Genomic DNA, 56,158 nt, shown 5'->3' with positions numbered 1-56,158 from the left:
GATTCCATCGTCGAAGATCCAAAAAATCCAGAACCTCGAGGGCGGCATCGTTGCCGAGCTGTTCGTCAAGGAAGGCCAGATCGTCGAGGCCGGCGCACCGCTGATTCGCCTGGACGACACGCGATTTGCTTCGAACGTCGGTGAAACCGAGGCCGATCGGTTGTCGATGCTGCTGCGGGTCGAACGCCTGAGCGCCGAGGTCGAAGATCGCCCGCTGAACTTCCCCGAAGATGTACTCAAGGCCGTGCCGGGTCAGGCCAAGAGCGAAGAGTCGCTCTATATAAGCCGCCGCCAACAGTTGCACGACGAGATTGGCGGCTTGCAGGAGCAGCTGATCCAGCGCCAGCAGGAGCTGCGCGAATTCACGTCCAAGCAGGCGCAGTATCGCCAGCAATTGGGCTTCCAGCGTCAGGAAATCAGCATGTCCGAGCCGTTGGTGGCCCAGGGCGCGGTATCGCCGGTGGAAGTCCTGCGCCTCAGGCGTGCCGAAGCCGAGACCCGTGGTCAGCTCGACGCCACCACCCTGGCCATTCCACGTGCCGAATCGGCAATCAAGGAAGTGCAGCGCAAGGTCGATGAAACCCGTGGCAAATTCCGTAGCGAAGCCCTGACCCAACTCAACGAAGCACGCACCGACCTGAACAAGGCCCAGGCCACCGGCAAGGCCCTGGAAGACCGGGTCAGCCGGACGCTGGTCACTTCGCCGGTGCGGGGTATCGTCAACAAGTTGCTGGTCAATACCATCGGCGGGGTTATCCAGCCAGGCAGCGACATGGTGGAAATCGTGCCGCTGGACGACACCTTGCTGGTCGAGGCGAAGATCCGCCCGCAGGACATCGCGTTCCTGCATCCGGGGCAGGAAGCGACGGTGAAATTCACCGCCTATGACTACACCATCTACGGCGGTCTGAAGGCCAGGCTTGAGCAGATCGGCGCTGACACCATCACCGACGAAGACAAGAAGACCACCTACTACATCATCAAGCTGCGCACCGACCGCAGCCACTTGGGCACCGATGAAAAGCCGTTGCTGATCATTCCGGGGATGGTGGCTTCGGTGGACATCATCACCGGCAAGAAGACTGTCCTCAGCTACCTGCTCAAGCCGATCATCCGCGCGCGGGCCGAGGCGCTGCACGAGCGCTAGAAATTCATCGAGGCTGATGGCCTCTTCGTCGGAACGCCGCCCGGAGCAGGCTCGCTCCCACATGGATTTTTGCTGGAACACAATTTTGTGCCCAACGGAGAACCCCTGTAGGAGCGAGCTTGCTCGCGATAGCGTCCGCCAAAACACCACAATCCTGTCAGAAAGTGACAAATAAAGTCACACCTCGATTCCCCCCATCTCCTTAGCAATCGCCATATCGTTATTCGTTAACGGTATTTAAATTTCAATTCTTATATCTATAAAGTCAACCTCCTGCGTACCTGCCGACCAATCCGCGCGCCGCACGACACGAACCAACACGGGATCTCCGTGAGTTTCTGATCGACGCGCGCGCCTTTGAGCGTGCCGTGCGTGGGAGTGATTTATGTCTGCAGCTTCAGCTTCGCCAAGCATCGCGCCACAATTCTTTGAAATCCGCCCGTTCAGCGGAGCGGTGGGGGCCGAAATCATCGGCCTCGATCTGTCCCGTCCGATCAATAATCAGGACTTCGCACGCATTCACCGCGCGCACCTGGACCATCATGTGGTGGTGTTCCGCGACCAGCGCATCACCCCCGAACAGCACATCGATTTCAGCCGTCGCTTTGGCGTGTTGCAGATCCACGTGCTCAAGCAGTTCCTGCTGGCAGGGCATCCGGAAATCCTCATCGTTTCCAACATCATCGAGAACGGCCAGAACATCGGCCTCGGTGATGCCGGGAAGTTCTGGCACTCCGATCTTTCTTATAAGGAGCTGCCGAGCCTGGGCTCGATGCTGCATGCCCAAGAGCTGCCAGCGGAGGGTGGCGACACGCTGTTCGCCGACATGCACAAAGCCTGGGACAACCTGCCGGTCGCATTGCGCAAAGCGGTGGAAGGCCGCTCGGCGGCACACTCGTACACGGCGCGATACAGCGAAACAAAATTCGAAGGCAACTGGCGCCCGACCCTGACCCCGGAGCAACTCGCCCAGGTCGCTGAAGTGGTGCACCCGGTCGTGCGCACCCATCCGGAAAACGGCCGCAAGGCACTGTTCGTCAGCGAAGGGTTCACCACCCGCATCGTTGGCCTGCCGGAAGACGAGAGCCAGCAACTGCTGACCGAGCTCTACGCCCACAGCGTGCTGCCGCAAAACATCTACCGCCATCAATGGCAGCCCCATGACCTGGTGTTCTGGGACAACCGTTCGCTGATCCACCTCGCCGCCGGATGCCCCAGCCATCTGCGCCGCAAGCTGTATCGCACCACCATCCAGGGCGACGCGCCTTTCTGATTTGTCGGAGATCTGATCATGTCCAAACGTCTTCCATTCGCACCGCTGGCCGCCGCCATCGGCCTGGGTTTGAGCCTGATTGCCGGCAGCCTGGTGGCGCCGACCGTGGCCCACGCCGAAGGTGAAATCCGCATTGCCGAGCAGTTCGGTATCGTCTACCTGCTGCTCAATGTGGTGCGCGATCAGAACCTGATCGAGAAGTACGGCAAGCAGGAGGGCATCGACATCAAGGTCGACTGGACCCAGCTCTCCGGCGGTGCGGCGGTCAACGATGCGTTGCTGTCGGGCTCGATCGATATTGCCGGTGCCGGTGTCGGCCCGCTGCTGACCATCTGGGACCGCACCCATGGCAAGCAGAACGTCAAGGCCGTGGCTTCCCTGGGCAACTTTCCGTACTACCTGGTGAGTAATAACCCCAAGGTCAAAACTATCGCTGACTTCACCGAGAAGGACCGTATTGCGGTGCCGGCGGTGGGCGTGTCGGTGCAGTCGCGCTTCCTGCAATACGCGGCGGCCAAGCAGTGGGGTGACAAGGACTTCAATCGCCTCGACAAGTACACCATCGCCGTTCCACATCCCGACGCGACAGCGGCGTTGGTGGCCGGCGGCACCGAGCTGAGTGGGCACTTTTCCAACCCGCCGTTCCAGGATCAGGAACTGGCCAATCCCAACGTGCACGTGGTGCTGAACACCTATGACCTGCTCGGTCCGAACTCGCCGACGGTGCTGTTCGCCACCGAGAAATTCCGCGACGAGAACCCGAAAACCTACAAGGCATTCATTGATGCGCTGACCGAAGCGGCCGCGTTTGCCCAGCACGACAAAGGCGCGGCGGCGGACACTTACATCCGCGTTACCAAGGCCAAGATCGACCGCGCCGCGTTGCTGAAAATCATCGACAACCCGCAGTTCGAATTCAGCGTCACGCCGAAAAACACTTACCCGCTGGCCGAGTTCCTCTACCGTGTCGGCGCGATCAAAAACAAACCGGATTCATGGAAGGACTACTTCTTCCAGGACGCCAAACCGCTGCAAGGGAGCTGACCGAAATGAACGCCCCTTTGCAAGGCCACACGGTCAGCAAATCGATCGCGGCAGCCCAGGCGCTGCTGTCGGTCGATAACGTCAGCCTCGAATACCGCACGCGGCAGCGTGTGGTGCGGGCGACCCATCAAGTCAGTTTCGAGATCGATCCGGCGGACCGTTTTGTCCTGCTCGGACCGTCCGGTTGCGGCAAGTCGACGTTGCTCAAGGCTGCGGCTGGATTCATCCAGCCCGTGGAAGGCGAGATCCGCCTGCAAGGCCGGCGCGTCGATGCGCCGGGGCCGGACCGGATCGTGGTGTTCCAGGAGTTCGATCAACTGCCGCCGTGGAAAAGCATCAAGCAGAACGTGATGTTCCCGTTGCTGGCCTCGAAAACCCTCAAGCGCAAAGAGGCCGAAGAGCGGGCGTTGCACTATCTGGAGAAGGTCGGTCTGGCAGCGTTTGCCGATGCTTATCCGCATACCCTGTCGGGCGGGATGAAGGCGCGGGTTGCGATTGCCCGGGCACTGGCGATGCAGCCGAAAATCCTCCTCATGGACGAACCCTTCGCCGCCCTCGATGCCCTGACCCGACGCAAGATGCAGGAAGAATTATTGCTGCTCTGGGAGGAAGTGCGTTTCACGCTGCTGTTCGTCACGCACTCCATCGAAGAGGCGCTGGTGGTGGGCAACCGCATCCTGTTGCTGTCTGCGCATCCGGGGCGGGTGCGGGCGGAAGTCCACAGCCATCAATACGATTTGCACAGCCTTGGCGGGGTGGCGTTCCAGGAATCAGCGCGGCGCATCCATCGGCTGTTGTTCGACGAAGGCCAGCCGACCCAAGCCGATCATGAACTGGGTTTCGCCGACATCCGCATCGCTTATTGAGCCAGTTGAAAGGAGGGCCCGATGAGCCATTTATCATCCCCGCGTGAAGAGTTCGAAACGGTTTTGCAGCCACTGACCAGCGTGCGGCTGGAGCGTGAATTACTCCTCGGCCAACGTCTGTGGCAACAGGGCTGGCTACGTAAGAGCCTGATCCTGATTTTGCTCGCCGTGCTTTGGGAAGCGGTTGCGCGGTATCAGAACAACGACCTGCTGCTACCGAGTTTTGTGCAAACCGCTCACGCGTTGTACGACGGCCTGCTCAGCGGTGAATTGCTGGGCAAGGTGTGGATTTCCCTTGTGGTGTTGCTCAAGGGTTACCTGATCGGCATCGTCCTGGCATTTGCCCTGACCACACTGGCGGTGTCGACGCAATTGGGTCGTGAACTGCTCAGTACCCTGACCTCGATGTTCAACCCGTTGCCGGCCATCGCCCTGCTGCCGCTGGCGCTGCTGTGGTTTGGACTGGGCCAGAACAGCCTGATTTTCGTGCTGGTGCATTCGGTGCTCTGGGCGCTGGCGCTGAACACCTACGCTGGCTTCCTCGGCGTCTCGGAAACCCTGCGCATGGCCGGGCGCAACTACGGCCTCAAGGGCATGCGTTTCGTGCTGTTCATCCTGATCCCGGCAGCACTGCCGTCGATCCTCGCCGGGCTGAAAATCGGCTGGGCGTTTGCCTGGCGTACGTTGATTGCTGCTGAGCTGGTGTTTGGTGCGACCAGTGGGAAGGGCGGGCTAGGGTGGTACATCTTTCAGAACCGCAATGAGCTGTATACCGACAAAGTGTTTGCCGGGTTGGCGGTGGTGATTCTGATTGGGTTGCTGGTGGAGAATCTGGTGTTTGATTCTTTGGAGCGGGTGACGGTGAAACGGTGGGGGATGGTTCGGTGATGTTTGCTAGCATTGCGTCTGAATCAACCCTGATCAGACACGAGTGCTCGCAATGCAATTGCCAGACATGAACCTGTTGGTCGCCCTCGACGCCTTGCTCGACGAGGGCAGTGTGGTGGGCGCCGCGCGGCGGATGAGCCTGAGTCCGGCGGCAATGAGCCGGACGTTGACGCGCATCCGCGAAGCCATTGGCGATCCGATTTTGGTGCGTGCCGGGCGTGGCCTGGTGCCGACCCCCAAGGCGCTGGAATTGCGCGAGCAAGTGCGCAGTGTGGTGGAGCAGGCCGGGTTGCTGTTTCGCTCGGCTGATGCGGTGGAACTGAGTTCGTTGCGGCGGCGTTTCAGTATTCGGGCCAACGACTTTTTTGTCGGCGTCTACGGCGGCAAACTGTTCGACACCCTTGACCGACAGGCACCGCACTGTGAATTGCGTTTCGTACCCGAAGGCGATGGCGATGATGAGGCGTTGCGCGAAGGGCGGATCGATCTGAGCATCAGTAACACCCGTCCGCTGACGCCGGAAGTGAAAGTCCAGAACCTGTTTTCCACCCACTTCGTCGGCCTGGTGCGTGAGGATCACCCGCTGTTGGACGAAGAGATCACGGCAGAGCGCTATGCCGGTTATTCCCATATCAGCATGTCCCGGCGTGGCATTGCCCGTGGGCCCATCGATACCGCGCTCAATGCCCTGGGGCTGGAGCGGCGGGTGGCGGTGATCGCGCCCAGTTTTCATGCGGCGATGTTCGCCTTGCCCGATTCCGACCTGATACTGCCGGTGCCCAAGGAGGCCTTGCTGAGTGTGCGGCGGCTGGGGTTGAAGCTACGCTCGTTCGACCTGCCCATCCCGTTGCCGACCTTGATGCTGACCCAAGCCTGGCACCCGCGCTTCGACAAGGACCCGGCACATCGCTGGCTGCGCGAAACGCTGAAATCCTGCTGCGATGAAACCTGGCTGGCTGCACAGCCGGACTGAGGTGAACGCAATTTCCCCCCCTGTAGGAGCGAGCTTGCTCGCGAAAAACGTCTGAACGACACGATCAATCAGTCAGCACGCGTTATCGTTGGCGTCCATCGCGAGCAAGCTCGCTCCTACAGGGGCAGGGGGTTGTATCGTTGCGTCTGGCACACTTATAACCTGCCAATAAGTTGATTTTCGTCAGGCATCACGCTTCCTAGAATGCTTCGGTCTTTCCACGCCGGAGCTTGCAATACATGACTTCCCTCACGGCCCCGGCCCCCATCGCCGCGACCGGCCCGACAGCTTCACCACAGGTCTTCGGTCCGCGAATCATCATCGGCCTGGTGGGCGTGCTGCTGGCGGTGCTGGTGTCAGGCCTGAACGAGATGGTGACCAAAGTCGCCCTGGCCGACATCCGTGGTGCGTTGGCCATCGGCTACGACGAAGGCACCTGGCTGGTCGCCTGTTACACCGCGACTTCCGTGGCGGCCATGGCCTTCGCGCCGTGGTGTGCGGTGACGTTCTCGTTGCGGCGTTTCACCCTGTGGGCCATCAGCCTGTTCACCCTGTTGGGTGTGTTGTGCCCGTTCGCCCCGAATTACGAAAGCCTGTTGTTGCTGCGCACCTTGCAAGGCCTGGCGGGTGGCGCATTGCCGCCCATGCTGATGACCGTGGCCCTGCGGTTTCTGCCGGCCAATGTGAAGTTGTATGGCCTGGCCGGTTATGCCCTGACGGCGACGTTCGGCCCTGGCCTGGGCACGCCATTGGCCGGGTTGTGGACCGAGTACGCCGGCTGGCAATGGACCTTCTGGCAAATCATCGCGCCGTGCCTGATTGCCATGGCCGCGGTGGCGTATGGCTTACCCCGGGACCCGCTGCGTCTGGAACGCTTCAAGTCCTTCAACTGGCGCGGTGTGCTGCTGGGTTTTCCCGCCATCTGCATGCTGGTGATCGGCATCTTGCAGGGCAATCGCCTGGACTGGTTCGAGTCGAACCTGATCTGCGGATTGCTCGGCGGCGGGCTGTTGCTGCTGGTGCTGTTCTTGACCGGCGAATGGTCGCAGCCAATGCCGTTTTTCAAGATGCAGATGCTCGGCATCCGTAACCTGTCTTTCGCCCTGCTGACCCTGGCGGGCGTGCTGGTGGTGTTGCAGGCGGTGATTATTATCCCGTCCAGCTACCTGGCGCAGGTCCAGGGTTATCGTCCGGTACAGACCGCGCCGATCATGCTGCTGGCGGCGCTGCCGCAATTGATTGCGCTGCCGTTGGTGGCGGCGCTGTGCAACTTTCGCTGGGTCGATTGCCGCTGGGTGTTGGGCCTTGGCCTGAGCATGCTGGCGCTGTCGTGCGTCGGCGGTTCGCAACTGACGTCCGCGTGGGTTCGCGACGATTTCTATGTGCTGCAATGGCTGCAGATTTTCGGCCAGCCCATGGCGGTGTTGCCGCTGCTGATGCTGTCCACCGGCAGCATCAACCCGATGCAAGGGCCATTCGCATCGGCCTGGTTCAACACCGTCAAAGGCCTTTCGGCGGTCATCGCTACCGGTGTGATCGAAGCGCTGACCACGGCACGTCTGCATTTTCACTCGACCATGCTGGTCGATCGCCTCGGCAACTCGCCGCTGGCCGAGCGCGACAGCGCAAGCCTCGCTCATCGTCTGCATGAGCAAGCGGTGGTGCTCACTTCCTCTGATCTTTACCTGTGCATGGCCGGTATCGCCGTGACCTTGATCCTGCTGATTTTCTGGCTGCCGACGCGGATCTATCCGCCGCGTGCACCGACCTGAATGCTCCACTGATACAGAAGGTTTTTATGAACACTCAAGCAAAGCAGAAAGTCGCGGTGGCCGTGGTCGCCGCGTTGGCCGTCGGCGTATTGCTGTACCTGACGATGCCCGGCCTGTTCGGCAAGCGTACTCAGCAGAACACCAACGATGCTTATGTCTCGGCGGATTTCACCCTGGTCGTGCCGCGGGTCGCCGGGTTTATCAAGCAAGTGCTGGTCGAGGACAACCAGCAGGTCAAGGCCGGGCAGTTGCTGGCGCTGATCGATGACCGGGATCTACGCGCCGCCGCCGAGGCCGCCGATGCCGAAACGCTGGTGGCCAGGGCGCAACTGCAAAATGCCCGGGCGACCCTGGAGCGCCAGGCGTCGGTGATTGCCCAGGCGCAATCCTCGGTGGTTTCGGCCAAGGCGGAAATGGCCTTTGCCGAGCATGAATTGAATCGCTACAACCACCTCGCCGGGGTGGGCGCCGGCACGGTGCAAAATGCGCAACAGGCGCAAACGCGCATCGACCAGGCGTCCGCACGGCTGGCCAACGCCACGGCAGTGCTGGCGGCGGAACGCAAGCAGGTGGATATCCTCGCGGCTCAGCGCGATGCCGCCGAAGGGGGGCTGAAGCGGGCGCAAGCGAAGCTGGAAATGGCCAGCTACGAGTTGTCTTACACGCGGATCGTCGCGCCTCAGGACGGCATGGTCGGCGAACGCGCGGTGCGGGTCGGTGCCTACGTCACTCCGGGCAGCAAAATCCTCGCAGTGGTGCCGCTGGCGCAGGCTTATGTGATGGCCAATTTCCAGGAAACCCAATTGACGGATGTGCAGCCTGGGCAGGCTGTGCAAGTGCGCGTCGACAGCCTGGGCGGTGCGGCATTGAACGGTCGTGTCGAAAGCATTGCACCGGCCACCGGGGTGACGTTCGCCGCAGTCAAACCGGACAACGCCACCGGCAACTTCACCAAGGTGGTGCAGCGGATTCCGGTGAAGATCGTGCTGGAGCCGGGGCAGTCGCTGGCCGAGCGCTTGCGGGTGGGGATGTCGGTGGAGGCGAGTATTGATACGGCTACCGCCAAGGAGAAGGAGGTTGTTCAGCGATGAAGATTTTCGTTGATCGTGCTGACGCCTTCGCGAGCAAGCCCGCTCCCACAGTTGACCGCATTCCCCTGTGGGAGCGGGCTTGCTCGCGAAGAGGGCAGTGGCAGCCACTCACCTTCAGTGCCTTGCTCATCATGAGTCTCAGCGCATGCACCGTCGGCCCCGATTTCAAAAAGCCCGAAGCCACCGAAATCACCGAATGGTCGAAACCATCAAAGGCAGCCGCCAGCCAGGCCGTCGCCGAAACAATGGCCGAGCGCTGGTGGGAGGTGTTCCACGACCCGAAACTCTCGGCCCTGAGCCAGCGCGCCCTGACCGACAACCTCGATCTGAAGCTGGCCAGCAGCCGCTTGCAGCAAAGTCGCGCAGTGCGTCAGGTCATCACCGCCGAGCGCTACCCCAACACGGCCGCCAGCGGCCGTTACGGACGCAACCGTAACAGTGGTGAAGGCCTGAACGACCCGTCAGGGCACAACGGCCAATCTGCCTTCAACCTGTGGGATGCCGGCTTTTCCGCCTCCTGGGAGCTGGATTTCTGGGGGCGCGTGCGGCGGGAAACCGAAGCGGCCGACGCCAACCTGGAAGTCGCCGAGAACGACCGACGCGGTGTGCTGCTGTCGGTGCTGGCCGAAACCGCCCAGGACTACATTCAACTACGCGGCGTGCAGAACACCCGGCTCGTCACCGAACAGAATCTCGACGTCGCCCGTCATAGCCTGAAGCTCTCGCAACTGCGCCTGGCCGACGGCGTCGCGACGGATCTGGATGTCGCCGAAGCCGCCGCGCAGGTAGCGGCCATCGAATCGCGCCTGCCCACACTGGAGCAGCGCCAGTGGCAACTGATCAACGCCTTGAGTCTGTTGATGGGCGAACCGCCCCAGGCATTGGCGGCGGAGTTATCCACAGACGCACCGGTGCCACAGACTCCGCGTCAGGTCGCCATTGGCTTGCCCTCGCAACTGGCTGAGCGCAGGCCGGACATTCGCCAGGCCGAAGCACGGCTGCATGCCGCCACGGCCAGCATTGGCGTGGCCAAGGGCGATTTCTATCCGCGCATCACCCTGTCGGGGAACATCGGTTCCCAGGCCATGCAACTGAGCGATTTCGGCTCCTGGGGTTCGCGCTCGTTCGGGATCGGTCCGCAATTGAGCTTGCCGTTGTTCGACGGCGGCCGCTTGCGCGGTGTGCTCGAATTACGTGAAGCACAACAACAGGAAGCCGCTATCGCCTATCAGCAAACCGTGCTGCGCGCCTGGCATGAAATCGATGACCAACTGACCGCCTACAACGCCAGCCAGTTGCGTCGCGACAGCCTGGCCGAAGCCGTGCGCCAGAACCGCATTGCTCTGGACACCGCGCAACAGCAGTACGTCGAGGGCGTGGTGGATTTCGTCAGCGTACTCACCGTGCAAGGGGCGTTGCTGGCGACGCAGGAGCAGTGGGTCGAGAGTTCGACCGGCGTGTCGCTGGCGGCCGTCGGGTTGTACAAGGCGTTGGGTGGCGGTTGGGAGTCGGTGTATCCCGTGGCGCAGACGACGCTGCGCTGACGGTGCCACCGCCGGCCATCGCTCCATTACCGGGTCAGCATCGACGTTACTCGGCTTGAAGGGCTAAAGTGATACGCAAACAATCTGGCTCTTCACTCAACGTCGCAAGGGGAGGCAATGGAGGCGCGCAGAGAAACGCCAATGGGCGACACTCAGGGACCGCACGCCAATCCTGGTTTCGCCAGGTGTGCGCAACCATTGATCCGCTGGACTCGGGAGCATTGGCTGGTGCCGATTCTGGTGTTGGCCGCGCTGGTGCGCTTTTACGATCTCACTGCCGCCGCGATTTGGGGCGACGAGGGTTCCAGCCTGCTGCTGGCCCGTTATTCGATACCTGATATCTGGTTGCATGCTGCCTACGACGTCCACCCGCCGCTGTACTTCATGTTGCTGCACGGCTGGATCGCGATGTTTGGCGACGGCATCTTTTCCATCCGCTGTCTCAGCGCCCTGCCGGGGGTTGCCTCGGTCGGACTCGGTGTGTGGCTGGTCGATCGGCTCGCCACCTGCCGTGCCGCGATACTGGCCGGTTTCCTGTTGGCCCTGCTTCCCACAGCTGTGCGATATAGCCAGGAAGTGAGAATGTATTCGCTGCTGGGGCTGTGGTTGCTGGGGGCAACCATTGCGCTGGTGTACTGGATCCGCAGGCCCCAGCGTCGGCGCTACCTGGTGATCTACGTCGTGCTGATGAGCGCGGCGTTTTACACCCATTACTTCACGGCCCTTTGCGTGCTGTGCCATTGGCTGTACCTGGGGATCATCCGTGTGCAGCCGGGGCATCGCCTGCGGCACATCCAGCGGGGTGACTGGTGGCTGGCCAATGTGGCTATCGTGGCGCTCTATCTGCCTTGGCTGCCGGGGTTTGTCGACCTGCTACGACACGTGGATCAACTCAAGGCCAATGGCGATGTCGGCTGGGAGTTGCCCGTCAGCCTGGATTCTTTACCGTCGATGGTCTGGACGATACTGACCCAAGACGACGGCGAAACCCTGCCCTCGCTGGTATTTATCGCCTTGCCGCTGGCCCTGCCTGTGTTGGTGTGGGCGGCGTTGGCACGTGATCGAAGCGTGTCCCGCGGCAGTGCGTTGCTCGCGGTCTACACCTTTGTCCCGATGCTGCTGGTGTTTGCGGTGTCCTATTTTTCGCCGATATTCATCGAGCGCTACCTCACCGCGTATGCCCTTGGCCTGCCGCTGTTGGCGGCATTGGCAATCGACCGCCTGTACTCCGGTTCCCGGGTGCTGGCCTTGACGGTGCTGGTGCTGTTTGTCGGTGTTGAACTGGTGGGCCTGAAAAACAACGCGACGGTGGACGTCCATGATCAGGTCAATGTCCTGGTGGAAGACGTTAACCTGCATTTTCAGTCGGGGGACCGGATCGTCACCAGTGACATGCTCTGGTACTTGAGTTACGTCTACTACAACCGCACCAATACCCAGCCCCTGCTGTACACCCCGCCACGGGCCGATGGCACTTCGAGCCGGCCGAACGACTATGGTTTCGGTACCTTGACGACGCCAGACGTGTATCTGGAACACTTGAGCGACCTGCCCAAGGGCACGGGGCGAATCTGGCTGATCGGTACCGCCGACGTACCTGACGAGTTTGCACCGTTGCCGGCGCAATGGCAGATCGCTCGTCAAATGAAAGCCGGTGGTGTTGCCGCGAGGTTGTACCTGTCCGGCAATACCGGGCAATGAGTGGCGTCATCGCAACCTTCAGGGTTTCGATGACAAGTCCGCCATGCCCTTGAGCAACTCGATCGGCAGTGGAAAGACGATGGTCGAGCTCTTGTCGCCGGCAATCGAACTCAGGGTCTGCATGTAGCGCAGCTGCATGGCACCCGGTTGGCGGCCAAGCATTTCGGCGGCCTGCATGAGTTTTTCCGAGGCCTGCAATTCGCCTTCGGCGTGGATCACCTTGGCTCGCCGCTCCCGTTCTGCTTCGGCCTGCTTGGCGATGGCGCGGATCATCGATTCGTTGAGGTCCACGTGTTTGATCTCGACGTTGGCAACCTTGATGCCCCAAGCGTCGGTCTGGGCGTCGAGTACTTGCTGGATGTCCAGGTTCAACCGTTCGCGTTCGGCCAGCAGTTCGTCCAGTTCGTGTTTACCCAGCACCGCCCGCAGCGTGGTTTGCGCCAATTGGCTGGTGGCCATCAGAAAGTCTTCAACCTGGATGATTGCCTTTTGCGGATCGAGCACGCGGAAATACAGCACCGCGTTGACCTTGACCGACACGTTGTCGCGTGTGATCACGTCTTGCGGCGGAACGTCCAGCACCACGGTGCGCAAATCGACCCTGACCATTTGCTGGACCACCGGAATCAGCAGGATCAGACCAGGGCCCTTGACCTGCCAGAAGCGCCCGAGCTGGAACACCACGCCGCGCTCGTATTCGCGCAGGATGCGAAACGTCGATCCCGCCAGTGCGATGAGCAACAGCAGGAGCGCGACAAGACCCAATTGCAAACCCATGACTATTCTCCACCCGGCGCCGCGTCAGCCGCGGCCACTTGCAGCAGCAAACCCTTGCGCCCCACCACCCGTACCCGTTGTCCGGGTTGCAGTGGCGTCGCGCTGAGCACTTGCCATCGTTCTCCTTGCAGATGAACCCAGCCGCCATAGGCGTTGCCGAGCTGCACTGACGTGACCGGCGTTTCGCTGCCGACCAGCCCGGCATCACCGCTGACGGTGTGGCGCGGCCGGGTTTTCAGGGCGTGAAGCACCAGGTAGATCAGCAGCAGAGCGCTGACCACTGCCAGGCCGATCATCAACGGCACGGGCACTTCGGTATTGGACAGAATCACCGCACCGATCACGAACATCACGATGCCGCCCAGGCCGATCACACCGTAATTGGGCAGTGCCGCCTCAGCGATCAGAAACGCGAGGCCGAAGGTGATCAGCCAGATCCCGAGGGGGTTGGGCACCAGCAATACAACCGTGTCGGCGGCCCAGGTCGATCCGCTCAACGCCAACAGCAGCGCAATGGCACAACAGCGCGTGTTCACTTGACCCTCCGAGAGAGTCTTGGGGTGGCTCTGAACACAGTTTAGTTGAGCCTTGGCCGGTATGAATTTTGCTCAATTGTCGTCGACATCCGATGGGCGGATTTCCCGCCGGAACACGTCATCGGGCCTAGACTTTCAGTACCGAAAGAATTGTTAACCAGCGTCCGCCAGCGATTGTTGCGGACACCGAGGTGCATCATGCGTATGGCAAGAACCGTGCAGCGAAGCCTGGAAAAGGCTCAATGCAACTACGACATCGTCAGCCACCCACACTCGGCCAGCAGCCTCGAAACGGCACGGGTCGCAGGTATTCCTGCCGAACGGGTGGCAAAATCGGTGATCCTCGACGATCACCATGGGCATTACCTGATGGCCGTGCTGCCCGCCAGCCGTCACCTTGACCTGAGCAAAGTCCGCAGTAGCGGTGAGTGGCAGGTGTCTCGCGAAAGCAACCTGGCGCATCTGTTCGACGATTGCGAACGCGGCGCCGTACCGGCGCTGGGTGAGTCCTATGGGTTGGAGGTGGTGATCGATCCGCTGCTGACCCGGCAGAAAGACATCTATCTGGAGGCCGGCAACCACGTCAATCTGGTGCGCATGGACATGCCCGAGTTTCTGAAAATGGTGCCGCATGCCGAGGTGCGGGAGTTGAGTCATTGATTTTTGTGTCGCCAATGCTGACGTTTTCGCGAGCAGGCTCGCTCCCACAGGGAGATCGAATTTTCCTGTGGGAGCGAGCCTGCTCGCGATGACCGCGCAGCGGTCCCTAAATTGGTCATCAGGAGTTCGTCATGGAAAGCCCAACCCACAACCTTCCATCCCTGTTCAAACAACTCGGCCTGCCGGACGACGCCGAAAGTATCGATCAATTCATCGCCACCCATTCACCGCTCAAACCGGAACTGCACCTTGCGGATGCATTTTTCTGGAGCCCGAGTCAGGCGGAGCTTCTGCGAGACGAAATTCTCGACGACGCGGATTGGGCCGAAGTGATTGATCAGCTGGATGTGCTGCTGAGGAAGGGGCGGGGGGGTGAATCGTCATAGACCGGGCGGCCACCGTCGGGATGTATGGACCAGGGCGAGTATCCAGATGGCGTCCAGTCCCTGTTCATAAACAATTCGGTAACTCTGATGTGGAATCAGCTCGCGAGTGCCTGAAATGATCCCGGCTGGGCCGCTTTCCGGGTATCGGGCAAGCCGGGATAGCGCATCGCTGAACCGGTTGTCCATGTCGATGGCTGCTTTCGGGTTAACGGCATGCAGGTAATCCCAAATGTCTGCACGGTCCTGTGCTGCTTCTTTCGTCCATATTATTTTCATTCTTGTCGCTCGGCCCGCCTGCGCCTGGCAGCGAACTCTGCCTCGATTTCATCATTCGTCAGCCCGTCGCCGGCGCGCATCGAAGCGCGTGCGGTGTCGACCTTGCGCTGCAGGAATGCTTCGTACTCGCGAGACTCCCGTTGGGATTGAACAAACTGACGCATCATTTCCCGGACGATCTGCGAGGCGGGGCGATGAGCGGCTTCTGCCTCTGCCATGAACTGTTCACGCAATTCAGGCTCAAGTTTCATTGTAAAAACGGCTTGTTTCGACATGGCTGCCTTCTCGGTTGTAATACTGACAAAGTATATACATCTTCAGTACTGTGGCTGGTTCACCCCCTATGGCTTCGCGACGGATGGAAGCCAATATGTTTCAAAACTTGACGGAAAATCTCCTCCAATGCCATATTGATAGTTAGCAAACTAACAGTGTGTGTTTTCCCTCGTGCCGAATAACCTCGACGTTCTCCAGATGAGCATCAGCAGCGCCATGGTGGTGGCCGCCAGGCATTGGCGCAAAATCTGCCAGACCACGCTGGTCAACTATGGAATCTCCGAAGCCTGCGCCGTTCCGCTATTGATGATCGGGCGTCTGGGTGAGGGCGTGCGCCAGGTGACGGTGGCGCAAGCGGCAGGGATGGAGAGCCCGTCGCTGGTGCGCCTGCTCGATCAGTTGTGCCATGCCGGTTACGTCTGCCGCACCGAAGATGCACAGGATCGCCGCGCCAAATGCCTGAGCCTGACCGAAACCGGTCGGGAGCTGGTGCAGGCGGTCGAAGTGGAGCTGGTGCGCTTGCGCCACGAAGTCCTTGAAGGCATTGACCAGAGTGATCTGGAGGCTACGCTGCGGGTACTGAGAGCTTTTGAAGCGGCCACGCCGCCATCGGTGGCTAACTCGTGAACGGATTCTTCTCGGGCATGCCCCCGGCGCGGGACTGGTTCTATGGAGTCCGCACCTTCGCCGCATCGATGATCGCGCTGTACATCGCCTTGCTTATGCAAATGCCGCGTCCGTACTGGGCGATGGCCACGGTGTACATCGTTTCCAGTCCGTTTCTCGGCCCTACCAGTTCCAAGGCGTTGTACCGGGCGGTCGGCACCTTTATCGGCGCTGCGGCGGCGGTTTTGTTCGTGCCAATGTTCGTGCAGAGCCCTTACGTGCTGGTGGTGGTGATTGCACTGTGGACCGGCACGCTGCTGTTTCTGTCCCTGCATTTGCGCACGGCCAACAACTACGCCTTGATGCTCGCCGGTTACACCTTGCCGTTGATCGCCCTGCCGGTGGTGAACAACCCGCTGGGCGTGTGGGACGTGGCCGAAGCGCGGACCGAAGAAATCTTTCTCGGCATCGTCGTGGCGGCGGTGGTCGGTGCGATGTTCTGGCCCCGGCGCCTGGCGCCTGTGTTCAATGATTCGGTGGGCAAATGGTTTACCGATGCCTCGACCTACAGCCTGCGTTTCCTTAGCCGCAACGTGCAGCCTGAAGAAGTCAGCGCGTTGCGCGCGTCGATGGTCGCCACGTTCAACTCCCTGGAGTTGATGATCGGTCAGTTGCCCCACGAAGGCTCGCGTCCGCAGACAGTGCGCAACACCAAGGAATTGCGCGGACGGATGATTCACCTGCTGCCAGTGATCGATGCCCTCGACGATGCGCTTTACGCCCTGGAACGGCGCACCCCCGAGCTTGTGGACAAGTTCGCGCCGTTGCTGGCCGCCACCACCGAATGGCTCGAGCACAAGGAAGCCGATCTCGACCGCTGGCAAGCCCTGAAGGATCGACTTGAGGCCCTGCAACCTGCTCCCGAAGCGCTGGATGAGCGCAAGCAACTGCTGTTCTCCAACGCCATTTACCGCCTCGGCGAGTGGATCGATTTGTGGCAGGACTGCCGCAGCCTGCAATACGCCATCCAGTGCGAAAGCCAGGACAGCTGGCGCGCGGTGTATCGGCACTGGCGCCTGGGGCGGCTATCCCCGTTTCTGGATCGCGGCCTGATGTTCTACTCCGCTGCTTCCACCGTCACCGCGATTATCGTGGCCTCGGTGCTGTGGATTCTGCTTGGCTGGACCGATGGCGGTAGCGCCGTGATCCTGGCGGCGGTGGCGTGCAGTTTCTTTGCCTCGATGGACGACCCGGCGCCGCAGATTTATCGGTTCTTTTTCTGGACAGCGATGTCTGTGGTGTTCGCCAGCCTTTATCTGTTTCTGGTGCTGCCCAACCTGCACGACTTTCCGATGCTGGTGCTGGCGTTTGCCGTGCCGTTCATTTGCGTCGGCACCCTGACGGTCAAGCCGCAGTTCTACCTGGGCATGCTGCTGACTCTGGTCAACACCTCGTCCTTCATCAGTATTCAGGGCGCTTACGACGCGGACTTCCTCAGTTTCGCCAACTCCAACCTGGCCGGCCCCATGGGGCTGCTGTTCGCGTTCATCTGGACCCTGATTGCCCGGCCGTTCGGTGCTGAACTGGCGGCCAAGCGCCTGACCCGTTTCAGCTGGCGTGACATTGTCAGCCTCTCCGAGCCGGCCACGTTGTCTGAACATCGACTTCTGGGCATTCGGATGCTCGATCGGCTGATGCAGCATCTGCCGCGCCTGGCCATGACCGGCCAGGACTCCGGCGTGGCGCTGCGGGAAGTGCGAGTGGCGCTGAATCTGTTGGACCTGCTCGCTTATACGCCGCGGGTCCTTGGTGTGCCGCAGGTGCTGTTGCGCCAGGTGGTGGCCGAAGTGGGCGAGTACTTCAAGGCCTGTCTCAAGGCTGGTGAGCGCTTGCAGGCACCGAGCCCGTTGCTGATGACCCTCGACCGCACGCGCCGCGCCCTCAGCGGTGCCGGCGATGATGAAACCCGTCGGCATCTGCTGCACGCCCTGAGTGGCCTGCGTCTGGCACTGTTGCCCGGCGTCGAGTTCGTCGGTGCCGCCGAGCCCGAAGAGCCGCTTCCCCATGGCATTGATGGAGCACTTTTATGATCGGCGACCTGGATCTGAGCGGGGTGTTCCTGCCCACGCTATTGGTGCTGATGGGCATTACGTATGTGTTGTACCTGTTGGTGCACGGGGTGCTGACGCGCCTGCACTTTTACCGTCTGGTCTGGCACCGGGCATTGTTCAACGTGGCCCTCTACGCCTTGCTGCTTGGCGCCGTGGACTCACTCAGTCGATACCTGATGACATGAAAAAACCGTTTCTAACCCTGGGTCGCGTGGTGTTGACCCTGATGATCGTGAGCTTCGCCGTTGTCGTGGTCTGGCGCATGGTGATGTATTACATGTTCGCGCCCTGGACCCGCGACGGGCACATCCGTGCCGACATCGTGCAAATCGCCCCGGACGTGTCCGGTCTGATCCAGCAAGTGGAGGTGCGCGATAACCAGTTGGTCAAGCGCGGCCAGGTGCTGTTCAGTATCGATCAGGACCGTTTCAAGCTGGCCCTGCGCCAGGCCAAAGCAGCGGTCGCCGACCGTGAAGAAACCCTGGCCCAGGCCCAGCGCGAGGCCAAGCGAAACAAGGGCCTGGGTAATCTGGTGCCGGGTGAGCAACTGGAAGAAAGCCAGTCGAAAGTGGCCCGCGCCCAAGTGGCCTTGATGGAAGCCCAGGTGGCGGTGGACAGTGCGCAGCTCAACCTCGACCGCTCGGTGATCCGAAGCCCCGTGGACGGCTACGTCAACGACCGTGCGCCACGGGCCCAGGAGTTCATCAGCGCCGGGCGTCCGGTGTTGTCGGTGGTCGACAGCAACTCGTTCCATATCGATGGCTACTTCGAAGAAACCAAACTGAACGGCATCCACATCGGCCAGAGCGTCGACATCCGGGTGATCGGCGACAATGCGCGCCTGCGCGGGCATGTGGAAAGCATCGTCGCCGGTATCGAAGACCGCGACCGCACCAGTGGCAACAACCTGCTGCCCAACGTCAACCCGGCCTTCAGCTGGGTTCGGCTGGCCCAGCGAATTCCAGTGCGCATCGCCTTCGATGACGTGCCGGAAGATTTCCGCATGATCGCCGGGCGCACCGCCACGGTATCGATCATCGACGATCAGAAGCGGGAGTCGGCGCAATGAGCAGGGCCTCGGGTTTGGCAGTCGCCGGATTAGGCTTGCTGCTGTCGGCATGTCAGATGGTCGGGCCGGATTATCATTTGCCTGAAGAGGCGGCGGTCCATCGCCCAGACTTCCAGGGCGATCTGGCGGTCGACGGCAAAACGGTGGTGTCCGCGCCGGTGCCGGCCGATTGGTGGCGTTTGTATCAGGACCCGCGACTCGACCAGTTGGTGCAGCAGGCCATGGCCTCCAACACCGATTTGCGCGTGGCGGCGGCCAGTCTGTCCCGCTCTCGCGCTCAGGTCGATGAGGCGCAAGCGGCGGGCGGCTGGAGCGGCGGCGTGCAGATGGGCGCCCAGCGCTTGCAGGAGTCCGGCCAGGCGTTCCTGATCCCGGAAAAAGTGCCCGTGGCCAACATTGGCGATATCGGCATCAGCGCGTCGTACCAGTTCGACCTGTTCGGCACCTTGCAACGCGGCATCGAAGCGGCCAAGGCCAATGCTGATGCGACGCAGGCCGCCGCCGATACAGCACGCATCACCGTAGTGGCCGATGTGGTTCGCGCCTACACCCAAGTGTGCGCGGCCAATGAAGAGCGGGAAATTGCCCAGCACTCCCTCGACCTGCAAGCCCAGAGCACCACGCTGATCCAGCGCCTGCGCGATGCCGGACGTGGTGACGAAACCCAGGTCACTCGCTCGCAAACCCAATTCAAATCCCTGCGCGCCGACATGCCGCGTTATGAGGCAGCGCGTCAGGCCGGGCTGTACCGCTTGTCGATGTTGCTGGCCAAACCGGTGGATCAACTGCCGGCCGGCACCGCCACCTGCGACGAGCTGCCGAAAATCGCGCAATTGATTCCGGTAGGCGATGGCGCCGCATTGCTCAAGCGTCGTCCCGATGTACGGCAGGCGGAACGTCGACTGGCGACCGCCACTGCCGGTATCGGTGTCGCCACGGGCGAGCTGTACCCGAATATCAGCATCGGCGCGACCATCGGTACCGTCGGTATCCTGGACGATCTCGGCGACCCGTCCACCAACCGCTGGGGGTTCGGCCCGTCGCTGACCTGGAAGGTGCCGACCAACGGCGCCCGGGCGCGCATCCGCGAAGCCGAAGCGGTGACCCAGGCGACGCTGGCGCATTTCGATGGGGTGGTACTCAATGCCATTCGCGAAACCCAGACCAGCCTCGCCCAGTACGCCGCATTGCTGCAACGCCGCGACGCTCTGGCCGATGCCGAGCAATCGGCGAAACTGGCGGCCGACCAGACCCATCGCTTTTTCCAGGCTGGCCGAGAGTCTTTCCTGGCTGACCTGCAAGCCATCCGCACCTACACCGACGTCACGGCGCAACTGGCGGCCGCGAACACCCAGGTTGCCGCCAGCCAGATCGATTTGTTTCTCGCGCTGGGCGGCGGTTGGGAAAGCGGACGAACGCAAGCGTCGAACTCCGGCAAACCCTGAGGCCATTGCTATGCTTTGAAGTGTTGGACGGGCGTCCGTGCAAAGCGCCCTTTCTTCGCACAAGGCACGCGCAGGTCAGGGGGAAACCAAGAATGAAAAACCCTTATGCTCTCGGCTTCTGGTGCGCCATCGTGGCATTAGTGCTGCTGTCGGCCACTTATTTCTACGGCATCATGCTGGCCCACCAGATCGACAAGGCTCTGGCGTTCCTCGACAGTGCCGTCGCGCTGATTGCGGTGATGTCCATTGCGGTGGTGGCCTGGGCCTCGGTCCAGAATCAACGCATCAAGAAAAGACAACTCGAACAAGGCAAGACCCTGGTCCTGATCTGGGACACCAAGGTGGCGTTGCGTCGTGTCGAAACGGTGTTCGACCGTTATTTCTGGGGCAGTTACTGGCAGCCGGGGCGCACGTTTCAGGAAGTCATGGGCGAATTGACCGGCACGCCGCTGGAAAAAAGCCTCGAGAGCCTGAAAAAACAATGCCTGGCGCTGGACCGGCAGGTGGCTGACGACGGTCGGCACTGGCTCAGCAATGCCCGGGAACTGGCCGATGTCGCCACGGCCATGGCCCGCGAACGTTATCAACTGGACGTCTGCGACCCGCGCGCGGAAGTGAAGGGCGGGGCGGTGATCAACCGCGACTTCGAAGTGCTGGTGTACACCTGGACTGCACGGCTCAAAAGCTTTGATCATCAGCTGGATGAGATCGAGGTCCAGTATTCCTGATTCTTTGGTGGCTGTTATGCCGTCTTCGCGAGCAGGCTCGCTCCCACATTGGAATGCATTCCCCTGTGGGAGCGAGCCTGCTCGCGAAGACGGCATAACATCCGCCGAAACTCTCCGCCCTTCATGAACATCCCCCCAAGACACTCTTTCACCTTTAATCATTGGGCCGTTCGTCGCGCCCGGTGCTAATCTGCTTTCCACTTTCAGCGCAGTCGAGCCGCAACCTGTCATGGGTTCAGGGAAGACGACCTCGCTTTCAACAACGGACATTGAACGGGTCATACATGAATAAATCAGCAGGCGTGCTACTGGGAATCGTTGTCGCAATCGGTGCCGTCAGCGCAGGCGGAGCCTGGTTCACCGGCACCAAAATCGAAGGTGTGTTGAACACCTCGATTGCCAATGCCAACAAGGAATTGCAGGCGGCCATGGTCGGTTCCAATGGCACCGCGTCTCTGGAACTGGTGTCACTGGAGCGTCATGTATTCAGCAGCACCGCGCACTACCGTCTCAAGGGCGAAGGCGAAATGTTCGGCGAAGCGCCGGTCGAGTTGCTGTTTGTCGATCACATCGAACACGGCCCGTTGCCGTTCTCGCGGCTGATGTCACTGAAGTGGTTGCCAGTCCTGGCGACCAATCACTACGAACTGGAAAAGACCCCGTCCACTGAGAAGTGGTTTGCCGCCGCCAAGGACAAATCCCCGCTGACCGGCGTGGTCAACATCGGCTATGACAACGCTACCAATGGCACCTTCGAGTTGCAGCCGCTGGAAATGGCGCTGGATGACAAGTCGAGCATGAAATTCTCCGGCTTGAGCATGGACGTCGATGCCAGCGCCCAGGCACAGAAGGTCAAGGCCAACGGCTACATGGACAGCCTGAAAGTGATCACCGTGTCCGAAGACCAGGCACCGGTGCAGGTTGAATTGAATGGCCTGACCCTGGCCAGCAACCTGACAAAAAGTACCTACGGTTTCTACACCGGCGAAAACGTCCTTGAACTGGCCAGCGGCAAATCGACCTTTGGCGTCAAGCAGTCGGTGCTGGACTTCAAGAAATTCGAGATGAAAAACCTGACCGGAGAATCGGGCAGCAACGCTTCCGGGCGTGCCGATTACAAGGTCGGCGAAGTCTCCCTGAACGGTAAGACCATCGGTTCCGGCGCGCTGGCCATGAGCCTGAAGAACCTCGACATTCCGGCGACCCTGTCGTTGATGCAGGTTTACCAGACCAAACTGCAGCCGTATGAGCGGGCGGCGGCCGAAGCGACGGCGGCCGGTCTGCCGGCACCGGAGCTGAAACTGACCGAAGCTGAAGAAGCACTGCTCAAGTCCAGCCTGGAAAAACTGCTGGCGGCCGGTCCACAGGTGGCCCTGGAAAACCTGTCGTTCAACACCGCCAACGGTGAGAGCCGCGCCAACATGGTGCTCGACCTGACCAAGCCACAAGCCATCGATCTGCCGACCGATCAGTTGGTCAGGCAGCTGATTGCGCTGCTGGACTTCAAGTTGCAAGTGTCCAAGCCCATGCTGGTCGATGTGCTTACCGTGCAATCGCAAATCGACGGTCAGACCGATGCCAAGCTGATTGCCGACCAGGCCACTGCCACCGCAGACATGTTCAGCAGCATGGCGGTCGGCAGCCAGCTGGCAAAACTGGACGGCAACAACATCGTCACCAATTTGCATTACGCCAACAATCAGGTGGACTTCAACGGCCAGAAAATGACCGTCGAAGAGTTTGCCGGTTTTGTCATGAGCAAGTTCGAGGGTGCTGGCACCACCGAATAACGGCGACCTTGTACCCGGCAACGCCCGGCCTCTGCATCGTGCAGGCGCCGGGCGTTTTGCGCTAGGGAACGTCACGGATCAGTCGCCATGCCTCTTCCCATGCCAACGTTTGTTTCATCCGCTCGGCGAGCGTCGCCATGGCTCGGTCCATCTCGCAGGCCACCGCCGCCGACACCACGCCGTTATTTCCGAACAGGCCAATGAAGGGTGGATCGTAAGGGTCGCCCTTGAACTCGACCTCGTCCCAGGCCTCGGCGTGCCCGAGGTAGTCGTAGGTTTTGCCGAAATGCCAGGTCCAGAAAAACGGCACGTCGAGATAATGCTCGTCACCACCCAGCATATTCGCCGCGGCGATCCGTGCTTGCTGCTGGGCCAGTCGCCAGTGCTCGATGCGCAGGTATTGGTTGTTCAGCGGGAAGGTGGCGATATCGCCAGCCGCCCAGAGGCTGTCGGCCACGCGCATTGTGCCGTCGACACGCAGCGAGTGATCCTGCTCTTTCGGCAGCCCGGTGAAGGCCTCAGTGGCTGGCTTGACGCCAATGCCGACCAGCACCAGATCGGCCGGCAAACGTTGGCCGTTGTCCAGGCGCACGGCTTCGACCTTGTCCGTTCCTTCGATCTGTGCCGCATTGCCCTGGGTATGAAACACGACGCCATTGGCTTCATGCCGCACGCGAATGGCCTTGCCGACCGTGTCACCGAACTGCCTGGCAAACGGTACCTCGTGGCGGGCCAGCACGGTTACATTCAGGCCAAGCTGGCGCAGGGACGAGGCGGACTCCATGGCAATGAAACTGTTGCCGATGATCACGACCCGCTGGCCGGCGCTGGCGCTGTCCAGAATCTGCTGTGCATGGGCTTTGGAGCGTAAGACGAACACTTGCGGCAGGTCGGCGCCGGGTAGCGGCAACGGATTGGGTACACCGCCGGTGGCCAGCAGCGCGGCGTCGTATGTCAGTGATTGGCCGTCAGTCAGCCGCAGCGTCCTGTTTGGCGCATCCAGGCTTGCCACTTCGCCTCGCAGGCGCTCGATCCGCTGCTCGCGGTAAAAGTCCTCGTCACGCAGCGGCGGGACTTCGTGCAGCGGCATCTCACCGGCGATCACGTATTTGCTCAGCGCGGTGCGGTCGTATCCGGCGTCGGCTTCGCGGTCGATCAACAGCAACCGGCCGCCGAAACCTTTCTCGCGCAACGCCGCTGCCGCCGCCGTACCTGCCGCGCCAGCGCCGATAATAATGAAGGTTCGTGGATCGTCGGCCGGAGGCGTGTGGGCGTCCGGCAACGGCTGGTCGCCGACCCAGATGTCGCCGTCACGGACTTCGAGGGGATAGCGCTTGAGGCTGTCCAGGGCTGGCGGTTCACACAGCCCGCCATCCTCGATCCGAAACTGCGCCTTGTGCCACGGACAAGTCAGGCGCCCGTTGCATACCGCACCGTCAGCCAGCGGGGCTCCGGCATGAGGGCATTCGGCCTGATACGCGCGCAGTTGCTCACCGGCCCGCAACAGCAGGATCTTGCTGTCCTGGACCTGCACTTCCAGACCCCGGTCTTCGGGCACATTGGCCACACGCGCAACGCGATGCAGAGTCATGATTACTCTCCAGACAGACGTTTCACTTATGAGTCTGGTACTTATCGCGAGGTTCAGCCAATTGCCCCTGCCACGGCGTGAACGGTCCGGCTATAGTTTGCACGCCGACGACGGCCCAACACGCACAAGGTGCTCCGGTATGACCCGATTGACCTCAATCAACACTTGGCTCGCGGCCTTGGCAGTCGCCCTTTGCGTGCAGTTCCCGGCGCAGGCCCAGGAACGTTTCACCCTGAACATTCCCGGTGTCTCCGATGACCGTCTGTTCACCTCGGTCGCCGCCAGTGATGCCGCCGGTTGCGGTGGACACAACATTTCCCCGGCGTTGAACTGGAACACCGGCCCGGCCGCCACCCAAAGCTACGCCATCGTCATGCACGACCCGGACGGCCAAAAAGGCCAGGGCGTCGATCACTGGGTGCATTACGGCATCAAGGCCGCTACCCACCAGATCCCGGCCGGTGCCGGGACCAAACCCGGCCTCGAGGGCGTCGGCGGTACCAACAGCAAAAACACCACCGGCTACATCGGCCCCTGCCCACCCGTTGGCGACAGCGCGCACCACTACATCATCCAGATCTACGCCCTGGACCTGGCCCCGGACGCCTTGCCCGCCGGCCTGACCCGTGCGCAGCTGCTGGAAAAAATCAAAGGTCACGTCCTGAAAAACAGCAGCGTGGTGCGGCGCTATCACCGCTAACCGTCTTCAGGAATAAACTGAAGTGCGCAGTGCTCGGGGAATTTGGCATCCCGACCCGAAAGCGCGCACTATCAGGCTATAGCCGATGCGTTGGAGGATGCCGTGGCAAAAAAAATCGACCGCATCGCCCAAATGCTCAACTGCCCGCAAAAGGGTGAAGAACTGCGGCGAGCGATTACCGAGAGTCGCAAGGATTTTCTGCTGAACCAGCCGGAAGAAGACGTTGTTGAAGACGACGACCTTGAAGAGGAGTTCTTCGAGGACGACGAGGACGATGATGAGTACGACGAGTTCGACTGGACGACAGAATGAAAAAAACCGCTTCGGCGGTTTTTTTGTGGGCCAGGACAGCACCGGTCGGAGATTCGTTGACCCCCCTGCAGAGAATGGAACACTATAAGGTACTTTTTTTCGTACTTTTTGGAGCCGCCATGGAGCAGCTACTTGCAAGCCGTTCGGTCAGCATCACCGAGCTCAAGCGCAGCCCGAGCACGGTGATCGAGCAAGCGGGTTCCGAACCTGTTGCCGTGCTCAACCACAATCGCCCAGCCGCCTATCTTTTACCGCACGCGGCCTATCAACAGCTGCTGGATCGGCTACACGCTGCCGAACTTCGTGAAGCCATTGCAGCCAGCCGCAACGATCCGCGTCCGGCCATTGCTGCCGATACCGTGTTTGCCGAGCTTGATGCACTGATTGATGAGGTAGCTGCCGAGCAAAACCGTCCATGAGGCAATTGCTTTTCTCTGCATTGGCACGGGACGATCTGCTGCAAGTCGCTCGTTTTATCGCCCGGGACAACCCGGAACGGGCCCGGACGTTTGTGGGCGAGCTACGCATGCAGTGCACACGATTGATCGAACAACCGAGTTTGGGTGTTTCAAGAGACGATTGCGCCAAGGGATTGCGAATGCTTCCCCATGGCCGATATCTGGTTTTCTACTGTTTGATGGACGATGGGATCAAGGTCGAACGCGTGCTGCATAGCGCGAGAGACATCGCCCGACTGTTTGAAAAAAACAGCATTGATCATTAGGCGCTTAGCCTTCATACACCCACAAAAAAGCCCCAGACCTAACGGCCTGAGGCTTTCTCGTTACAACGTATGGTGCACCAGGCGGGATTCGAACCCACGACCCCTGCCTTCGGAGGGCAGTACTCTATCCAGCTGAGCTACTGGTGCAGCGGGCGCCATGATACTCATATGCGCTGCGGGCGTCCATGCTGCTGAATCGCCTGCGTTTTTTTAAAGCTGTAACGCGCGTTTGCTACGTTGATCAGAAAAAATAGGCAAAAGCGTCGTTTTCGTTCTTTTTTTCGAACAGGCTATTGTCCTTTACCCCCTTTGATCCTAGGATTCGTTTGAGATTTCAAACGCTCATCTCTGGGTGCTGAACCGCGCGATTTGAATCAGTGCGCTATTTATGTGCTTCAGCCCGGTGAATGATTTCCCTGACGGCAGCCTATCGAGGCGCCTTTCAACAATCATAATTTGCTCCGCTTATTGCGGTGCTGTTAAGGAAAGCCGACATGCAGCTTAAAGACACCCAGTTGTTCCGCCAGCAAGCCTTCATCGATGGCGCGTGGGTTGATGCGGACAATGGTCAGACGATCAAGGTCAACAACCCGGCGACGGGCGAAATTCTGGGTACCGTGCCGAAAATGGGCGCTGCCGAAACCCGCCGTGCGATCGAAGCTGCTGACAAGGCGCTGCCGGCCTGGCGTGCACTGACCGCCAAGGAACGTGCGACCAAGCTGCGTCGCTGGTTCGAACTGATCATCGAGAACCAGGACGACCTGGCTCGCCTGATGACCCTGGAGCAAGGCAAGCCATTGGCCGAAGCCAAGGGTGAAATCGTTTACGCCGCTTCCTTCATCGAGTGGTTCGCCGAAGAAGCCAAGCGCATCTACGGTGACGTGATTCCGGGCCACCAGCCAGACAAGCGCCTGATCGTGATCAAGCAGCCAATCGGCGTGACCGCTGCCATCACCCCGTGGAACTTCCCGGCTGCAATGATCACCCGTAAAGCCGGCCCGGCCCTGGCCGCCGGTTGCACCATGGTGCTCAAGCCTGCTTCGCAAACTCCGTTTTCCGCCTTCGCCCTGGCCGAACTGGCCCAGCGTGCCGGCATCCCGGCTGGCGTGTTCAGCGTGGTTTCCGGCAGCGCCGGCGACATCGGCAGCGAGCTGACCAGCAACCCGATCGTGCGCAAGCTGTCCTTCACCGGTTCGACCGAAATCGGTCGTCAACTGATGTCGGAATGCGCCAAGGACATCAAGAAAGTGTCCCTGGAGCTGGGCGGCAACGCGCCGTTCATCGTGTTCGACGACGCGGACCTGGATAAGGCCGTCGAAGGCGCGATCATTTCCAAGTACCGCAACAACGGCCAGACCTGCGTCTGCGCCAACCGCCTGTACATTCAGGATTCGGTCTACGACGCGTTCGCCGAGAAGCTCAAGGCCGCAGTGGCCAAGCTCAAGATCGGTAACGGTCTGGAAGCAGGCACCACCACTGGCCCGCTGATCGACGAAAAAGCCGTGGCCAAGGTGCAAGAACACATTGCCGACGCCATTTCCAAAGGCGCCACCGTGCTGTCCGGCGGCAAGCCGATGGAAGGTAACTTCTTCGAGCCGACCATCCTGACCAACGTGCCGAATAACGCTGCCGTGGCCAAGGAAGAAACCTTCGGTCCCTTGGCTCCGCTGTTCCGCTTCAAAGACGAAGCCGATGTGATCGCGATGTCCAACGACACCGAGTTCGGTCTGGCCTCGTACTTCTATGCTCGCGACCTGGGTCGCGTGTTCCGTGTGGCTGAAGCCCTGGAATACGGCATGGTCGGCGTCAACACCGGGTTGATCTCCAACGAAGTCGCGCCGTTCGGCGGCATCAAGGCCTCGGGCCTGGGCCGTGAAGGCTCCAAGTACGGCATCGAAGATTACCTGGAAATCAAATACCTCTGCCTGGGTATCTAAGCCAGCAAGAGCATTGCTTCAAGCGCAAAGGGCACGAGAGCGCTGTCCCTTTGCGCCGCTTCAAACCGGAATTTTCTCGGTGGCCGGGAACGCTGTGGCAGTCGATCATCGCATGCTGCCGCCGTTGCTCCCCGTCGCTTTATCCTTGAACCACGCCGCCCGATGAGCGGTGAATGAGGAATGTATGAGCAAGACTAACGCTTCTTTGATGGCCCGCCGTACCGCTGCTGTTCCACGTGGTGTTGGCCAGATTCACCCGATTTTCGCCGATTCCGCGAAGAACGCGACCGTAACCGACGTTGAAGGTCGTGAATTCATCGACTTCGCCGGCGGTATCGCCGTACTGAACACCGGCCACCTGCACCCGAAAGTCATCGCCGCCGTGACCGAGCAGCTGAACAAGCTGACCCACACCTGCTTCCAGGTACTGGCCTACGAGCCGTACGTGGAAGTGTGCGAAAAAATCAACGCCAAGGTCCCAGGTGATTTCGACAAGAAAACCCTGCTGGTGACCACCGGCTCCGAAGCCGTGGAAAACTCCATCAAGATCGCCCGTGCCGCCACTGGCCGTGCCGGCGTGATTGCGTTCACCGGCGCTTACCACGGTCGCACCATGATGACCCTGGGCCTGACCGGTAAAGTCGTGCCTTACTCGGCCGGCATGGGCCTGATGCCAGGCGGCATCTTCCGCGCGCTGTACCCGAACGAACTGCACGGCGTGAGCATCGACGACTCGATCGCTTCCATCGAACGCATCTTCAAGAACGACGCCGAGCCGAAAGACATCGCCGCGATCATCATCGAGCCGGTTCAGGGCGAAGGTGGTTTCTACGTCGCTCCGAAAGAATTCATGAAGCGTCTGCGTGCCCTGTGCGACCAACACGGCATCCTGCTGATCGCTGACGAAGTACAGACTGGCGCTGGCCGTACCGGCACCTTCTTCGCCATGGAACAGATGGGCGTTGCCGCCGACCTGACCACCTTCGCCAAATCCATCGCTGGCGGCTTCCCGCTGGCGGGTGTGTGCGGCAAGGCCGAATACATGGACGCCATCGCTCCAGGCGGCCTGGGCGGCACCTACGCCGGTAGCCCGATCGCTTGCGCCGCGGCCCTGGCCGTGATGGAAGTGTTCGAGGAAGAGCACCTGCTGGATCGTTGCAAGGCTGTTGGCGAGCGTCTGGTAACCGGTCTGAAGGCCATCCAGGCCAAGTACCCGGTGATCGGCGAAGTCCGTGCCCTGGGCGCGATGATCGCCGTCGAGCTGTTCGAAAACGGCGACAGCCACAAGCCGAACGCTGCCGCCGTGGCGTCCGTTGTGGCCAAGGCTCGCGACAAGGGTCTGATCCTGCTGTCCTGCGGCACCTACGGCAACGTTCTGCGCGTCCTGGTACCGCTGACCTCGCCGGACGAGCAACTGGACAAAGGTCTGGCGATCATCGAAGAGTGCTTCTCCGAGCTCTGATCGCTCAGTGTGACCTGATCCACAAAAAACCCGCTTCGGCGGGTTTTTTCATGCCCCTGGAACCCCATTAGCGCTGTATCGAATGGCCAGCATTGGCTAAGGTTCCAGCATTGCCAGGGAGAGCTGTATGACAACTGTCATTTTACCCGCGGTTCCGAGAGTACTGATTGCCGAGGCCGATCCCTGGTCCCGGGATCTGCTCAAGGAAGTGTTGTTGAACGTACGCTGCGATGCGCGGCTGGATCTGTGCGCCGATGGTCAGCAAGCGCTGGAGCTATTGGCCGCCAACCCCTATGACCTGGTGATCGCCGACTGGGAGTTGCCGGGCGTCGATGGGCTGAATGTCCTGCGCAGCGTCCGCCAGCGCAAACGTAATCCGCCCATGCCGTTCATTCTGATGAGCAGTCGCAACGACAGTGCCAGCGTGCGCGAGGCCTTGCCGCTGGCGCCGGCCGCGTACCTGACCAAGCCCTTGAACATGGAAAGCCTGACTCAGCGGTTGCAGGGGTTACTGCTGAACGCCGGTGAAGAGGTTTCGTGCGAAGTGCCGTCGCTGGCGCCGGGCATGACATTGTCGGTTTATCTGGAGCGTCGACGTGAATTGGTCGACGGTGCGCCGCTGATGACCGACGTGCAAGTGGCGGTCAAACGCAGCCTAAACCCCAATGGCCTCAACCTGACGGTGCTGGAAGACGAAATCCGCACCGATCCGCAGGTCACGGCCGTGCTGATCGCCGCTGCCAACAGCGCGGCCCAGCACCACGGTGCCGCTGTGCATACCCTGTCCCAGGCACTGCATCGCCTGGGCACCGGGCAGAGCATGAACCTGATTCTCGGGCTGGCGCTCAAGCGCAGCGCACGGCTCAGCGATCCGCAATTGGCCGACTATGCCGAGCGTAACTGGGAACTGTCCCTGCACACCGCCGAATACGCGCGAACCCTGGCGCGCTTGCTTGATCTGGATCAGGAGCGCTGCTATTGCGCCGGCATGTTGCATCGTCTCGGCGATCTGGCGTTGCTGCGCTGTTTGCAGGAATGGAAACAGGCCGGCGGCGAACTGGATGAGCAGGAGGAGGTGGGCGAAGCGCTGGCTGAATATGGCGCGGCCTATGGTTCGGCTCTGCGCACGCGCTGGCGCCTACCGCTGGAGTTGCGGGAGCTGATTGCGGCGGCCTACCAGCTCGGTGGCGGGGTTTACTCGCGCGAATCGCTGGTGATGAACATGGCGGCGCAGCTGGCGCGCCTGAGCGAGCATGAGGGCATCGAGGCGCTGGCGAAGAGCCGGACGGCGCGGTTGCTCAAGATCGGCTTGCCGGAGTTGATGCGTTTGCGCAAGTAGGAGGTTGCAGGACCTGTCAGGCGGTGACAATCCGGTTCTTGCCCTCGCGCTTGGCCTGGTACATCGCGGCATCCGCGCGGGAAAACAGGTTTTCCACGTTTTCGTCCGCGGCGGTCAGGCTGGTCAGGCCCTGGCTGACGGTGATGCCGAACGTCTGGCCTTCATGGGTGAAACGCAATCGCTGAATCTGCTGTTGCAAGCGTTCAGCCACTTGCAGGGCCATCTGCGGCGTACAGCCGGGAAATACCGCTGCGAATTCCTCACCGCCAATGCGCCCGAACAGGTCGCCACGGCGCAACGCTGCGCGGCCGCTATCGGCGATGCGTTGCAACACGTTGTCGCCTTCCTGGTGACCGTAGGTGTCGTTGATTATTTTGAAGTCGTCGATGTCCAGCATCAGGAACGACAGCGGCTCGCCCCGTTGCCGGGCGTGTGCGAACTCGCGGTGGGCGCATTCGAAGAAATGCCGACGATTGCTGCTCTGGGTCAGCGCGTCGGTGGTGGCCAGGCGGTGCAGCTCGCTTTCCATCCGCTTCTTGTCGGTGATGTCTTCAGCAATGCCGACGATGATCACTGGTTGCCCCGGCTCGGCCTGGCGGTTGACGTAGCATTTGTCGCTGAGCCAGCGCACCTGCCCGTCGGCGGCAATGATTCGATACTCGCGGTCTTCCACGGCGCCTTTGTCCAGCACTTCGGCCAGGCTGGTTTCGGCATAGTCCAGGTCGTCGGGATAGATGCTGTCGCGCCATTGATCGCAGTCGTCCAGCAGCAGATTGGCCGAGCGACCGAAGATCCGCTCATAGGCTGGGCTGACGTAAAGCACCCGGCGGGTTTCCCAATCGAATGCCCACAGCACCGCGTTGACGCTCGCCAGCAAGGTGTTGAACAACTGTTCGCGTTCGCTCAGGCGTGCGACTTCGCCTTGGGCGTGCATCAGCGCCATCAGGGTCTGCGCGGCCTCGGGCCAATGTGACGGAGATGAGTCTTGCAGGTTTTTTGGGGCCATCGACACAAATCTCAAAGGGCATGCCGCGTGTTCAATGGCGGCCAACGCCAAGCCCGCCGGGGGAAAGCGAAGTGTCTTTGAGATTGGGCTTTTTAGATGAAGTTCCCGCTTTTTGTGGCGAAGGAGAGGGCTCCCGCCGGGCGGTACTGGACACGAGTTTTTGCGTCCACAAATCAATGTGGGAGCGAGCCTGCTCGCGAAAGCGGCGTATCAGTCAACTTTGATTTGACTGACATTCCCTTTTCGCGAGTAGGCTCGCTCCCACAGGTTTTGCGGCTGGCGGTGCAATCAGACAGCGGCAGGGCGCAGGGAGTAAGTCTTCAACTGATCGGCGAAGTCGCGCAGCGATTGAATCCCGCTGGCTTCGGCTTCGTGCACCCAATCCTTGATGGCCGCCAGCATGTCGTGACCATTTGAGCTGGTCTTGACCCAGATCTGCTGCAGGGCCAGGCGTTTCTCGTAAATTACCTTCAGCGCCTGACTGTGCTCGAGCATGTTCTGGATGCGTACATGGTGTTTGTCATCCAGCAGGCTGGTCTCCCGCGAAAGCAGGCGTTTGGCCCGGTGGAACTGGTGACGTACCGAGTGATCGACCTTTTCCAGCTCTTGCTTGACCAGCGGGCCGATCACCAATTTTCGGTACTGGGCCATGATCTGGAAGCGGTTGTTGAGGATCGCCATGGCGGTGTCCATGTCCAGGTTGCCCTTGCCTTCGACGCGATGGGCAATCGGCGCGACCCGTTGAACCTTGGCCAGGCGCAGGAAGCTGAAGACTTGAATCCACGCCCAGCCCAGGTCGAATTCCCACTTCTTCACCGACAGTTTTGCCGAGTTAGGGTAGGTGTGATGGTTGTTATGCAATTCTTCGCCGCCAATCAGGATGCCCCACGGCACCAGGTTGGTCGCCGCATCGCGGCATTCGAAGTTGCGGTAGCCGATGGCATGGCCCAGGCCATTGACCACGCCAGCGGCCCATACCGGGATCCACATCATCTGGATGGCCCAGATGGTGATGCCGATGGTGCCGAACAGCAGCAGGTCGATGACGCCCATGATCGCGATGCCCATCAGCGGATAGCGGCTGTAGAGGTTGCGCTCGATCCAGTCTTCGGGGCAGTTCTTGCCATAGATGCGCAGGGTCTCGGGGTTTTCCGCTTCGGCGCGGTACAACTCGGCGCCTTTGCGCAGCACTGTGGACAAACCCTTGATGACCGGGCTGTGCGGGTCATCGACGGTTTCGCATTTGGCGTGATGCTTGCGGTGGATGGCGGTCCACTCGCGGGTGTTCTGTGCCGTGGTCAGCCACAGCCAGAAACGGAAGAAATGCTTAAGGCCCCCATTCAGCTCCAGGGAGCGATGGGCCGAGTAACGATGCAGATAGACCGTGACGGCGATGATCGTGACGTGGGTCATCAGCAGGGTGACTGCAACCAGAGACCAGGGCGACAAGCCAAGAAAACCTTCGTACCACATAGGCTATAGGGCCCTCGATAAAGAAAAAAACAGCCATTGCATTATCACTAAGCCCACACAGAAAACCAGTCGCCCTTTCAGATAAGAGTGGCTGGATGTGTCTTTAAACTATAATCCCCACCTTATTGTAGGGACATGGATCGTCGGATGTCTGCCACCTATCGCGATGCCTTGCGTGCAGCGCTGCTCTATCTGTTGCTTTCTGTGGTTTGGCTACAGATCAGTGGCTATTTATTAAACAGTTTCTTCGATAGCTCTGCTGAGCGACTGCGATGGCAACTGATCAACGGTTATGTTTGGGTGCTGTTCAGCGCCGGGTTGATCTTCGTTGCACGGGCGCGGCTGCTGCGGTGTCTGGGGATCGGCGCCACATTGCACGAACGCAATACCAATCGCGAGCGCCTGCGCCAGGCGGCGGCTGTTTTCGACTGCACCCGCGAAGGCGTGCTGGTCACCGATCGGGAAGGTGTGATCGTCCATGTGAACCGGGCGTTCATGGAAATCACCGGTTATGGTTGTGAGGACGTGCTCGGGCAGCGCCCCACTATGTTCAAGTCCGGACGTCATCCATCTGACTTCTATCAGGCGATGTTCGCCGCGCTTGAACGCACAGGGGAGTGGAGCGGGGAAATCTGGAACCGGCGCAAAAGCGGCGAAATTTACCCACAATGGCAGACGATCCGCCTGATCCACGATGACAATGGCCAGCCGAGCCAGTTCGTGGCGGTGTTTTCCGATATCAGTGCAATCAAGAACTCCGAACACGAGTTGATGCACCTGGCGCACCACGATCCGCTGACCGACCTGCCGAACCGCCTGCTGTTCACCGACCGTGCCGAACAGGCCCTGGCCTCGGCGCAGGCCCACAAGCGTGGCTGCGCGCTGCTGATGATCGATCTCGATCACTTCAAGATGATCAACGACAGCCTTGGGCACACCATCGGCGATCAGTTGCTCAAGGCTGTGGCCGAGCGTCTGGGCGCCATGTTCGGTCCGGGTATCACCCTGGCCAGGCTGGGCGGGGATGAGTTCGGCATACTCGCTGAAAGCTGTCCGCAACTGGTTCAGGCCGCTGCGTTGGCCCAGCGGATCATCGATGGCCTTAAAGAGCCGTTCCTTATTGATGGGCACCAGCTGTCCATCAACACCAGCATCGGCATCAGCCTGTTCCCCAGCGATGCCTTGAGCGTCGAGCAACTGCTGCGTAATGCCGACTCTGCACTTTTCAAGGCCAAAAGCACGGGGCGCAATGATTATGCCCTGTACACCGAAGAGCTGACGGCCCACGCCCAGCAACGGGTCGAGATCGCCTTTGAATTGCGTCGCGCCCTGGACCGGCAAGAGCTGCGGGTTTATTACCAGCCGGTTCACGACTTCAAGACCAGTCGCCTGATTGGCGTCGAGGCACTGGTGCGTTGGCAGCATCCACAACGGGGGTTGGTATCTCCGGCGGAATTCATTCCGGTCGCCGAACGAACCGGCCTGATTGCTGAAATCGATGCCTGGGTCATGGCGCAGGCGTGCCGGCAGATGTGCCAGTGGCAGCAAGGCGGGGTGATGCTGTCGTTCGTTGCGGTCAACGTTTCTTCGCGGCTGTTCGCCCGTCGCGAGCTGTATCAGCAAGTAGCGCAAGTCCTGCGGGAAACCGGGCTGGAACCGTCGTTTCTCGAGCTGGAAGTCACCGAAAGCGCGGTGATGGAAGACCCGGAAGTCGCGCTGGAACAGATGCATCGACTGCGCGAGCTGGGTGTGCGCCTGGCCATCGACGACTTCGGCACGGGTTATTCATCGCTGCTGCGACTCAAGCGTCTGCCGGTGCAGAAGCTGAAAATCGACCAGGGCTTCGTCGCTGGATTGCCGTGGGATGAGGACGATGCGGCGATTTCACGGGTGATCATTGCGTTGGCGCAGAGCATGGGCATGCAGGTGCATGCCGAAGGGATCGAGCAGGTCGAACAGGCGGCTTTCCTCCTCGAGCACGGATGTGATTTTGGTCAGGGTTACTGGTTCGGGCGGCCGGTGCCGGCGGCGCAGCTGGATTGGAATCATGCGCCGGTGATCGCCTGATTTACAAAAAACCTGTGGGAGCGAGCCTGCTCGCGATAGCGGAATATCAGTCGACATCTTTGGTGACTGACACTCCCTCATCGCGAGCAGGCTCGCTCCCACAGGGTTTTTTGGTGTGCCTGAAAGAGGGCTGTTCAGCTCAAACCCTTGTCCCATCAAATAATTTCTTTTGGTTATATAAACATTCTCAAATAGTCTTTTTAAGAATATCTACTCCTCTCTAGTATTGCTCTCACGCCGCAAGCAGTGCCGACACTGCGAGGCAACCTCTCAGTTGAAGGAGCAGCAATATGAGCGCATCCCTGCGTAGCGTCGACGGTCAAGACGAAGCCACCATCCTGCGTGAAATCCAGAGTGCCCTGCGCGACCTGCGCTTTGGCGCCGTGGAAATCACCGTGCACAACGCCCAGGTGGTGCAGATCGAACGCAAAGAAAAATTCCGTTTGCAGCAGCCGGGCAACAAACCGGGCTGAAGAAGATCGCAGCCTGCGGCAGCTCCTGCAGAAGCACGCAATCACCTGTAGGAGCTGCCGCAGGCTGCGATCTTTGAATCGGCAACGCGATTCCAGAAATCCATAAAAAAGCCAACAAACCAAGAATTCCAGGAGCTTTCATCATGTCGTCGATTCGCCACTTCGCTTTGGCCGCCCTGGCCAGCGCCCTTTTTGCCGGTTCCGCGGTAGCCAAGGATTACGAGCTGCTCAACGTGTCGTACGACCCGACCCGCGAGCTGTACCAGGACTACAACGCCGAATTCATCAAGTTCTGGCAGAAGGACCACGCAGGCGACACCGTGAAGGTCCAGCAATCCCATGGCGGTTCGGGCAAGCAAGGCCGGGCGGTGATCGATGGCCTGCGTGCCGACGTCGTGACCCTGGCCTTGGCCGGTGACATCGACGAAATCGCCAAGCTCGGCAAGACCCTGCCGGCGGACTGGCAAAAACGCCTGCCGGACGCCAGCACGCCTTACACCTCGACCATCGTATTCCTGGTGCGCAAGGGCAACCCGAAAGGCATCAAGGACTGGGGCGACCTGGTCAAGAATGACGTCTCGGTGATCACGCCGAACCCGAAAACCTCCGGCGGTGCGCGCTGGAACTTCCTCGCGGCCTGGGCCTATGGCCTCAAAGCCAATGGTGGTGACGAAGCCAAGGCCAAGGAGTACGTGCAAACCCTGTTCAAACACGTGCCAGTGCTGGATACCGGTGCTCGCGGTTCGACCATTACCTTCGTCAACAACGGTCAAGGCGACGTGTTGCTGGCCTGGGAAAACGAAGCCTTCCTGGCCCTGAAAGAAGAGGGTGGCGCCGACAAGTTCGACATTGTCGTGCCTTCGCTGTCGATTCTCGCCGAGCCACCGGTGGCGGTAGTCGACAAAAATGCCGAGAAAAAGGGCAACGAGCAGATCGCCGAAGCCTACCTCAAGCACCTGTACAGCCCGGCCGGCCAGGAAATCGCGGCGAAGAACTTCTATCGTCCACGTGACAAGGATGTGGCCGCCAAGTACGCCCAGCAGTTCCCGAAACTGGAACTGGTGAGCATCGACAAGGACTTCGGCGGCTGGAAAGCCGCGCAGCCGAAATTCTTCAATGACGGGGGCGTGTTCGACCAGATCTACCAGGCGCAGTAATCTTAAATAGCCATCAATGAGCACCCATGCAGTCAGCCTGGGTGCTTAACCTGTGGGAGCGAGCCTGCTCGCGAAGGCGGTGTTTCAGTCGACAGGGATGTTGACGGGTACTCCCCCTTCGCGAGCAGGCTCGCTCCCACAGGGATGGTTTTAGCGGAACGCTTTTTAACCAAGGACTTTTATGTCGCGTCGTATCTCCCCCGTCATACCCGGCTTCGGGCTGACGCTGGGCTACACCTTGGTGTACCTCAGCCTGATTGTGCTCATACCACTGGCGGCGATGTTCGTGCATGCCGCTCAACTCACCTGGGATCAGTTCTGGGCAATCATCTCGGCGCCACGGGTGCTGGCGGCGTTGAAGCTCAGCTTCGGCACTGCGCTGTGTGCCGCGATCATCAACGGCATCATCGGTACGCTGCTGGCCTGGGTATTAGTGCGCTATACCTTCCCTGGACGAAAAGTGATCGATGCAATGATCGACCTGCCGTTCGCATTGCCCACGGCAGTGGCTGGTATTGCACTGACGGCGTTGTACACCCCTACCGGTCTGGTTGGTCAATTTGCAGCGGATCTGGGTTTCAAGATCGCCTACACCCCCTTGGGCATCACCCTTGCCCTCACTTTTGTGACACTTCCATTCGTAGTACGTACCGTACAGCCAGTATTGGCGGATATCCCTCGTGAAGTGGAAGAAGCGGCGGCGTGCCTGGGGGCAAAACCCTTGCAGGTTTTCCGTCATATCCTGCTGCCGGCACTGCTGCCTGCATGGCTCACCGGTTTCGCTTTGGCCTTTGCCCGCGGGGTCGGCGAGTACGGTTCGGTGATTTTCATTGCCGGTAACATGCCGATGAAAACCGAGATCTTGCCGCTGCTGATCATGGTCAAACTCGACCAATACGATTACACCGGCGCTACCTCCATTGGTGTACTGATGCTGGTGGTTTCCTTCGTCCTGTTGCTGCTGATCAACTTGTTGCAGCGGCGCATCGAAACCCCATAAGGAGGCGCACCCATGTCCCAATCGTCTATTGCTGCCGCTTCCTCGAACGCTGCCCGCCGTGGCAGCGCGACTTCGCGGCGAATCCTGATCGGTCTTGGCTGGCTGATTTTTGCCCTGTTCCTGTTGCTGCCGCTGTTCATCGTGGTGTCCCAGGGCCTGAAGCTCGGCCTCGGTGCATTTTTCACCGCGATCTTTGAGGCGGACGCGCTGTCGGCACTGAAACTCACGGTCATCGCCGTGCTGATTTCGGTGCCGCTGAACCTGGTGTTCGGTGTCAGCGCCGCGTGGTGCGTGAGCAAGTACTCGTTCCGCGGCAAGAGCATGCTGGTGACGCTGATCGACCTGCCGTTCTCGGTGTCGCCGGTGATCGCGGGTCTGGTCTATGTGCTGATGTTCGGCGCCCAGGGCCTGTTTGGCCCGTGGTTGCAGGACCACGACATCCAGATCGTTTTCGCCCTGCCGGGCATCGTGCTGGCGACGATTTTCGTCACCGTGCCGTTCGTGGCCCGTGAGCTGATCCCGCTGATGCAGGAGCAAGGCACTCAGGAAGAGGAGGCAGCGCGCCTGCTCGGGGCCAACGGCTGGCAGATGTTCTGGCACGTCACCGTGCCCAACATCAAATGGGGCCTGATCTACGGCGTGGTGTTGTGCACCGCGCGGGCCATGGGTGAGTTCGGTGCGGTATCGGTGGTTTCCGGGCACATTCGCGGGGTGACCAACACCCTGCCGCTGCACGTCGAGATCCTCTACAACGAATACAACCACGTGGCCGCGTTCGCCGTGGCGAGCCTGTTGCTGATCCTGGCGCTCTTCATCCTGCTGCTCAAGCAGTGGAGCGAAAACCGTATCAACCGCCTGCGCGCCAGCGCCGCGGAGGAATAATTCATGTCGATCGAAGTGCGTAACGTCAGCAAGAACTTCCATGCCTTCAAGGCGCTGGACAACATCAGCCTGGACATCCAGAGCGGCGAACTCGTCGCACTGCTCGGGCCGTCGGGCTGCGGCAAGACCACTTTGCTGCGGATCATCGCCGGCCTGGAAACCCCGGACCAGGGCAACATCGTGTTCCACGGTGAAGACGTCTCCGGCCACGACGTGCGTGATCGCAACGTCGGTTTTGTGTTCCAGCACTACGCCTTGTTCCGCCACATGACGGTGTTCGACAACGTCGCGTTCGGCCTGCGCATGAAGCCGAAAAACCAGCGCCCGAGCGAAAGCCAGATCGCCACCAAGGTCCACGAACTGCTGAACATGGTGCAACTGGACTGGTTGTCGGATCGCTACCCTGAACAACTCTCCGGCGGACAGCGTCAGCGCATTGCCTTGGCCCGGGCGCTGGCGGTGGAGCCGAAAGTGCTGTTGCTCGACGAGCCTTTCGGCGCCCTTGACGCCAAGGTTCGCAAGGAACTGCGCCGCTGGTTGGCGCGTCTGCACGAAGATATCAACCTGACCTCGGTGTTCGTGACCCACGACCAGGAAGAAGCGATGGAAGTCGCCGACCGCATCGTGGTGATGAACAAAGGTGTGATCGAGCAGATCGGCTCACCGGGTGACGTCTACGAAAACCCGGCCAGCGATTTCGTCTATCACTTCCTCGGTGATTCGAACCGTCTGCACTTGGGCGAAGACAAACATGTGCTGTTCCGCCCGCACGAAGTGTCGCTGTCGCGCCATGAACTGGAAGACCACCACGCGGCTGAAGTGCGCGATATTCGTCCGCTGGGCGCGACAACACGGGTGACGTTGAAGGTCGAAGGGCAGAGCGATCTGATCGAAGCCGAAGTGGTAAAGGATCACGACAGCCTGGTTGGTTTGGCAAAAGGCGAGACGTTGTTCTTCAAACCGAAGGTCTGGCAGAAAGTCGCCAATATCTAAGGCAAAAGCTTCGCGAGCAGGCTCGCTCCTACAATTGATCTGTGTGCACCGCGGATCCCTGTGGGAGCGAGCTTGCTCGCGATAGCAATCTAAACAGCCGCACGCTTCGGATTGACCCGCACACCACCCGCCCGTGCCTCGATCTGCTCTTTGAGCTCATGCCGCATCCCCAGCATGAACGCCAGTTCGGCCACCACAAACAGCGGCCCGACAATCAACCCGGTCACATCATCGACAAATGCCGGCTTGCGCCCTTCGTAATGATGACCGACAAACTGGATCGCCCAACCGATCATGAACATCGCCACACCGCTGCCCAGCCAGACCAGCGTGCCTTGCTGCGCCAGCGCATGTCCTGCCCAGACGGACAGCCCGAGCAACACGGTCATCAACACGCCCAGGCGCAATTCCAGGCGCAGGTAAAACCATGCCGATGCCAGCGAGACGAGCACCGCCGGTGACAGCCACACGCCGCCCAGCGACCACTCCGGCCGCGACAGCAACACCGCGACGGCGACCACGATCAGTGGAATGCCGATAAAGTGCGAGGCGATGTTGCGTGGGTCACGGTGGTAGGCGGCGTATTGACTGAGGTGGTCGACGAGGCTTTTCATTGTTGTTCTCCTGTGGGGTGATCGATCATGCCCCGGGGCCACTTCCCGCACTGTCAGCCAGGCGACAATCTCTAGGAGTTTTCATGGATATGCAGGTCTGGCGTCCACGCCTGATGAGTGGTCAGTGGTTCAGCCATTTGCCTGTTTCCCTACAGGATAGTTTGCTGTCGGTGGCCAGGGTACGGCGCTTGTCACCGGGCCAGCGGTTGTTCAAGCGTGGCGATCCGCCCTGCGGACTGTACGCGGTGCTTGAAGGCGCGGTGCGCGTCGGCGCCGTGAGCGAGCAGGGCAAGGAAGCGTTGCTGAGCCTGATGGAGCCGCCGCACTGGTTCGGCGAAATCTGCCTGTTCGATGGCCAGCCACGCACCCACGATGCCTACGGCGTAGGCCAGTGCACGCTGCTGCACATTCCCCAGAACACCTTGCTGGCACTGCTCGACGAGCATCCGCAGCACTGGCGGCAACTGGCGTTGCTGATGAGCCAGAAACTGCGCATGACCTTCATCAACCTCGAACAACTGAGCCTGTTGCCGGCCCCGGCGAGGTTGGCGCACCGCTTGTTGATGATTGCTGAAGGTTATGGCGAGACCGCCCCACCGCGCCGCGTCCTGCAACTGCCCCAGGAGCAGCTTGCCGCCATGTTGTCGCTGTCACGCCAGACCACCAACCAGATTCTCAAGGATTTACAGGCACAGGGGATCATCGGGCTGAGTTACGGCGAAATTGAAATCCTTGATGCTGCCCGGTTGCGGGTGTTAGCCACGATTTAACCGATCACGCAGGCCCAATGTGGGAGCGAGCCTGCTCGCGAAAGCGGAGTGTCAGTCGATACGGATGTACCTGACCTGACGCCTTCGCGAGCAGGCTCGCTCCCACAGGGGGTTTATGTGAATCTCGGATTTGGGGTTAGCCAATAATCCTGTGGGGCTTGCGCGCGAAGAGGCCAGTCCAGGCAACCCATTCTCAGGCTAGATCAGCGCAACCCATCCCGAAACTGCCCCGGCGTCATCCCCGTCCAGCGCTTGAACGCACGACTGAAGCTGCTGGTGTCGGCAAAGCCGAGCAGATAACTGATCTCGCTCAACGAACATTGCGGGTCGCGCAGGTGCAGTAGCGCGAGGTTTTCGCGGCTTTCGTTGAGCAGCGTGTCGAACCGGTAGCCTTCATCGGCCAGGTGCCGTTGCAGGCTGCGCAGGCTCAGGTGCAGGGCCTTGGCGATGTGTTCGGCGCTGGGTTCGCCTTCGGGCAGTTGTTCTTCAATGGCGTCGCGGACCTTGCGCTCCCACGTCAGCGGCTTGAGTTGCGCCAGGGTGCGCTTGAGCACGGTTTCGTTGTGTTCGGCCAGCTCCGGGTTGGCATCGTCCAGGTGGCTGTCGAAGTCGATGAGGGCGAATTCCAGTCGATCCTCGTCGGCACCGAAGTGCACAGGCGAGCGAAAGACTTTATGCCATTGGTGCGCGTCTACCGGCTCCGGGCGGCGCAGGTAGGTCGCCAGCGGCGCGTAGTCGCGACCCAGGCGATTGCGGCAAGTGCGCACGTAAATCGCCATGAACGCGTCGATGGCTTCGAAGGCCGGGGCCGGATTACCCATTGGAACTTTCAGACGGAAACAGTAGCGATCATCGGTGCGGGTCAGTTCCAGTTCCAGGGCATCGCTGACCACCTGGTGATAGCGCACGATGCGCTCGAACACTTCCCGCAGGCTGCCGCTGGCCACCAGTGCATAGCCCAGCGCATGGAAGGTGGTCGGGCTGACGAAACGCGAAACCCGCAAACCGATCGCCGGGTCGCCGCTGGCCTGCACCGCCAGATTCCACAGGTGCGTGGTGCCCGACAGCGGGTAGCGCGCGTTCGGGTCGTCCATCAGTTGCGGGTCGAGCCCCGCTTGCTGGCACAGGGCGGTGCTGTCGATGCCCAAGGCATCGAGTTGCTTGCGCAGGGCGCGGGTCCAGCTGGCGAGGGAGGTCGGTTCAGTCATGCTGATTGGCGCTTCCGGTCAACAGGTTGGCGTTCTCGGCTACCGCATTGCGAGGGTCCGCAAGGCAGGATGCAACCATCAATAATCAGAGGATGGAAGCATGGACGGTACTTCTGCAAGCCCCCAGCGACTGAATGCATCACAGCGATCAGCGCATATCCGTGAAGTGGTACTGGCCAAAGGCGTCGAGTTGCGCGAGCGTTATCCGATTCTCATGCATCAGGACGCCATGGGCGCGGGCATTCTGACCTTCGCCTTGGCCGGTATGGTCGGTTCGGCCGCGCTCTACATGACCGGGCATATGGCCTGGTGGGCGTGCCTGTTGCTCAATGCATTTTTCGCCTCGCTGACCCATGAACTGGAACACGACCTGATCCACAGCATGTACTTTCGCAAGCAGAAGGTGCCGCACAACCTGATGATGGGGCTGGTGTGGCTGGCGCGGCCGAGCACCATCAACCCATGGATTCGCCGACACCTGCACCTCAATCACCACAAAGTCTCCGGCTCCGAAGCCGACCTGGAAGAACGCGCCATCACCAACGGCGAACCTTGGAGCTTCGCAAGGTTTTTGATGATTGGCGACAACATCATGTCGTCGTTCATCCGCATGCTGCGGGCCAAGACCTTGGCCATGAAGTTCAGCATCATTTACCGTACGCTGAAGGTCTACGCACCGCTGGCGCTGATGCATTGGGGCGCGTGGTACGTGTTTCTCGGCATCCACGCAGCGAACGGCATTGCGCATCTGATGGGCGCTCCCATCGAGTGGTCAGCGATGACGTTGTCGGTGATGCAGGTGATCGACATTGCGGCTGTGGTGATCATCGGTCCGAACGTGTTGCGCACGTTCTGCCTTCACTTCATCAGCTCGAACATGCACTACTACGGTGACGTGGAACCGGGCAATGTGATGCAGCAGACCCAGGTGCTGAACGCATGGTGGCTGTGGCCGTTGCAGGCGTTCTGCTTCAACTTCGGTAGCAGCCACAGCATCCATCACTTTGTGGTGAAGGAGCCGTTCTACATTCGCCAGTTGACCGTACTGGTGGGGCACAAGGTGATGCGCGAGATGGGCGTGCGGTTCAATGATTTCGGCACGTTTGCGCGGGCCAACCGGTTTGAGGGCAAGGAAGAGGCGGTAGGTGTGAGGACACAAACCGCTCAAGTCTGACTCGTATTTGTGGCGAGGGAGCTTGCTCCCGCTGGGTCGCGAAGCGGCCCCCTTATCCCGAAAACGAAGGGGACTACTGCGCAGCCCAACGGGAGCAAGCTCCCTCGCCACAGGGGGTAATGTTTAGTCTGGCTGAAATGGCGACTCACTCAGGATCACCCCAGTCTCATCCACATACCGCTGCCAGTGCTCGATCAAGGCACCAAGCTTCTGCGGTTGGCTCGACGCCAGGTCATGAATCTCCCCCGGATCATTGCCCAGGTCATACAGTTGCCAGGTCGCCGGCCCGACCGGTCCCGGGATGTACACCGCCTTCCATTTTCCCTGTCGAATCGCCCGCCGACCGAACAATTCCCACCCGGTCACGGTGTGCTCGTCATGCACTTGCGTCGTCTCGCCCGACAGAAACCCCAGCCACGATTTACCGCGGATTTGCGCCACGGGCTTGCCATGCCACTGCTTGCCCGGATGGCGCACACCGGCGAGGTCGAGAATGGTCGGTGTGATGTCCATCACGGTGCCGAAACCGTGGCTGATCTGCCCCTTGAGCGGCAGTTGCGGGTAATGCACCAGCGCCGGCACGCGAATCCCGCCTTCGGTGGTGAAGGCCTTGAACAGCCGCGATGGCGCGGTCGCCACTTGCGCCCAGTTCGGCCCGTACCAGACGTAGGAATTGGCGCGGCCGATGTTGTCCAGGCTGTTGTCGTAATGCTGGTTGAGATAGGTCAGCAACTGCGGGCCGAATTTCGGGAAAGCCTCCAGCAATGCCCCTTCGGCGCCGTTATCGGACATGAACAGGATGAAGGTGTTGTCCAGTTGCCCTTGTTGGCGCAGGTAGTCGACGACGCGGCCGATGTTCCAGTCCATGCGCTCGACCATCGCTGCATACACCTCCATGGCCCGCGCGGAGATCTGCCGTTGTTCGTCGCTCAAGGCATCCCATTGTGCGGTCAACTGGATCAACGGATGCGGCTCGACATCGGCCTCGATCAGCCCCAGCTTTTTGAGTTTTTCCAGGCGCTCGATTCGCAGTGCTTCAGGGCCGGCGTCATAGCGCCCGCGGTATTTTTCCACCACCTCGGCCGGCGCCTGCAACGGCCAGTGCGGTGCGGAAAACGGCAGGTAAGCGAAGAACGGCCGGGTCTGGTCGCGCTCCTTGAGGTATTGCAGCAGCTTGTCGCCAAAGGCATCTGAGGAATAGAAATCCTTCGGCAGTTCGTCGATGAATTGGTCGTCTTCGATGTACAGCGCCGGGGTGGATTTCAGCAACCGTGGCGTCGTTTCATCGTAGGTCGGCTCGAAGCCGTAATGGTTGGCGGCGCCGGGCAACAGAGAAAACGAACGCTCGAAACCCCGGGCGTGAGGCGCCAGTTCTGCGGTCAGGCCCAGGTGCCATTTGCCGCTCATCAAGGTCTGGTAACCCGCCTCGCGCAGCAACTCGGGCAGGGCGACCACGCGGTCGTTCAGGTGCCCTTCGTAACCCGGCTTGCCGATGAGGTCCGGGGTCAATGCTTCGGCCATGGTGCCGATGCCGGCGATGTGGTGGTCGGTGCCGGTGAGCAGCATCGACCGGGTCGGCGAGCAGGTCGGTGCGGTGTGAAAATCGGTCAGGCGCAGGCCATTGTTGGCCAATGCATCAAGGTTTGGTGTATTGATTTCGCCACCGAAGGCGCCGAGGTCGGAAAAGCCCAGGTCATCGGCCAGGATCACTAGAAAGTTGGGACGTTGCGGCATCAAGCATTTCCTTTTTCAGTAGGCAATGAAGGACAGCGGCAGATCGCGGACCTGCACCGGCACGGGGGGCTGGTAGTGATCGTCGCTGGTGAGTTCGTGAAGCAGTTCTTCGCGTAACTGGTGGAAGTCGAAACTGCTGCGTTGGCGCGGATGGGGCAGGGCAATGTCGACCACTTGCTTGATCCGCCCCGGACGCGGCTCCATCACCACCACGCGGTCGGCGAGGAAGATCGCTTCCTCGACGTCGTGGGTGACCAGCACCGTGGTGATTTTTGCCCGCGCGCGGATCGCCAGCAGTTCGTCCTGCATCTGTTGGCGGGTCAGCGCATCGAGGGCGCCGAAGGGCTCGTCCAGCAGCAGAATCCGTGGGCTGGCCACCAGGCCGCGAGCAATGGCCACGCGCTGTGCCATGCCGCCGGAGAGCTGGTGCGGATAGGCGCGGGCGAAGTCGCCGAGGCCCACCAGTTCGATGAAATCAGCGATGCGCTTGTGCTTTTGTGCCGCGCTCAGTGGCTCATTGACCAGGCCCAGGCCGATGTTGTCGGCCACGCTCAGCCACGGGAACAAGCGGTGCTCCTGAAAGACGATGCCGCGCTCGCCGCCGATGCCGGTGACGGCTTTTCCGTCGACGCTGATCTGCCCGCGAAACTGCGTATCGAGGCCCACCAGCAGCCGCAGCAAAGTGGATTTACCGCAACCGCTGGAGCCGACGATGGCGACGAACTCACCCTCGGCGATGTCCAGGTTGAATTCGCGAATGGCCTCAAGTGTGAAGCCGTCGACGTCGAAGGTTTTGCCCACGTGATTGAAGCTGACAATCGGTGCGTTCATGCGTGTCTCCAGCGAGTGGCGCGGATTTCCAGGCGTTGGCCAATGAGGTTGAGCAGGGCACCGGTCAGGCCCACCAGCAGCATGCCGGCCATGATCAGGTCCATGCGCAGCAGTTGCTGGGCGCCGATCATCTGGCTGCCAATGCCGCCGTTGGACGGCATGAAATATTCGGCGCCGATGGTGCCGAGCCAGGCGTAGATCAGGCTCAGCCGAAGTCCTGCAAAAATCCCCGGTGCCGCACCCGGTAGCACCAGTCGACGGAGGCGCTGGCGCAGATTCAGGCGCAACACCTGCGCGGCCTCGTTCAGTTGCGGCGACAGGTGGGCGACGCTGCGTTGGGTGGCGATGAACAGCGGGAAAAAAGCGGCGAGGGCAACGAACACCCACTTGGCCAATTCCCCCAGACCGAACCACGCGGTGAGCAGCGGCACCCAGGCGAAAATGGCGATCTGGCGGATGGCCGCAAGGGTTGGGCCGAGCACGCGTTCACTGGTCCGCGACAATCCCAGCAGCAACCCCAAGGCAAACCCGAGCCCGCCGCCGAGCAGCAATCCGCCAAGGGTCCGACCCAGGCTGAGGGCCATGCCGCCAAGCAGTGTGCCGTCGAGCAAGCCATCCCGAGTGGTCTGCAGGACGGCCAGAGGACTGACCAGAATGTTCGGGTCAATCCACTGCTGATCCGAAGTCAGTTGCCACAACGCCAGAAGCGCCAATGGCAGCAGCCACGGTTGCAGGCGTTGCCAACCTTGATAATGCGGCCCGCGACGGATTTCGGCGGTGGCCGGGTGCGGCCAGTGCACCAGTTTCCTGTCCAGCAGGCCGATGCCGCGATCCATCGCCACGCCAATCAAGCCGATCACCACGATGCACACGAAGACGATGTCGAGCATGAACAGCTGCCGCGCCCAGACCATCAGGTAACCGATGCCTTCGCTGGACGCGAGCAGTTCGACAGCCAGCAGCGAAGTCCAGCCGGCGGCCAGCGCGAGGCGTACACCGGCCATGAATGCCGGCAGTGCTGCAGGCAGCACCAGGCGTCGGATCAACAGATGCCTGGGCAGGCGCAACACGGCGGCGGCCTCGCGCAGCTTGGGTTGTGCATCGCGCACACCGACCAGTGTATGCAAGGTCACCGGCACCATGATGGCCTTGATCAGCACCACCAGTTTGAGCACTTCACCGATGCCGAAAAACACCATGAACAATGGAATCCAGGCCAGGGTCGGGACTTGCGCCAACCCGGCGAAGGTCGGAAACACCAGGCGCTCCAGTCGACGACTGAAACCCAGTGCCGCACCCAAAACAGCACCAGCGCTGATCCCGGCCAGCAGCCCCCAGAACAGGCGTTGCAGGCTGATCCACAAATGACTCCACAACTCGCCTTGGGACAATTCCAGCGCGCTGTTCCAGACCAGGGTCGGCGCCGGCAGGATCTGCTCGCTCATCCAGTGGTTGCGGCTGGCGAGCCACCAGAGGGCAAACAGGGCAATGGGCAACAACCACGGCAACAACCGTTGGCCCAGGCTGGGCCAGCGTTGCCTGTTTTTAAGTGGCGGCGCGGCCAGTGGCAGGCTGAGAAGAGAAACACGGGCCATGGATGACCTCCGTTGTCGGGTTGCAATACAGGCCTGCTTTTTTGTAGGAGTGAGCCTGCTCGCGATAGCGGTGTGTCAGGCAAAGATGTCTCGATTGACCTTCCGCTATTCGCGAGCAGGCTCGCTCCTACAAGGGTTCAAGGCGTATGCAAAATTGATCTATAAAATTCAAAACTCATACTATTGAGAGATAAGAGAGGCCATTTATGGCCTCCCTAAGCCTCCGCATCCAATGCATTCGAAGAATATTTTTGATGCCGTTTGGGCATATCGGCGGAGAGCCCCGGGTGCGTTGATATAGATCTAAATAGTCTAAAAATGTGAATTTATAGTATTTAAATGTTGGGTCTACTTCGGCCTACTTTCGGCTCCTCAACGCCCGTTGCCCAAGGAGCCGCACCCATGAACCTTCCCTTCAAACGTGTCATCAGCCTGTTCGCCGTACCGGCCCTGGCGGGTCTGCTGGCCTTCACGGCCAACGCTGGCGAACTCAAGGAAATCCGCATCGCCGTGCCGGACCTGAGTGCCGGTACCCAGCACAGTGGCGGCGGTGTTGTGGATGTGCTGCGCGATCAGCAGATCTTCGAAAAGGCTTTCGCCGATCAGGGCATCAAGATTCAGTGGAGCTTCTTCAAGGGCGCAGGCCCGGTGATCAACGAGGCGTTCGCCAACGGTCAGGTTGACCTGGCCTACCTCGGCGATCTGGCGGCCATCATCGGCAAGTCCAATGGACTGGATACGCGGTTGCTCAGCGCCTCGGCGCGCGGGGTGAAGCATTACCTGGGCGTGGTGCCGGGTTCGGGGATCAAGACCCTGCAGGACCTCAAGGGCAAACGCGTGGCGATTTTTCGTGGCACCGCCAGCCAGTTGTCCTTCGATGCGGCGCTGGCCAGTCAGGGTTTGAGCGAGAAGGACTTGAAAGTCATCAACCTGGACTTCAACGCGGCGGTCGCGGCGCTGGCGGCGAAGCAGATCGATGCCTCGTGGGGCGGTTCCGGGCTCACGGCATTGCAAGCCAAGGGGCTGGCCGAGTTGCCGCTGAGCACCAAGGACCTGGGCGGCGCCGGCAGCGTGCAGGCGGTGCTGATAGGGACCGGGAAGTTTGTCGATGCGCATCCGGAGGCGGTGTCGAAACTGCTCAAGGCCCAACAGCAGGCCGTTGAGTGGCTGACCCAGGACAGCAACAAGGACGCCTACATTCAGTTGGTGTCGGGGCTGGCGAGTTATCCGGCGGTGATCCTCACGCAGGATCTGAAGGATCAGAAACTGAGTGAGGTGTTCCCCTCTACGCTTGACCCGGTGTTCCTCGGCAAGTTGCAGGATGCCGTGGATCTGGCTTCGCAGCAGAAGCTGATTCGCAAGTCGTTCAAGGTGAGCGATTGGGTGGCGCCGGAGTTGGCTGCTGCCAGGCTTTAAATCTCAAAAGATCGCAGCCTTCGGCAGCTCCTACATCGATCAGTGTAGGAGCTGCCGAAGGCTGCGAGCTCTTGATCCTCAAACCGCAACGGCCATCTGCTGCCTGTCCACCGCCACCAACGTCTCGATCATCGCCCGCGCCGCCGGCGACAGCCTGAACCCGGTGCGGCTGACGATCCCGCACCGTGCATTCATGCTCTCGATGTTCTGCGGCAGATTGCGCCAGTGCAGCAACACCAGCGAACCCTGGGCAATGTCCTCGATAAACGCCTCCTCGGTGCCAACGCCAATCGCATTCGATTGCAGCACCACTTTCACCAGCGCCGGAAAGTGTTCGGTCTCGATGGTCGGTGAAAAATCCACCCGGCCACTGAGGTTCGCCAGCAGTTTGCGAATGCCTGGCGGGATCATCGTGGTCGCCAGCGGGTAATCGAACATGTCGTTGGTCGACAGGCTCTCCTTGGCCAGCAGTGGATGCCCGGGGCGGCAGAAAAACACGCCGCGCTTGGGCGTCAATGCCTGGGTCTGGAAGTTCGGATCGGACTCGAAATGGCGGATGTCGGCGATAAAGAATTCGATCTCTTCACGGCTCAGGGCACGGCTGAGTTTTTCCCAGTTATCCACCTCGAAACAGGTGCGCACTTTCGGGTGCGCGTTGATGAATTGCGCCACTGCATCCGGCACCAGTTTCACCGCCGGTGCCGGGCCGCAACCGAAACGCAGCTCACCGGCATCGAGCTTGGTCATCTGCGTCACTTCGGCGTTCAAGAGGGCCGCGCCTTGCACCAGGCTGCGGGCATGTTGCAGCACCACCAAGCCTTCGGGGGTGGGGCGCAAATCCTTGTTGCCGCGGTCCACCAGGACGCAGCCGAACTCGTGCTCCAGCCCCTGAATGCTGCGGCTGAAGGCAGGCTGGGTAATACCCATGGCCTCGGCCGCGCGCACGAAACTGCGGTGTTCGTCGAGGGCGATGAAGTAACGCAACTGGCGAAGATCCATATGCTTTTCCGGCATCCTAAAAATAGCTCGAAGGCATTTGCGACGAGGGTTGACTGAGGTTTTAAATGCAACCTCTTATTCCGTCAACGAAGCATGTAGATATCTATTAGATCTAAATTGAATATAGATAGAGCAGTGTTTCGCGGCCGGTTCAACCGCAAGCAGTCTGATGAGGGTCTACCCATGAGCAATGCCGCTTTCGCAGTACAACCCGCTGTTCACGCGCTTGAAATCCACCCGGTGGCCGGTCGCATCGGTGCCGAAATTCGTGGCGTACAGCTTTCGGGCGAGCTGGATGCCGCCACCGTCGAAGCCATTCAACAGGCACTGCTGCAATACAAAGTGATCTTCTTCCGCGAGCAGACCCAGCTCGACGATCAGCGCCAGGAGGCGTTCGCCCACCTGCTCGGCGAGCCGGTGGCACACCCGACCGTGCCGGTGCGCGAAGGCACGCGTTTTCTACTGGAACTGGACGGTGCCGAGGGCCAGCGAGCCAGTTCCTGGCACACCGACGTGACCTTCGTCGAGGCCTACCCCAAAGCTTCGATCCTGCGCTCGGTGGTGGCCCCGGCTTTCGGCGGCGACACCCTGTGGGCCAATACCGCCGCCGCCTACGACGGTTTGTCGGCGGAGCTGCGTGAACTGGCCGACAAACTGGTCGCCGTACACAGCAACGAATACGACTACGCCGGTACCAGGCCAGACGTCTCGGCCGAGAAGCTGGAGCGCTATCGCAAGATCTTCACCTCGACCGTCTACGAGACCGAACACCCGGTGGTCCGCGTGCACCCGATCAGCGGTGAGAAGAGCCTGTTGCTGGGGCATTTCGTCAAACGCATCAAGGGCTATTCCCAGACCGATTCGGCGCACCTGTTCGGGCTGCTGCAAAGCCATGTGATCCGCCAGGAAAACATCGTGCGCTGGCGCTGGAAGGCTGGCGATGTGGCGATCTGGGACAACCGCTCCACCCAGCATTACGCAGTGGATGACTACGGGACTCAGGATCGTGTGGTGCGTCGGGTGACGCTCAAGGGTGAAGTGCCGGTGGGTGTGAATGGGCAGGTCAGCCAGACCGTGAAAGGGCCGGATATCGGCGGCGTCTGAGCCGACGCTATCGCGAGCAGGCTCGCTCCTACAGGGGGATCTTCGGTGTTCGCAGGATCAGTGTAGGAGCGAGCCTGCTCGCGATGGCGGCCGGGCAAGCAATAAAGCATTTCTTTTGATCGGGAACCCCGCCTTATGAGTCCGTTGTACCTCGCCCCAACGTCGTCACCCCAACGGCTCAAACGCCTGCCTCTGGCCCTGCTGCTGGCAGGAAGCGCCGGTTGGGCCCAAAGCTATGCGGCCGACAGCACCACCCCTGAAACCACCCCCGCAAAAACCGCCACGGCCGACAATGCACAACTGGAAACCGTGACCGTAACCACCCGCCGCCGCGAAGAAAGTGCGCAGGATGTGCCAACACCCATGAGCGTGGTCAGCGGCCAGACCCTGGAAACCCAGCGGATCTATCGCATCCAGGATTTGCAGCAACTGGTGCCCAGCGTCAACGTCGCCTACATGCATGCGCGCCAGTCCAGCGTGTCGATCCGTGGCCTGGGCAACAACCCGGCCAGCGATGGCCTGGAGGGCAGTGTCGGGTTGTACATCGACAATGTTTATCTCGGCCGGCCGGGCATGGCCGTGTTCGACCTGATGGACATCGAGCAGCTCGAAGTACTGCGCGGTCCGCAAGGCACTTTGTTCGGCAAGAACACCACGGCGGGCGTAATCAACATCAGCACCCGTGCGCCGACTTTTACCCCGGAACGCAGCATCGAATCTTCGGTGGGCGAGGACGGATACTTCCAGACCAAGGGCACGATTTCCGGCCCATTGAATGACGAACTCGCCGGACGCTTTTCTGCGTACCGCACCCGCAGCGACGGTGATATCAAGAACGAATTCGACGGCCACGATTTGAACGGTGGCTCGCGCGATGGCTTCCGTGGCCAGTTGCTGTTCAAGCCGAACGAAGTATTCAGCCTGCGCTGGATCGGCGACTACAACGAAGAAGATTCCAGCGCCGGCACCCGCGTGTTGTTCAGCACCGGGCCGACCATCAATGGCGTCAACCTTTACCAGCGCCGGGCCAATGCGGTGGGCGCGACACTGGTCGACGGCACGCACCGCAAGGTCAACCTGAACGATGACCAGCACGTCACCGTGCACCAGGGCGGTACGTCGGTCGAGGCGAACTGGACGCTGCCGAGCGACTTCACCCTGACCTCCATCAGCGCCTGGCGCTGGTGGAATTTCACCCCGCGCAATGATGACGGCCTGAACGTATCCGTCTTCCACAACGCCGGCGTTTCGGTGGAGGATAAGCAGTATTCCCAAGAGTTTCGCCTGGCGTCGCCAACCGGTGGATTCTTCGATTACGTGCTCGGCGCCTATTACTTCGGCTCCGACCTGGACAACAAATCCTTCACCTTTTACGGCCCGCAAGCGGACATCTGGAACGGTACGCCCAACGGTGCACTGAACAACATCGACAGTGTCGGCAATGGTCATATCGAAACCAACAGCTTCGCGCTGTTCGCCCAAGGCACCTGGCACCTGACCGAGCGCCTGGATTTCACCGCCGGGTTGCGCGGCACCTATGAAGAGAAAAACGCCAGGGTGACCCGTGATGCGCCGGCCGGTGGTGCCGCGGTCACCGGTGCGGCGGCCGCGGCACGACTCGCTCGTGCGGGGGTCTTCGATTCCGGCGATCTGAACCAGTACAGCTCCAGTCCCTCGGGCCTGTTGAACCTCAGCTACCGCCTCACCGACGACCTGCTCACCTACGCCACGTTGTCCCACGGCGAAAAATCCGGCGGGGTCAATCTGGCCGTCGGCACGGCGATGGTGGCCGGCGCCGATTCGCTGCTGATCGGCACCGAGCGCGCCAACAACGCCGAACTCGGTTTCAAGAGCACCCTGTGGGACCGTCGCCTGCAACTGAATGCCAACGTGTTCTGGACCCAGGTCAATGGCTATCAGACCAACGCCTTCGACGACGTCAACCGCGTGCAGTTCCTGACCAACGCCGGCTCGGTGCGCTCCCGTGGCGTGGAGTTCGAAAGCACCCTGCTTGCGTTGCGCAGCCTGACGCTGAACATCAACGGCTCGTACAACGACGTCAGCTACCTCTCGTACAAGGATGCACCCTGCCCGCCGGAAGTCAGCCTGGCGCCGGGCGCTCCGGCATCCTGCGACCTCAGTGGGCATCAAGTGGTGGGCGCTTCGAAATGGATCGGCAACGCCAACGGCGAATACAAGTGGAACCTGAGCAACGGCTTCGAAGAGTACGTCACCGCCAGCTATGCGTTCCGCTCCAAAGCGGTGGGCACGGTGGAGGATTCCGACTTCGGGCAGATCCCGAGTTATGCGGTGGTCAACCTGTCCACGGGCCTTCGCGGCGACTTCAACCAGGGGCAGTGGGACGTTTCGTTATGGCTGAAAAACGCCTTCGACAAAACCTACTACACGACGCTGTGGACGGCTGCCAACGGCGGTTATGAAGGCCTGCTCGGCACGCCACGAATGCTGGGCATGACCGGTCGATACGACTTCTAAGAAGGGGGTTCAGCAATGGGCAATGTCCAGACCGCTGCCAGTGCGCATGAAGTGCTGTGGCGCCCGGCACCTGGTGGCGAGTTGGTCGACCTCGGCCAGCCACACCGGGTGCCCTTGGGCCAGTTGCGTTTGCAGTGCGCGCCCAAGGGCATCTTGAGTCGACGGGAGACGATCCTGCTCGGAGTGCTGGCGTTGCTGGTGCATGGCGCGGTGATTTATTGGGTCAATCAACAGCCGACCACAGTACTGCCTGTCGTGCCGCCGCAGATTCCGCCGATGACCATCGAGTTCTCACGTCCGGCGCCCCCGGTGGTCGAGCCGCCGCCACCGCAACCGGTCCAGCCTGTGGTGGAGCCGCCTGTGCCAGTGGAAGACGAACTGGCGGTGAAACCTCCTCCACCGAAGCCGGTTCCCAAGCCCAGGCCGGTCGCCAAACCGGTACCGAAATCGGCGCCAAAAGCCGTTGAACAACCACCTGCGCTGCCACAACCGGCAGCGCCAGTCGCGGCCCCTGTGCCACCTGCACCGCCTGCGCCCGCACCTGTGACACCGGCCTCTGCCACTGCCGGCTACTTGAAAAACCCGGCGCCGCAATACCCGTCGCTGGCCCAGCGTAAAGGCTGGGAAGGCACGGTGTTATTGCGCGTGCAAGTGCTGGCCAGCGGCAAGCCCGGCGAGATCCAGATTCAGAAAAGCAGCGGCCGTGATGCGCTCGACGAAGCCGCGCTGAACGCGGTGAAACGCTGGAGTTTTGTGCCGGCCAAGCAAGGCGATGTCGCCCGGGACGGCTGGGTCAGCGTGCCCATCGATTTCAAGATTCATTAAACCGAAACCAATTTCGCGCTAAACGTTTACACGAGGAATACACCATGACGTTACTGACATCTCCACTTGAATCCATCGAAAGCGCGGTGATCTGGCTGCTGGTGGTTTTTTCCGTCGCAACCTGGGGGCTGGCGTTGCTCAAGGGCGTGCAGTTCGGTCGCCTGAAGGCACAGGATCGAAAGTTTCATCAACAGTTCTGGGCCGCTTCGAGCCTCGACGCGGCGGCCGAACTGAGCGAAACCCGGCCCGGCGCGGCAGCCCGGGTTGCGCAGGCCGGTTACGCGGCCATCCAGGTGGGCGAGGCGCCACAGGCGGCGGATTTGAGTCAGGCGATCAATCATCAGGATCGTCTGGAGCGGGCCTTGCGTCAGCAGATCGTGCGCGAGCGCCGGTCGCTGGAAACCGGGTTGGCGGTACTCGCGAGCATTGGCAGCACCTCGCCGTTCATTGGTTTGTTCGGCACGGTGTGGGGAATCATGGAAGCGTTGAAAGGCATCAGTGCGGCGGGCTCGGCAAGCCTGGAAACGGTTGCCGGACCGATTGGCGCGGCACTGGTCGCCACCGGCGTGGGGATCGCCGTCGCGGTGCCGGCGGTGCTGGTTTACAACTATTTTTTGCGCCGTTTGAAACTGACGGCGGCGGACCTGGATGACTTCGCCCATGACTTCTACAGCCTGGCGCAGAAGAGTTCGTTCCGTGTGCTGATCCACCCGAAGGCGCACAAGGTGGCAGCCCAGGGCAATGCGCAGAAAGTGAAGGAGGCGTCCTGATATGGCCTTCTCCACGCAAGACTCTGATGAGGTGCTGAGCGAGATCAACGTGACACCGCTGGTGGATGTGATGCTGGTGTTGCTGGTGGTGTTCATCGTCACTGCGCCGCTGCTGACCAACGCGATTCCGATCAACCTGCCCAAGACCGAAGCGGTGGCGCCGGTGGAGCAGAAAGACCCGTTGGTGGTGAGCATCGACGGCGCCGGCAAACTGTTTATCAACAAGGACGAGATACAACCGGACTTGCTGGAGTTCAACCTCAAGTCGGCGAAGGCCAAGGACCCCGAGGTGCGTGTGCAGTTGCAGGCGGACGATGGGGTGAATTACGGCGAAGTGGCGCGGGCCATGGCGTCGATCGAACGGGCAGGAATTACCAAGTTGTCGGTGATTACCGCGCGTTAACGGATTTTCGTTTTCCGGGGCCGTCTCCTTGGCAGGGTGCGGCCCTTTTTTTATTCCAAACGAATGACCCCTGTAGGAGCTGCCGAAGGCTGCGATCTTTTGATCTTGTTTTTAAAAATCAAAAGATCGCAGCCTTCGGCAGCT

General features: G+C 60.7%; 53 protein-coding genes and 1 tRNA gene (1 of these 54 cut by a window edge). 40 read left to right on the top strand and 14 right to left on the bottom strand.

All coding sequences use genetic code 11. The features are described from left to right. The 10 genes from KGA83_RS15005 to KGA83_RS14960 all read left to right on the top strand — a co-directional run. A protein-coding gene (locus KGA83_RS15005; RefSeq protein WP_108219779.1) for an HlyD family type I secretion periplasmic adaptor subunit crosses the window boundary here: on the top strand, nucleotides 1-1,147 show its 3' portion. Its footprint begins 218 nt before the window's first position; 1,147 of the gene's 1,365 nt are visible here — the last part of the coding sequence; the start codon falls outside the window, past its left edge; its stop codon occupies nucleotides 1,145-1,147. Between the two features lie 385 nt (nucleotides 1,148-1,532). After that, a complete protein-coding gene (locus tag KGA83_RS15000) occupies nucleotides 1,533-2,420 on the top strand; it encodes a TauD/TfdA dioxygenase family protein (RefSeq protein ID WP_108219778.1) in 888 nt (295 codons plus the stop codon). Between the two features lie 18 nt (nucleotides 2,421-2,438). After that, nucleotides 2,439-3,464, top strand: a complete 1,026-nt coding sequence (locus tag KGA83_RS14995; RefSeq protein ID WP_108219777.1) for an ABC transporter substrate-binding protein — start codon at nucleotides 2,439-2,441, stop codon at nucleotides 3,462-3,464. A 5-nt stretch (nucleotides 3,465-3,469) separates the two neighbouring features. After that, entirely contained in the window at nucleotides 3,470-4,330 is an 861-nt protein-coding gene (locus tag KGA83_RS14990; protein WP_223530038.1) for an ABC transporter ATP-binding protein, read from the top strand. A gap of 21 nt (nucleotides 4,331-4,351) precedes the next feature. Next, nucleotides 4,352-5,218: an ABC transporter permease gene (locus tag KGA83_RS14985; RefSeq protein ID WP_223530037.1), complete on the top strand. Its 867-nt coding sequence runs from the start codon at nucleotides 4,352-4,354 to the stop codon at nucleotides 5,216-5,218. A 52-nt stretch (nucleotides 5,219-5,270) separates the two neighbouring features. Then, nucleotides 5,271-6,191, top strand: coding sequence for a LysR family transcriptional regulator (locus tag KGA83_RS14980; protein ID WP_223530036.1), 921 nt, complete (start codon nucleotides 5,271-5,273; stop codon nucleotides 6,189-6,191). Between the two features lie 239 nt (nucleotides 6,192-6,430). After that, nucleotides 6,431-7,963, top strand: coding sequence for an MFS transporter (locus tag KGA83_RS14975; protein WP_223530035.1), 1,533 nt, complete (start codon nucleotides 6,431-6,433; stop codon nucleotides 7,961-7,963). Nucleotides 7,964-7,989: 26 nt separating this feature from the next. Then, the gene (locus KGA83_RS14970) at nucleotides 7,990-9,054 is read left to right on the top strand and encodes an HlyD family secretion protein (RefSeq protein ID WP_108219772.1); all 1,065 of its coding nucleotides are present in this window, start codon (nucleotides 7,990-7,992) and stop codon (nucleotides 9,052-9,054) included. Beyond that, nucleotides 9,051-10,598 (top strand): efflux transporter outer membrane subunit, encoded by a 1,548-nt coding sequence (locus KGA83_RS14965; RefSeq protein ID WP_108219771.1) that lies wholly within the window; start codon nucleotides 9,051-9,053, stop codon nucleotides 10,596-10,598. Before KGA83_RS14970 ends, KGA83_RS14965 begins: the two co-directional genes overlap by 4 nt. 117 nt (nucleotides 10,599-10,715) lie before the next feature. Beyond that, entirely contained in the window at nucleotides 10,716-12,299 is a 1,584-nt protein-coding gene (locus KGA83_RS14960; RefSeq protein ID WP_223530034.1) for a glycosyltransferase family 39 protein, read from the top strand. Nucleotides 12,300-12,317: 18 nt separating this feature from the next. Here KGA83_RS14960 and KGA83_RS14955 read toward each other — a convergent pair whose 3' ends face one another. Together KGA83_RS14955 and KGA83_RS14950 are read right to left on the bottom strand one after the other, a co-directional pair. Next, nucleotides 12,318-13,076 (bottom strand): slipin family protein, encoded by a 759-nt coding sequence (locus KGA83_RS14955; protein WP_108219769.1) that lies wholly within the window; start codon nucleotides 13,074-13,076, stop codon nucleotides 12,318-12,320. A 2-nt stretch (nucleotides 13,077-13,078) separates the two neighbouring features. Further along, nucleotides 13,079-13,612 carry an NfeD family protein gene (locus KGA83_RS14950; RefSeq protein WP_108219768.1) on the bottom strand — a complete coding sequence of 178 codons (534 nt, stop codon included), beginning with the start codon at nucleotides 13,610-13,612 and terminating at the stop codon, nucleotides 13,079-13,081. A 198-nt stretch (nucleotides 13,613-13,810) separates the two neighbouring features. Here KGA83_RS14950 and KGA83_RS14945 point away from each other — a divergent pair, with 198 nt between their 5' ends. Beyond that, entirely contained in the window at nucleotides 13,811-14,272 is a 462-nt protein-coding gene (locus KGA83_RS14945; protein ID WP_108219767.1) for an aminoacyl-tRNA deacylase, read from the top strand. Nucleotides 14,273-14,403: 131 nt separating this feature from the next. Next, nucleotides 14,404-14,658 (top strand): DUF2789 domain-containing protein, encoded by a 255-nt coding sequence (locus tag KGA83_RS14940; protein WP_108219766.1) that lies wholly within the window; start codon nucleotides 14,404-14,406, stop codon nucleotides 14,656-14,658. Here KGA83_RS14940 and KGA83_RS14935 read toward each other — a convergent pair. After that, a complete protein-coding gene (locus KGA83_RS14935; protein WP_108219765.1) occupies nucleotides 14,653-14,934 on the bottom strand; it encodes a type II toxin-antitoxin system RelE/ParE family toxin in 282 nt (93 codons plus the stop codon). The two genes, KGA83_RS14940 and KGA83_RS14935, sit on opposite strands and share 6 nt — an antisense overlap. Continuing rightward, nucleotides 14,931-15,209, bottom strand: a complete 279-nt coding sequence (locus tag KGA83_RS14930; RefSeq protein ID WP_108219764.1) for an antitoxin of toxin-antitoxin stability system — start codon at nucleotides 15,207-15,209, stop codon at nucleotides 14,931-14,933. The genes KGA83_RS14935 and KGA83_RS14930 overlap by 4 nt, the downstream gene beginning before the upstream one ends. Before the next feature lie 199 nt (nucleotides 15,210-15,408). On the opposite strand from KGA83_RS14930, the gene KGA83_RS14925 reads away from it, so the two are divergent. The 7 genes from KGA83_RS14925 to KGA83_RS14895 all read left to right on the top strand — a co-directional run bounded on the left by KGA83_RS14925 (nucleotide 15,409) and on the right by KGA83_RS14895 (nucleotide 22,959). Further along, entirely contained in the window at nucleotides 15,409-15,837 is a 429-nt protein-coding gene (locus KGA83_RS14925; RefSeq protein WP_177413324.1) for a MarR family winged helix-turn-helix transcriptional regulator, read from the top strand. Beyond that, nucleotides 15,834-17,906 carry an FUSC family protein gene (locus tag KGA83_RS14920; RefSeq protein WP_223530032.1) on the top strand — a complete coding sequence of 691 codons (2,073 nt, stop codon included), beginning with the start codon at nucleotides 15,834-15,836 and terminating at the stop codon, nucleotides 17,904-17,906. The genes KGA83_RS14925 and KGA83_RS14920 overlap by 4 nt, the downstream gene beginning before the upstream one ends. Continuing rightward, entirely contained in the window at nucleotides 17,903-18,112 is a 210-nt protein-coding gene (locus KGA83_RS14915; protein WP_007987399.1) for a DUF1656 domain-containing protein, read from the top strand. The genes KGA83_RS14920 and KGA83_RS14915 overlap by 4 nt, the downstream gene beginning before the upstream one ends. Next, on the top strand, nucleotides 18,109-18,996 hold the full coding sequence (locus KGA83_RS14910) for an HlyD family secretion protein (protein WP_223530031.1): 888 nt from the start codon (nucleotides 18,109-18,111) through the stop codon (nucleotides 18,994-18,996). The genes KGA83_RS14915 and KGA83_RS14910 overlap by 4 nt, the downstream gene beginning before the upstream one ends. Continuing rightward, nucleotides 18,993-20,441 carry an efflux transporter outer membrane subunit gene (locus KGA83_RS14905; protein ID WP_108219761.1) on the top strand — a complete coding sequence of 483 codons (1,449 nt, stop codon included), beginning with the start codon at nucleotides 18,993-18,995 and terminating at the stop codon, nucleotides 20,439-20,441. Before KGA83_RS14910 ends, KGA83_RS14905 begins: the two co-directional genes overlap by 4 nt. 92 nt (nucleotides 20,442-20,533) lie before the next feature. Then, the gene (locus KGA83_RS14900; RefSeq protein WP_108219760.1) at nucleotides 20,534-21,169 is read left to right on the top strand and encodes an NADH:ubiquinone oxidoreductase subunit N; all 636 of its coding nucleotides are present in this window, start codon (nucleotides 20,534-20,536) and stop codon (nucleotides 21,167-21,169) included. Nucleotides 21,170-21,453: 284 nt separating this feature from the next. After that, the gene (locus tag KGA83_RS14895) at nucleotides 21,454-22,959 is read left to right on the top strand and encodes a YdgA family protein (RefSeq protein WP_108219759.1); all 1,506 of its coding nucleotides are present in this window, start codon (nucleotides 21,454-21,456) and stop codon (nucleotides 22,957-22,959) included. A gap of 61 nt (nucleotides 22,960-23,020) precedes the next feature. On the opposite strand, the gene KGA83_RS14890 is transcribed toward KGA83_RS14895, so the two are convergent. Next, nucleotides 23,021-24,550: an FAD-dependent oxidoreductase gene (locus KGA83_RS14890; protein WP_223530030.1), complete on the bottom strand. Its 1,530-nt coding sequence runs from the start codon at nucleotides 24,548-24,550 to the stop codon at nucleotides 23,021-23,023. Nucleotides 24,551-24,689: 139 nt separating this feature from the next. Here KGA83_RS14890 and KGA83_RS14885 point away from each other — a divergent pair, with 139 nt between their 5' ends. From KGA83_RS14885 to KGA83_RS14870, 4 genes are read left to right on the top strand one after another with little or no spacing between them, the layout of a single operon-like run. After that, a complete protein-coding gene (locus KGA83_RS14885; RefSeq protein ID WP_108219757.1) occupies nucleotides 24,690-25,250 on the top strand; it encodes a YbhB/YbcL family Raf kinase inhibitor-like protein in 561 nt (186 codons plus the stop codon). A gap of 42 nt (nucleotides 25,251-25,292) precedes the next feature. Then, the gene (locus KGA83_RS14880; protein ID WP_223530029.1) at nucleotides 25,293-25,562 is read left to right on the top strand and encodes a hypothetical protein; all 270 of its coding nucleotides are present in this window, start codon (nucleotides 25,293-25,295) and stop codon (nucleotides 25,560-25,562) included. After that, a complete protein-coding gene (locus tag KGA83_RS14875; RefSeq protein ID WP_223530027.1) occupies nucleotides 25,559-25,981 on the top strand; it encodes a type II toxin-antitoxin system Phd/YefM family antitoxin in 423 nt (140 codons plus the stop codon). The genes KGA83_RS14880 and KGA83_RS14875 overlap by 4 nt, the downstream gene beginning before the upstream one ends. Next, the gene (locus tag KGA83_RS14870) at nucleotides 25,978-26,286 is read left to right on the top strand and encodes a type II toxin-antitoxin system RelE/ParE family toxin (protein ID WP_108219754.1); all 309 of its coding nucleotides are present in this window, start codon (nucleotides 25,978-25,980) and stop codon (nucleotides 26,284-26,286) included. Before KGA83_RS14875 ends, KGA83_RS14870 begins: the two co-directional genes overlap by 4 nt. A 70-nt stretch (nucleotides 26,287-26,356) precedes the next feature. Here KGA83_RS14870 and KGA83_RS14865 read toward each other — a convergent pair. Beyond that, nucleotides 26,357-26,433, bottom strand: a tRNA-Arg gene (locus KGA83_RS14865). A 347-nt stretch (nucleotides 26,434-26,780) separates the two neighbouring features. Here KGA83_RS14865 and gabD point away from each other — a divergent pair. From gabD to KGA83_RS14850, 3 genes are all read left to right on the top strand, one after another. After that, nucleotides 26,781-28,223, top strand: coding sequence for an NADP-dependent succinate-semialdehyde dehydrogenase (gene gabD / locus KGA83_RS14860; protein WP_108219753.1), 1,443 nt, complete (start codon nucleotides 26,781-26,783; stop codon nucleotides 28,221-28,223). Between the two features lie 184 nt (nucleotides 28,224-28,407). Then, a complete protein-coding gene (gene gabT / locus KGA83_RS14855) occupies nucleotides 28,408-29,685 on the top strand; it encodes a 4-aminobutyrate--2-oxoglutarate transaminase (RefSeq protein ID WP_108219752.1) in 1,278 nt (425 codons plus the stop codon). A 127-nt stretch (nucleotides 29,686-29,812) separates the two neighbouring features. Beyond that, the gene (locus tag KGA83_RS14850) at nucleotides 29,813-31,024 is read left to right on the top strand and encodes a response regulator (RefSeq protein WP_108219751.1); all 1,212 of its coding nucleotides are present in this window, start codon (nucleotides 29,813-29,815) and stop codon (nucleotides 31,022-31,024) included. Nucleotides 31,025-31,040: 16 nt separating this feature from the next. Here the strand turns inward: KGA83_RS14850 and KGA83_RS14845 are convergent, their stop codons facing one another. Then, entirely contained in the window at nucleotides 31,041-32,030 is a 990-nt protein-coding gene (locus KGA83_RS14845; RefSeq protein WP_223530025.1) for a GGDEF domain-containing protein, read from the bottom strand. 288 nt (nucleotides 32,031-32,318) lie between these two features. After that, nucleotides 32,319-33,503, bottom strand: coding sequence for a delta-9 fatty acid desaturase DesA (gene desA, locus KGA83_RS14840; protein ID WP_108219749.1), 1,185 nt, complete (start codon nucleotides 33,501-33,503; stop codon nucleotides 32,319-32,321). A 147-nt stretch (nucleotides 33,504-33,650) separates the two neighbouring features. On the opposite strand from desA, the gene dibA reads away from it, so the two are divergent. From dibA to KGA83_RS14810, 6 genes are all read left to right on the top strand, one after another. Further along, a complete protein-coding gene (dibA, locus tag KGA83_RS14835) occupies nucleotides 33,651-35,570 on the top strand; it encodes a phosphodiesterase DibA (protein WP_115948320.1) in 1,920 nt (639 codons plus the stop codon). A 290-nt stretch (nucleotides 35,571-35,860) separates the two neighbouring features. Next, a complete protein-coding gene (gene oscA / locus KGA83_RS14830; RefSeq protein ID WP_007975618.1) occupies nucleotides 35,861-36,043 on the top strand; it encodes a sulfur starvation response protein OscA in 183 nt (60 codons plus the stop codon). A gap of 143 nt (nucleotides 36,044-36,186) precedes the next feature. Beyond that, a complete protein-coding gene (locus KGA83_RS14825; RefSeq protein ID WP_223463259.1) occupies nucleotides 36,187-37,200 on the top strand; it encodes a sulfate ABC transporter substrate-binding protein in 1,014 nt (337 codons plus the stop codon). A 181-nt stretch (nucleotides 37,201-37,381) separates the two neighbouring features. Next, on the top strand, nucleotides 37,382-38,200 hold the full coding sequence (gene cysT, locus KGA83_RS14820) for a sulfate ABC transporter permease subunit CysT (RefSeq protein ID WP_007972956.1): 819 nt from the start codon (nucleotides 37,382-37,384) through the stop codon (nucleotides 38,198-38,200). A gap of 12 nt (nucleotides 38,201-38,212) precedes the next feature. Next, entirely contained in the window at nucleotides 38,213-39,082 is an 870-nt protein-coding gene (gene cysW / locus KGA83_RS14815) for a sulfate ABC transporter permease subunit CysW (protein WP_008045439.1), read from the top strand. Nucleotides 39,083-39,085: 3 nt separating this feature from the next. After that, nucleotides 39,086-40,075: a sulfate/molybdate ABC transporter ATP-binding protein gene (locus KGA83_RS14810; RefSeq protein WP_046040728.1), complete on the top strand. Its 990-nt coding sequence runs from the start codon at nucleotides 39,086-39,088 to the stop codon at nucleotides 40,073-40,075. 89 nt (nucleotides 40,076-40,164) lie between these two features. On the opposite strand, the gene KGA83_RS14805 is transcribed toward KGA83_RS14810, so the two are convergent. Beyond that, the gene (locus KGA83_RS14805; protein ID WP_108219746.1) at nucleotides 40,165-40,689 is read right to left on the bottom strand and encodes a DUF962 domain-containing protein; all 525 of its coding nucleotides are present in this window, start codon (nucleotides 40,687-40,689) and stop codon (nucleotides 40,165-40,167) included. Between the two features lie 83 nt (nucleotides 40,690-40,772). Here KGA83_RS14805 and KGA83_RS14800 point away from each other — a divergent pair, with 83 nt between their 5' ends. Next, entirely contained in the window at nucleotides 40,773-41,459 is a 687-nt protein-coding gene (locus tag KGA83_RS14800) for a Crp/Fnr family transcriptional regulator (RefSeq protein ID WP_108219745.1), read from the top strand. 203 nt (nucleotides 41,460-41,662) lie between these two features. On the opposite strand, the gene KGA83_RS14795 is transcribed toward KGA83_RS14800, so the two are convergent. After that, nucleotides 41,663-42,667, bottom strand: coding sequence for an AraC family transcriptional regulator (locus tag KGA83_RS14795; RefSeq protein ID WP_115948319.1), 1,005 nt, complete (start codon nucleotides 42,665-42,667; stop codon nucleotides 41,663-41,665). Nucleotides 42,668-42,767: 100 nt separating this feature from the next. On the opposite strand from KGA83_RS14795, the gene KGA83_RS14790 reads away from it, so the two are divergent. After that, a complete protein-coding gene (locus KGA83_RS14790; RefSeq protein WP_223530023.1) occupies nucleotides 42,768-43,841 on the top strand; it encodes a fatty acid desaturase in 1,074 nt (357 codons plus the stop codon). A 123-nt stretch (nucleotides 43,842-43,964) separates the two neighbouring features. Here the strand turns inward: KGA83_RS14790 and KGA83_RS14785 are convergent, their stop codons facing one another. Genes KGA83_RS14785 through KGA83_RS14775 form a run of 3 tightly spaced genes read right to left on the bottom strand, consistent with a single transcriptional unit; the run spans nucleotide 43,965 to nucleotide 48,001 of the window. Next, nucleotides 43,965-45,575, bottom strand: a complete 1,611-nt coding sequence (locus KGA83_RS14785; RefSeq protein ID WP_108219742.1) for an arylsulfatase — start codon at nucleotides 45,573-45,575, stop codon at nucleotides 43,965-43,967. Between the two features lie 15 nt (nucleotides 45,576-45,590). Further along, nucleotides 45,591-46,406 (bottom strand): ABC transporter ATP-binding protein, encoded by an 816-nt coding sequence (locus KGA83_RS14780; RefSeq protein WP_108219741.1) that lies wholly within the window; start codon nucleotides 46,404-46,406, stop codon nucleotides 45,591-45,593. Further along, nucleotides 46,403-48,001, bottom strand: coding sequence for an ABC transporter permease (locus KGA83_RS14775; RefSeq protein ID WP_223530021.1), 1,599 nt, complete (start codon nucleotides 47,999-48,001; stop codon nucleotides 46,403-46,405). Before KGA83_RS14775 ends, KGA83_RS14780 begins: the two co-directional genes overlap by 4 nt. A 402-nt stretch (nucleotides 48,002-48,403) precedes the next feature. Between KGA83_RS14775 and KGA83_RS14770 the strand changes: the two genes are divergently transcribed. Further along, a complete protein-coding gene (locus KGA83_RS14770) occupies nucleotides 48,404-49,417 on the top strand; it encodes an ABC transporter substrate-binding protein (RefSeq protein ID WP_223530019.1) in 1,014 nt (337 codons plus the stop codon). Between the two features lie 78 nt (nucleotides 49,418-49,495). Here the strand turns inward: KGA83_RS14770 and KGA83_RS14765 are convergent, their stop codons facing one another. Next, complete coding sequence (locus KGA83_RS14765) at nucleotides 49,496-50,416, bottom strand: LysR family transcriptional regulator (protein WP_223530018.1); 921 nt, start codon at nucleotides 50,414-50,416, stop codon at nucleotides 49,496-49,498. A gap of 183 nt (nucleotides 50,417-50,599) precedes the next feature. On the opposite strand from KGA83_RS14765, the gene KGA83_RS14760 reads away from it, so the two are divergent. The 5 genes from KGA83_RS14760 (at nucleotide 50,600) to KGA83_RS14740 (ending at nucleotide 56,014) form a co-directional block, all read left to right on the top strand. Then, on the top strand, nucleotides 50,600-51,520 hold the full coding sequence (locus KGA83_RS14760) for a TauD/TfdA dioxygenase family protein (RefSeq protein WP_108219737.1): 921 nt from the start codon (nucleotides 50,600-50,602) through the stop codon (nucleotides 51,518-51,520). Between the two features lie 135 nt (nucleotides 51,521-51,655). Then, nucleotides 51,656-54,016 (top strand): TonB-dependent receptor, encoded by a 2,361-nt coding sequence (locus KGA83_RS14755; protein ID WP_223530017.1) that lies wholly within the window; start codon nucleotides 51,656-51,658, stop codon nucleotides 54,014-54,016. 15 nt (nucleotides 54,017-54,031) lie between these two features. Beyond that, a complete protein-coding gene (locus KGA83_RS14750) occupies nucleotides 54,032-54,841 on the top strand; it encodes an energy transducer TonB (protein WP_223530016.1) in 810 nt (269 codons plus the stop codon). Nucleotides 54,842-54,885: 44 nt separating this feature from the next. Next, nucleotides 54,886-55,611 (top strand): MotA/TolQ/ExbB proton channel family protein, encoded by a 726-nt coding sequence (locus KGA83_RS14745; RefSeq protein WP_223530015.1) that lies wholly within the window; start codon nucleotides 54,886-54,888, stop codon nucleotides 55,609-55,611. A 1-nt stretch (nucleotide 55,612) separates the two neighbouring features. Beyond that, entirely contained in the window at nucleotides 55,613-56,014 is a 402-nt protein-coding gene (locus tag KGA83_RS14740) for an ExbD/TolR family protein (protein ID WP_003220570.1), read from the top strand. Nucleotides 56,015-56,158: the final 144 nt, after the last annotated feature.

It is taken from the genome of Pseudomonas sp. GL-R-19, assembly GCF_019956375.1.
Taxonomy (GTDB): domain Bacteria; phylum Pseudomonadota; class Gammaproteobacteria; order Pseudomonadales; family Pseudomonadaceae; genus Aquipseudomonas.
The sequence above is the reverse complement of the archived record's forward strand: the minus strand, read 5'-3'. Positions and strand labels throughout refer to the sequence as shown.

Bases quoted from the DNA above. Each gene is read 5' to 3' on its own strand.
- KGA83_RS15000 (WP_108219778.1), top strand. From the start codon at position 1,533: ATGTCTGCAGCTTCAGCTTCGCCAAGCATCGCGCCACAATTCTTTGAA.
- KGA83_RS14995 (WP_108219777.1), top strand. From the start codon at position 2,439: ATGTCCAAACGTCTTCCATTCGCACCGCTGGCCGCCGCCATCGGCCTG.
- KGA83_RS14990 (WP_223530038.1), top strand. From the start codon at position 3,470: ATGAACGCCCCTTTGCAAGGCCACACGGTCAGCAAATCGATCGCGGCA.
- KGA83_RS14985 (WP_223530037.1), top strand. From the start codon at position 4,352: ATGAGCCATTTATCATCCCCGCGTGAAGAGTTCGAAACGGTTTTGCAG.
- KGA83_RS14980 (WP_223530036.1), top strand. From the start codon at position 5,271: ATGCAATTGCCAGACATGAACCTGTTGGTCGCCCTCGACGCCTTGCTC.
- KGA83_RS14975 (WP_223530035.1), top strand. From the start codon at position 6,431: ATGACTTCCCTCACGGCCCCGGCCCCCATCGCCGCGACCGGCCCGACA.
- KGA83_RS14970 (WP_108219772.1), top strand. From the start codon at position 7,990: ATGAACACTCAAGCAAAGCAGAAAGTCGCGGTGGCCGTGGTCGCCGCG.
- KGA83_RS14965 (WP_108219771.1), top strand. From the start codon at position 9,051: ATGAAGATTTTCGTTGATCGTGCTGACGCCTTCGCGAGCAAGCCCGCT.
- KGA83_RS14960 (WP_223530034.1), top strand. From the start codon at position 10,716: ATGGAGGCGCGCAGAGAAACGCCAATGGGCGACACTCAGGGACCGCAC.
- KGA83_RS14955 (WP_108219769.1), bottom strand. From the start codon at position 13,076: ATGGGTTTGCAATTGGGTCTTGTCGCGCTCCTGCTGTTGCTCATCGCA.
- KGA83_RS14945 (WP_108219767.1), top strand. From the start codon at position 13,811: ATGCGTATGGCAAGAACCGTGCAGCGAAGCCTGGAAAAGGCTCAATGC.
- KGA83_RS14940 (WP_108219766.1), top strand. From the start codon at position 14,404: ATGGAAAGCCCAACCCACAACCTTCCATCCCTGTTCAAACAACTCGGC.
- KGA83_RS14935 (WP_108219765.1), bottom strand. From the start codon at position 14,934: ATGAAAATAATATGGACGAAAGAAGCAGCACAGGACCGTGCAGACATT.
- KGA83_RS14930 (WP_108219764.1), bottom strand. From the start codon at position 15,209: ATGTCGAAACAAGCCGTTTTTACAATGAAACTTGAGCCTGAATTGCGT.
- KGA83_RS14925 (WP_177413324.1), top strand. From the start codon at position 15,409: ATGAGCATCAGCAGCGCCATGGTGGTGGCCGCCAGGCATTGGCGCAAA.
- KGA83_RS14915 (WP_007987399.1), top strand. From the start codon at position 17,903: ATGATCGGCGACCTGGATCTGAGCGGGGTGTTCCTGCCCACGCTATTG.
- KGA83_RS14910 (WP_223530031.1), top strand. From the start codon at position 18,109: ATGAAAAAACCGTTTCTAACCCTGGGTCGCGTGGTGTTGACCCTGATG.
- KGA83_RS14905 (WP_108219761.1), top strand. From the start codon at position 18,993: ATGAGCAGGGCCTCGGGTTTGGCAGTCGCCGGATTAGGCTTGCTGCTG.
- KGA83_RS14900 (WP_108219760.1), top strand. From the start codon at position 20,534: ATGAAAAACCCTTATGCTCTCGGCTTCTGGTGCGCCATCGTGGCATTA.
- KGA83_RS14895 (WP_108219759.1), top strand. From the start codon at position 21,454: ATGAATAAATCAGCAGGCGTGCTACTGGGAATCGTTGTCGCAATCGGT.
- KGA83_RS14890 (WP_223530030.1), bottom strand. From the start codon at position 24,550: ATGACTCTGCATCGCGTTGCGCGTGTGGCCAATGTGCCCGAAGACCGG.
- KGA83_RS14885 (WP_108219757.1), top strand. From the start codon at position 24,690: ATGACCCGATTGACCTCAATCAACACTTGGCTCGCGGCCTTGGCAGTC.
- KGA83_RS14875 (WP_223530027.1), top strand. From the start codon at position 25,559: ATGAAAAAAACCGCTTCGGCGGTTTTTTTGTGGGCCAGGACAGCACCG.
- KGA83_RS14870 (WP_108219754.1), top strand. From the start codon at position 25,978: ATGAGGCAATTGCTTTTCTCTGCATTGGCACGGGACGATCTGCTGCAA.
- gabD (WP_108219753.1), top strand. From the start codon at position 26,781: ATGCAGCTTAAAGACACCCAGTTGTTCCGCCAGCAAGCCTTCATCGAT.
- gabT (WP_108219752.1), top strand. From the start codon at position 28,408: ATGAGCAAGACTAACGCTTCTTTGATGGCCCGCCGTACCGCTGCTGTT.
- KGA83_RS14850 (WP_108219751.1), top strand. From the start codon at position 29,813: ATGACAACTGTCATTTTACCCGCGGTTCCGAGAGTACTGATTGCCGAG.
- KGA83_RS14845 (WP_223530025.1), bottom strand. From the start codon at position 32,030: ATGGCCCCAAAAAACCTGCAAGACTCATCTCCGTCACATTGGCCCGAG.
- desA (WP_108219749.1), bottom strand. From the start codon at position 33,503: ATGTGGTACGAAGGTTTTCTTGGCTTGTCGCCCTGGTCTCTGGTTGCA.
- dibA (WP_115948320.1), top strand. From the start codon at position 33,651: ATGTCTGCCACCTATCGCGATGCCTTGCGTGCAGCGCTGCTCTATCTG.
- oscA (WP_007975618.1), top strand. From the start codon at position 35,861: ATGAGCGCATCCCTGCGTAGCGTCGACGGTCAAGACGAAGCCACCATC.
- KGA83_RS14825 (WP_223463259.1), top strand. From the start codon at position 36,187: ATGTCGTCGATTCGCCACTTCGCTTTGGCCGCCCTGGCCAGCGCCCTT.
- cysT (WP_007972956.1), top strand. From the start codon at position 37,382: ATGTCGCGTCGTATCTCCCCCGTCATACCCGGCTTCGGGCTGACGCTG.
- cysW (WP_008045439.1), top strand. From the start codon at position 38,213: ATGTCCCAATCGTCTATTGCTGCCGCTTCCTCGAACGCTGCCCGCCGT.
- KGA83_RS14810 (WP_046040728.1), top strand. From the start codon at position 39,086: ATGTCGATCGAAGTGCGTAACGTCAGCAAGAACTTCCATGCCTTCAAG.
- KGA83_RS14805 (WP_108219746.1), bottom strand. From the start codon at position 40,689: ATGAAAAGCCTCGTCGACCACCTCAGTCAATACGCCGCCTACCACCGT.
- KGA83_RS14800 (WP_108219745.1), top strand. From the start codon at position 40,773: ATGGATATGCAGGTCTGGCGTCCACGCCTGATGAGTGGTCAGTGGTTC.
- KGA83_RS14795 (WP_115948319.1), bottom strand. From the start codon at position 42,667: ATGACTGAACCGACCTCCCTCGCCAGCTGGACCCGCGCCCTGCGCAAG.
- KGA83_RS14790 (WP_223530023.1), top strand. From the start codon at position 42,768: ATGGACGGTACTTCTGCAAGCCCCCAGCGACTGAATGCATCACAGCGA.
- KGA83_RS14785 (WP_108219742.1), bottom strand. From the start codon at position 45,575: ATGCCGCAACGTCCCAACTTTCTAGTGATCCTGGCCGATGACCTGGGC.
- KGA83_RS14780 (WP_108219741.1), bottom strand. From the start codon at position 46,406: ATGAACGCACCGATTGTCAGCTTCAATCACGTGGGCAAAACCTTCGAC.
- KGA83_RS14775 (WP_223530021.1), bottom strand. From the start codon at position 48,001: ATGGCCCGTGTTTCTCTTCTCAGCCTGCCACTGGCCGCGCCGCCACTT.
- KGA83_RS14770 (WP_223530019.1), top strand. From the start codon at position 48,404: ATGAACCTTCCCTTCAAACGTGTCATCAGCCTGTTCGCCGTACCGGCC.
- KGA83_RS14765 (WP_223530018.1), bottom strand. From the start codon at position 50,416: ATGGATCTTCGCCAGTTGCGTTACTTCATCGCCCTCGACGAACACCGC.
- KGA83_RS14760 (WP_108219737.1), top strand. From the start codon at position 50,600: ATGAGCAATGCCGCTTTCGCAGTACAACCCGCTGTTCACGCGCTTGAA.
- KGA83_RS14755 (WP_223530017.1), top strand. From the start codon at position 51,656: ATGAGTCCGTTGTACCTCGCCCCAACGTCGTCACCCCAACGGCTCAAA.
- KGA83_RS14750 (WP_223530016.1), top strand. From the start codon at position 54,032: ATGGGCAATGTCCAGACCGCTGCCAGTGCGCATGAAGTGCTGTGGCGC.
- KGA83_RS14745 (WP_223530015.1), top strand. From the start codon at position 54,886: ATGACGTTACTGACATCTCCACTTGAATCCATCGAAAGCGCGGTGATC.
- KGA83_RS14740 (WP_003220570.1), top strand. From the start codon at position 55,613: ATGGCCTTCTCCACGCAAGACTCTGATGAGGTGCTGAGCGAGATCAAC.